The organism is Ruegeria sp. CE12 (assembly GCF_056537525.1).
This window is the reverse complement of sequence record NZ_JBQFRS010000013.1, coordinates 1-57,671: the sequence shown is the minus strand read 5'-3', so window position 1 is coordinate 57,671 and position 57,671 is coordinate 1. Positions and strand designations below refer to the sequence as shown.

46 protein-coding genes (1 of these 46 running past the window's edge) are annotated in these 57,671 nt (G+C 55.4%); 22 read left to right on the top strand and 24 right to left on the bottom strand.

All coding sequences use genetic code 11. The annotated features are described in order from the left end of the window. Positions 1-456: the 5' portion of an AraC family transcriptional regulator gene (locus ACR0IO_RS20920; protein WP_480744399.1), read on the bottom strand. The gene continues 423 nt to the left of window position 1, outside the view; only the first 456 of its 879 coding nucleotides appear in the window; the start codon lies at positions 454-456; the stop codon falls past the left edge of the window. A 138-nt stretch (positions 457-594) separates the two neighbouring features. Between ACR0IO_RS20920 and ACR0IO_RS20915 the strand changes: the two genes are divergently transcribed. Continuing rightward, positions 595-1,575: an aldo/keto reductase gene (locus tag ACR0IO_RS20915; RefSeq protein WP_480744397.1), complete on the top strand. Its 981-nt coding sequence runs from the start codon at positions 595-597 to the stop codon at positions 1,573-1,575. A gap of 282 nt (positions 1,576-1,857) precedes the next feature. Here the strand turns inward: ACR0IO_RS20915 and ACR0IO_RS20910 are convergent, their stop codons facing one another. Beyond that, on the bottom strand, positions 1,858-4,644 hold the full coding sequence (locus tag ACR0IO_RS20910) for a bifunctional aconitate hydratase 2/2-methylisocitrate dehydratase (protein ID WP_480744393.1): 2,787 nt from the start codon (positions 4,642-4,644) through the stop codon (positions 1,858-1,860). Positions 4,645-5,022: 378 nt separating this feature from the next. On the opposite strand from ACR0IO_RS20910, the gene ACR0IO_RS20905 reads away from it, so the two are divergent. After that, complete coding sequence (locus ACR0IO_RS20905; protein WP_480744391.1) at positions 5,023-5,946, top strand: SMP-30/gluconolactonase/LRE family protein; 924 nt, start codon at positions 5,023-5,025, stop codon at positions 5,944-5,946. Between the two features lie 216 nt (positions 5,947-6,162). Beyond that, the gene (locus tag ACR0IO_RS20900) at positions 6,163-9,297 is read left to right on the top strand and encodes an ATP-binding protein (protein WP_480744388.1); all 3,135 of its coding nucleotides are present in this window, start codon (positions 6,163-6,165) and stop codon (positions 9,295-9,297) included. Here ACR0IO_RS20900 and ACR0IO_RS20895 read toward each other — a convergent pair. The 11 genes from ACR0IO_RS20895 to ACR0IO_RS20845 form a co-directional block, all read right to left on the bottom strand. Continuing rightward, positions 9,294-10,691: a Dyp-type peroxidase gene (locus tag ACR0IO_RS20895; RefSeq protein WP_480744385.1), complete on the bottom strand. Its 1,398-nt coding sequence runs from the start codon at positions 10,689-10,691 to the stop codon at positions 9,294-9,296. The two genes, ACR0IO_RS20900 and ACR0IO_RS20895, sit on opposite strands and share 4 nt — an antisense overlap. Continuing rightward, the gene (locus tag ACR0IO_RS20890; RefSeq protein WP_170335565.1) at positions 10,688-11,404 is read right to left on the bottom strand and encodes a hypothetical protein; all 717 of its coding nucleotides are present in this window, start codon (positions 11,402-11,404) and stop codon (positions 10,688-10,690) included. Before ACR0IO_RS20890 ends, ACR0IO_RS20895 begins: the two co-directional genes overlap by 4 nt. 4 nt (positions 11,405-11,408) lie before the next feature. After that, a complete protein-coding gene (locus ACR0IO_RS20885; protein ID WP_480744382.1) occupies positions 11,409-12,422 on the bottom strand; it encodes a catalase in 1,014 nt (337 codons plus the stop codon). Positions 12,423-12,583: 161 nt separating this feature from the next. Next, a complete protein-coding gene (locus tag ACR0IO_RS20880; RefSeq protein WP_155147973.1) occupies positions 12,584-13,633 on the bottom strand; it encodes a patatin-like phospholipase family protein in 1,050 nt (349 codons plus the stop codon). Between the two features lie 186 nt (positions 13,634-13,819). After that, on the bottom strand, positions 13,820-15,007 hold the full coding sequence (locus ACR0IO_RS20875) for an NnrS family protein (RefSeq protein ID WP_480744379.1): 1,188 nt from the start codon (positions 15,005-15,007) through the stop codon (positions 13,820-13,822). A 10-nt stretch (positions 15,008-15,017) separates the two neighbouring features. Then, positions 15,018-15,257 (bottom strand): NnrT protein, encoded by a 240-nt coding sequence (locus ACR0IO_RS20870; RefSeq protein WP_155147970.1) that lies wholly within the window; start codon positions 15,255-15,257, stop codon positions 15,018-15,020. Then, positions 15,254-15,427 (bottom strand): protein NnrT, encoded by a 174-nt coding sequence (locus ACR0IO_RS20865; RefSeq protein ID WP_155147968.1) that lies wholly within the window; start codon positions 15,425-15,427, stop codon positions 15,254-15,256. The genes ACR0IO_RS20870 and ACR0IO_RS20865 overlap by 4 nt, the downstream gene beginning before the upstream one ends. Position 15,428: 1 nt before the next feature. Further along, entirely contained in the window at positions 15,429-17,315 is a 1,887-nt protein-coding gene (locus tag ACR0IO_RS20860) for a nitric oxide reductase activation protein NorD (RefSeq protein WP_480744377.1), read from the bottom strand. A gap of 5 nt (positions 17,316-17,320) precedes the next feature. Further along, complete coding sequence (locus ACR0IO_RS20855; RefSeq protein WP_480744374.1) at positions 17,321-18,115, bottom strand: AAA family ATPase; 795 nt, start codon at positions 18,113-18,115, stop codon at positions 17,321-17,323. A 3-nt stretch (positions 18,116-18,118) separates the two neighbouring features. Continuing rightward, positions 18,119-19,468: a cbb3-type cytochrome c oxidase subunit I gene (locus tag ACR0IO_RS20850; protein ID WP_480744372.1), complete on the bottom strand. Its 1,350-nt coding sequence runs from the start codon at positions 19,466-19,468 to the stop codon at positions 18,119-18,121. Between the two features lie 21 nt (positions 19,469-19,489). After that, positions 19,490-19,942, bottom strand: coding sequence for a c-type cytochrome (locus ACR0IO_RS20845; RefSeq protein WP_155147961.1), 453 nt, complete (start codon positions 19,940-19,942; stop codon positions 19,490-19,492). A gap of 23 nt (positions 19,943-19,965) precedes the next feature. Between ACR0IO_RS20845 and ACR0IO_RS20840 the strand changes: the two genes are divergently transcribed. After that, positions 19,966-20,277 (top strand): DUF1858 domain-containing protein, encoded by a 312-nt coding sequence (locus ACR0IO_RS20840; protein ID WP_480744368.1) that lies wholly within the window; start codon positions 19,966-19,968, stop codon positions 20,275-20,277. Between the two features lie 8 nt (positions 20,278-20,285). Here the strand turns inward: ACR0IO_RS20840 and ACR0IO_RS20835 are convergent, their stop codons facing one another. Continuing rightward, positions 20,286-20,996: a Crp/Fnr family transcriptional regulator gene (locus ACR0IO_RS20835; RefSeq protein WP_480744366.1), complete on the bottom strand. Its 711-nt coding sequence runs from the start codon at positions 20,994-20,996 to the stop codon at positions 20,286-20,288. A gap of 156 nt (positions 20,997-21,152) precedes the next feature. Here ACR0IO_RS20835 and ACR0IO_RS20830 point away from each other — a divergent pair, with 156 nt between their 5' ends. From ACR0IO_RS20830 to ACR0IO_RS20820, 3 genes are read left to right on the top strand one after another with little or no spacing between them, the layout of a single operon-like run. Beyond that, entirely contained in the window at positions 21,153-21,584 is a 432-nt protein-coding gene (locus tag ACR0IO_RS20830) for a pseudoazurin (RefSeq protein WP_480744364.1), read from the top strand. A 60-nt stretch (positions 21,585-21,644) separates the two neighbouring features. Further along, positions 21,645-22,862 (top strand): copper-containing nitrite reductase, encoded by a 1,218-nt coding sequence (gene nirK, locus ACR0IO_RS20825; RefSeq protein WP_155147955.1) that lies wholly within the window; start codon positions 21,645-21,647, stop codon positions 22,860-22,862. A gap of 19 nt (positions 22,863-22,881) precedes the next feature. Then, positions 22,882-23,631: a formylglycine-generating enzyme family protein gene (locus tag ACR0IO_RS20820; protein ID WP_480744361.1), complete on the top strand. Its 750-nt coding sequence runs from the start codon at positions 22,882-22,884 to the stop codon at positions 23,629-23,631. A 41-nt stretch (positions 23,632-23,672) separates the two neighbouring features. Here ACR0IO_RS20820 and ACR0IO_RS20815 read toward each other — a convergent pair whose 3' ends face one another. From ACR0IO_RS20815 to ACR0IO_RS20800, 4 genes are read right to left on the bottom strand one after another with little or no spacing between them, the layout of a single operon-like run. After that, entirely contained in the window at positions 23,673-24,521 is an 849-nt protein-coding gene (locus ACR0IO_RS20815; RefSeq protein ID WP_480744359.1) for an ABC transporter six-transmembrane domain-containing protein, read from the bottom strand. 6 nt (positions 24,522-24,527) lie between these two features. After that, complete coding sequence (locus ACR0IO_RS20810; RefSeq protein WP_480744356.1) at positions 24,528-24,947, bottom strand: DUF2141 domain-containing protein; 420 nt, start codon at positions 24,945-24,947, stop codon at positions 24,528-24,530. After that, entirely contained in the window at positions 24,944-28,072 is a 3,129-nt protein-coding gene (locus ACR0IO_RS20805) for an efflux RND transporter permease subunit (protein ID WP_480744353.1), read from the bottom strand. The genes ACR0IO_RS20810 and ACR0IO_RS20805 overlap by 4 nt, the downstream gene beginning before the upstream one ends. Positions 28,073-28,075: 3 nt before the next feature. Next, the gene (locus ACR0IO_RS20800) at positions 28,076-29,224 is read right to left on the bottom strand and encodes an efflux RND transporter periplasmic adaptor subunit (RefSeq protein WP_480744351.1); all 1,149 of its coding nucleotides are present in this window, start codon (positions 29,222-29,224) and stop codon (positions 28,076-28,078) included. A 105-nt stretch (positions 29,225-29,329) separates the two neighbouring features. Between ACR0IO_RS20800 and ACR0IO_RS20795 the strand changes: the two genes are divergently transcribed. Beyond that, positions 29,330-29,944, top strand: coding sequence for a TetR/AcrR family transcriptional regulator (locus ACR0IO_RS20795; protein WP_480744349.1), 615 nt, complete (start codon positions 29,330-29,332; stop codon positions 29,942-29,944). A gap of 27 nt (positions 29,945-29,971) precedes the next feature. Here the strand turns inward: ACR0IO_RS20795 and ACR0IO_RS20790 are convergent, their stop codons facing one another. Together ACR0IO_RS20790 and ACR0IO_RS20785 are read right to left on the bottom strand one after the other, a co-directional pair. Then, positions 29,972-30,673, bottom strand: a complete 702-nt coding sequence (locus tag ACR0IO_RS20790; RefSeq protein WP_480744345.1) for a maleate cis-trans isomerase family protein — start codon at positions 30,671-30,673, stop codon at positions 29,972-29,974. 1 nt (position 30,674) lies between these two features. Further along, entirely contained in the window at positions 30,675-31,109 is a 435-nt protein-coding gene (locus ACR0IO_RS20785) for an SRPBCC family protein (protein ID WP_480744341.1), read from the bottom strand. Positions 31,110-31,263: 154 nt separating this feature from the next. Here ACR0IO_RS20785 and ACR0IO_RS20780 point away from each other — a divergent pair, with 154 nt between their 5' ends. The 7 genes from ACR0IO_RS20780 (at position 31,264) to ACR0IO_RS20750 (ending at position 42,846) form a co-directional block, all read left to right on the top strand. Then, on the top strand, positions 31,264-32,748 hold the full coding sequence (locus tag ACR0IO_RS20780) for a trimethylamine methyltransferase family protein (protein WP_480744338.1): 1,485 nt from the start codon (positions 31,264-31,266) through the stop codon (positions 32,746-32,748). A gap of 8 nt (positions 32,749-32,756) precedes the next feature. After that, complete coding sequence (locus tag ACR0IO_RS20775; protein WP_480744336.1) at positions 32,757-35,177, top strand: GcvT family protein; 2,421 nt, start codon at positions 32,757-32,759, stop codon at positions 35,175-35,177. Positions 35,178-35,658: 481 nt separating this feature from the next. After that, positions 35,659-37,239 carry an ABC transporter substrate-binding protein gene (locus ACR0IO_RS20770; RefSeq protein ID WP_480744334.1) on the top strand — a complete coding sequence of 527 codons (1,581 nt, stop codon included), beginning with the start codon at positions 35,659-35,661 and terminating at the stop codon, positions 37,237-37,239. A gap of 181 nt (positions 37,240-37,420) precedes the next feature. Then, positions 37,421-38,986 (top strand): ABC transporter substrate-binding protein, encoded by a 1,566-nt coding sequence (locus ACR0IO_RS20765; RefSeq protein WP_480744332.1) that lies wholly within the window; start codon positions 37,421-37,423, stop codon positions 38,984-38,986. Between the two features lie 221 nt (positions 38,987-39,207). Continuing rightward, positions 39,208-40,185: an ABC transporter permease gene (locus ACR0IO_RS20760; RefSeq protein WP_155147931.1), complete on the top strand. Its 978-nt coding sequence runs from the start codon at positions 39,208-39,210 to the stop codon at positions 40,183-40,185. Continuing rightward, positions 40,182-41,132, top strand: a complete 951-nt coding sequence (locus ACR0IO_RS20755; protein ID WP_480744329.1) for an ABC transporter permease — start codon at positions 40,182-40,184, stop codon at positions 41,130-41,132. Before ACR0IO_RS20760 ends, ACR0IO_RS20755 begins: the two co-directional genes overlap by 4 nt. A gap of 4 nt (positions 41,133-41,136) precedes the next feature. Continuing rightward, a complete protein-coding gene (locus ACR0IO_RS20750; protein WP_480744327.1) occupies positions 41,137-42,846 on the top strand; it encodes an ABC transporter ATP-binding protein in 1,710 nt (569 codons plus the stop codon). Between the two features lie 80 nt (positions 42,847-42,926). Here the strand turns inward: ACR0IO_RS20750 and ACR0IO_RS20745 are convergent, their stop codons facing one another. Next, positions 42,927-43,823: a LysR substrate-binding domain-containing protein gene (locus ACR0IO_RS20745; protein WP_480744325.1), complete on the bottom strand. Its 897-nt coding sequence runs from the start codon at positions 43,821-43,823 to the stop codon at positions 42,927-42,929. 107 nt (positions 43,824-43,930) lie between these two features. On the opposite strand from ACR0IO_RS20745, the gene ACR0IO_RS20740 reads away from it, so the two are divergent. The 5 genes from ACR0IO_RS20740 to ACR0IO_RS20720 are packed head-to-tail and all read left to right on the top strand — an operon-like array spanning position 43,931 to position 53,242. After that, positions 43,931-45,475, top strand: coding sequence for a trimethylamine methyltransferase family protein (locus ACR0IO_RS20740; RefSeq protein ID WP_480744323.1), 1,545 nt, complete (start codon positions 43,931-43,933; stop codon positions 45,473-45,475). Continuing rightward, positions 45,472-46,764, top strand: coding sequence for an aspartate aminotransferase family protein (locus ACR0IO_RS20735; protein ID WP_480744320.1), 1,293 nt, complete (start codon positions 45,472-45,474; stop codon positions 46,762-46,764). Before ACR0IO_RS20740 ends, ACR0IO_RS20735 begins: the two co-directional genes overlap by 4 nt. Then, positions 46,761-49,151, top strand: coding sequence for a GcvT family protein (locus tag ACR0IO_RS20730; RefSeq protein WP_480744315.1), 2,391 nt, complete (start codon positions 46,761-46,763; stop codon positions 49,149-49,151). Before ACR0IO_RS20735 ends, ACR0IO_RS20730 begins: the two co-directional genes overlap by 4 nt. Continuing rightward, complete coding sequence (locus ACR0IO_RS20725; protein ID WP_480744313.1) at positions 49,148-51,559, top strand: FAD-dependent oxidoreductase; 2,412 nt, start codon at positions 49,148-49,150, stop codon at positions 51,557-51,559. Before ACR0IO_RS20730 ends, ACR0IO_RS20725 begins: the two co-directional genes overlap by 4 nt. A gap of 3 nt (positions 51,560-51,562) precedes the next feature. Continuing rightward, entirely contained in the window at positions 51,563-53,242 is a 1,680-nt protein-coding gene (locus ACR0IO_RS20720) for a thiamine pyrophosphate-binding protein (protein ID WP_480744311.1), read from the top strand. Between the two features lie 7 nt (positions 53,243-53,249). On the opposite strand, the gene ACR0IO_RS20715 is transcribed toward ACR0IO_RS20720, so the two are convergent. Then, positions 53,250-53,471, bottom strand: a complete 222-nt coding sequence (locus tag ACR0IO_RS20715; RefSeq protein WP_480744308.1) for a hypothetical protein — start codon at positions 53,469-53,471, stop codon at positions 53,250-53,252. A gap of 29 nt (positions 53,472-53,500) precedes the next feature. Then, entirely contained in the window at positions 53,501-54,310 is an 810-nt protein-coding gene (locus ACR0IO_RS20710; RefSeq protein WP_480744306.1) for a helix-turn-helix transcriptional regulator, read from the bottom strand. A 116-nt stretch (positions 54,311-54,426) separates the two neighbouring features. Here ACR0IO_RS20710 and ACR0IO_RS20705 point away from each other — a divergent pair, with 116 nt between their 5' ends. Beyond that, positions 54,427-55,374 carry an ornithine cyclodeaminase family protein gene (locus tag ACR0IO_RS20705; RefSeq protein WP_480744303.1) on the top strand — a complete coding sequence of 316 codons (948 nt, stop codon included), beginning with the start codon at positions 54,427-54,429 and terminating at the stop codon, positions 55,372-55,374. A gap of 16 nt (positions 55,375-55,390) precedes the next feature. Continuing rightward, complete coding sequence (locus tag ACR0IO_RS20700) at positions 55,391-56,521, top strand: aminotransferase (protein ID WP_480744301.1); 1,131 nt, start codon at positions 55,391-55,393, stop codon at positions 56,519-56,521. Positions 56,522-56,585: 64 nt separating this feature from the next. Here ACR0IO_RS20700 and ACR0IO_RS20695 read toward each other — a convergent pair whose 3' ends face one another. After that, entirely contained in the window at positions 56,586-57,563 is a 978-nt protein-coding gene (locus tag ACR0IO_RS20695; protein WP_480744299.1) for an HpcH/HpaI aldolase/citrate lyase family protein, read from the bottom strand. Between the last annotated feature and the right edge of the window lie 108 nt (positions 57,564-57,671).

The following is a 57,671-nucleotide window of genomic DNA, read 5'->3' as shown; positions in this document are numbered from 1 at the left end:
ATACAGAGGTCCAAGCGCTTGTATTTCATCTGGACGGTCGAGCATACCCAACAGTCTGCCCCAAGTTTCAATCAGCAATTCAGAAGCTGACTGCAACCCAAAGCTTTGATTGCCCGAGTGTTCAGATACCGGGGCTTTTCGCATCGCGTCAGCGAGTTTGGTTGTATTGATCGTTAAAGCAAGCGCCAGAAAAGGTTCGCTGACAGATGCGCGGGTGACTTGTCCGAGCGCCGACAATTCTGCTGCTATCATCAGGCAAGAGCCACCCGAGTAATCCAGCACCTTTTCCCCGATGATGGTGCGTTTTTCGCCCTGTAAAATCAGGCAAACGCTTGGCTCATATATGAGTGGGATCAACTCTGTAGGCTGGTCCAGCTTATGTATTTCCAAGTCAGGAATCGCAGATGAGCCTGCATGTTTCAACGCAAGCTCTTTGAGATCGGATAGCTGTTTCATGCAAGGAATAAGGCGATTCCTATGTGGATAGTCAATATCGTGACAGAAACAGGCAATGAATGCACATGATCAGGCAGGGACGACTCTTTCTCCATGCCCATATGCTCCACAACGATCAATCAAGAATGGAGTATTGATATGAAAAAGCGACAACTGGGCAGCCATGGACTTGAGGTATCCGCCCTCGGCTATGGTGCGATGGGGGTGACGTCTTTCTATGGAACAAGTGATGAGGCGTCCGCCCTTGCCGCTGTCCAGAAAGCCTATGATTTAGGGGTCACCTTCTTCGACACAGCAGAACTGTACGGCTGGGGTGAGAATGAAAAATTCATTGGCCGCGCGGTCAAAGAGTTTCGCGATGACATCGTGATCGCAACCAAGTTCGGATTCTCACCCGATCCTGAAGGCGGTATGAGCATCGGTTTGAACAGCACCCCCGAGAACATTCGCAATGTGACCGAAAACAGCCTGCGCTATCTGGATACTGACCGCATTGATCTTCTCTATCAGCACCGGCCAGACCCCAATGTTCCGATTGAGGACGTTGCAGGCACCGTCGCTGACCTCATCGAAGAAGGCAAAGTGCTGCATTTCGGACTAAGCGAGGCGGGTGAAAAAACACTCCGACGTGCCCATGCTGTGCAACCCGTCGCAGCACTACAAACAGAGTATTCGCTCTTTGCTCGGGATGTAGAAGTGCTGTTTCCAGTACTGCGCGAACTCGGGATTGGTTTTGTTCCCTATTCACCACTAGGGCGCGGGTTCCTGGCAGGTCACGCAAAACCTGCGAACGACTATGAGGAGACCGATTTCCGAAAGTTTGACCCACGTTGGCAGCCCGGCAACTATGAAAAGAACGTCAACGCGGTTGAAAAACTCAAAGCGCTCGCCAAAACGAAGAACGCATCTGTCTCACAACTTGCGCTGGCGTGGCTTTTGGCACAAGGCGACAACATCGCTCCTATCCCAGGTACACGTAGTCAGGAACGACTGACAGAAAACGTCGGCGCGGCAGAACTTGATCTGAATGCTGATGACTTGAAAGCTATCGCGGAAATCCTTCCGAAGGGAGGATTTGGTGCGCGATACGCAGAAGCGTTCATGCCGCAGTGGGACTAATCTCGCGCTCAGCGAGTGACTTTGTCTGACTTGAGTTCACTGCTGAAAATTAAGACAGCGGTCGTCGGTGGTAAGTACGATGGCCGCTTCGTCCCGCTATTCGGAATCGCAAGGTTTCATCATCATTATCCGGTAGGGGTAAAGGCGCACCAATAGCCTGATAGTTTTGGACACGATCGATCGCTCTGGCAGATCAGCGATTTCTGACCGGAAACCCAAACCCTGCTTGTGATCAAACCAAGAGAAAACCCCCAAAACTGTTAGTCCTGGGGGCTCTGATGGTTAGTAGTGGATCGAACGCTGACCCGGTGTTTTCTGAAGTGGAGGCGCAAATTTCGTCAGGTCAATTCCATCTACAGCGCGCTTGTATTCATCCATGTTCGGGGTGCGACCCAGAATGGCCGACAGGACAACTACAGGAGTTGATGCCAACAGTGACTCGCCCTTCTTCTCAGCCGAATCCTCAACAACCCGGCCCTTGAACAGACGTGTGGATGTGGCAAGGACGGTATCACCTTTTGCGGCTTTTTCCTGGTTACCCATGCAAAGGTTACATCCCGGACGTTCAAGATACAGGATGTTCTCATATTCGACCCGAGCTGCGCTTTTGGGTGCCGCATCGTCGAACTCGAACCCCGAGTACTTTTGCAGAACTGCCCAATCGCCCTCTTCCTTCAACTCATCAATGATGTTGTAAGTCGGAGCCGAAACAACCAGCGGAGCATTGAACGCGATCTTTTCATGCGTCTTTTCAAGGTTACGAAGCATCTGTGCGACGATCTTCAAATCACCTTTATGCACCATGCATGAGCCGACAAAACCCAGATCAACCTTCTTTTCACCGTTGTAGTAAGAGACAGGCCGGATCGTATCATGTGTGTACCGCTTGGAGACGTCTTCATTGTTGACGTCAGGGTCCGCAATCATGGGCTCGTCGACCTGATCTAGATCCACGACCAGTTCTGCAAAGTAATTTGCATTCAAGTCGGGGGTCAGGGCGGGTTTTGAGCCGGATTTAATCTCGGCAATGCGCTTATCGGCGATGTCGATCAAGCCCTGAAGAGTCTGGGCCTGGTTGTCCATTCCCTTGTCGATCATGATCTGGATGCGGCTCTTGGCGATTTCGAGCGATTCAATCAGCGTTTCGTTTTCGGAAATACAGATCGATGCTTTGGCCTTCATCTCAGCCGACCAGTCGGTGAAGGTGAATGCCTGATCTGCGATCAGCGTGCCGATGTGAACCTCGATGACGCGTCCCTGAAAGACATTGTCTCCGAATTGCTTCAGCATCTGAGCCTGCGTTGCATGTACCACATCACGGAAGTCCATGTGATCCTTGAGGGTTCCTTTGAACGTAACCTTCACGGATTCCGGGATTGGCATCGTTGCCTCACCTGTTGCCAAAGCAAGCGCAACGGTTCCCGAGTCCGCACCAAAGGCTACACCCTTTGACATACGGGTGTGAGAGTCGCCACCGATGATAACTGCCCAGTCATCGACCGTGATATCGTTTAGAACTTTGTGAATCACGTCCGTCATGGCGTGGTATTCACCCTTTGGATCCCGTGCGGTGATCAGGCCGAACTTGTTCATGAAACTCATGAGCTTTGGGATGTTTTCCTGCGCCTTGAAATCCCAGACCGAGGCGGTATGGCACCCGGACTGATACGCACCGTCAACAGTCGGGGAGATCACGGTCGCGGCCATGGACTCAAGCTCTTGTGCAGTCATCAGGCCGGTTGTGTCCTGCGAACCGACGATGTTCACCTTGACCCTAACGTCCGATCCGGCATGCAGGACGGCCCCGTCGGCGACACCAACTGCATTCTTGTTGAAGATCTTCTCAACCGCGGTCAGGCCTTGTCCTTCATGCGAGATCTCTTTGGACGCAGCAAAGACAGGTGGCGTTTCAACGCCGAGTGTCTGTGCAGCGAAGCTCTGAAGCTTTTTACCAAACACGATCGCATAGGAGCCGCCGGCCTTGATGAACTCGACTTTTTGCGGGGTCAGTGACGAAGAGATATCAACCAGCTCTTTATCGCCGTCATAGAGCTTTTTCGTCTTGGTGTTGATTGTCAGCACAGTGCCATTATCAACCGAGTAGGCTTGCTCAAGAACCGGTTCGTCATTGTCATCCAGGACCGGCTGACCGTCTGCATCAAGTTTCTTGACCCAGTTTTTCAGGTCAATCCCAATGCCGCCTGTCACTCCGACGGTTGTCAGAAAGATCGGCGAAATACCGTTCGTACCAGCCACAATCGGAGCGATGTTGACGAATGGCACATAGGGGCTTGCCTGCTTACCAGTCCACAAAGCCACATTGTTCACGCCCGACATCCGGGACGAACCCACGCCCATGGTCCCCTTTTCCGCGATCAGCATGACGCGCTTGTCCGGGTGCTGCTTCTGCAGTTCCTGAATTTCGACCTGAGCCGCTTCGGAGATCATACATTTACCATGCAATTCACGGTCAGACCTGGAGTGAGCCTGATTACCAGGCGAAAGAAGGTCGGTCGAAACATCACCTTCTGCGGTAATGTATGTTACAACCTGAATTTCCTCATCGATGTCGGGAAGCTTGGTAAAGAACTCGGCCTTGGCGTAGCTTTCCAAAACTTCTTTGGCGACCGCATTACCAGCGGCGTAGGCAGACGCCAGGCGGTCAGTATCTGCTTCATACAGAAATACCTGTGTTTTCAGCACTTCGGCCGCTTGCTGAGCGATCTCCAGATCATCCCCTAGCGCCAGATCAAGAAGGGCGTCGACGGAAGGGCCACCCTTCATGTGCGACAAAAGCTCAAAGGCAAAAGCCGGTGAAATCTCTTCAACGGTCGCCGTGCCTAGAATGATCTCTTTCAGGAACCCAGCCTTTTCGCCTGCAGCGCTGGTTGTGCCCGGCAAGGTGTTGTATACGAAGAACTTCAGGGATTCTTGCCTGTGTTCATTTTCAACATCTTTTATTTGCGAGATGATTTCTTTTGTGAGCGCGCCGTCTTCGATAGGCTTTGGGTGCAGCCCCTGCCCTTTGCGCGTTTCAATCTCATTTAGGTAGTCTGTGAACAGGCTCATGATTTTCCCGACGTATAAGCGTTAAATGAAGCTTGAACGATGGGCCTCAGCAGTGACTGGCGAACCCGGAGAAGCTTGCTGTATGCGGCGGTATACCAAAAGAAACAGAGTTGCAAGAATTACGGATCGTGGCATGTTGCCCCACCTGACCCATACCTGAAAGTTGCTTGCAGCGTCAGGTTTGGTTCACCACCTGCTTCCTATTTGGCAGTGAAGAGTTTTCACCCTGCAACTTCGACATCACGATAGCAGAAGTAGCCGGTTATCCGTCTTGACCCAACTTCAGGATCCGGCGTTTCTTAACAGCTAAAAAGCAAATCATCTGGCCTGCAGTGAATTCACAGTGTTATTGGTCAGCATGATATGAGGAGGAGCGGTATGTCATTGAAACTGGAAGAAATGTGCAACGGGCTGGGATTTCCTGAAGGCCCTGTGGCAATGGATGACGGATCACTGCTTTTCGTCGATATCAAAGAACAGACACTGCTGCGTCTCAGCGAAGATGGCAAAGTCAGCGTAGTTGCTGAAATCCCGGGGGGTCCGAATGGCATTGCCATCGGCCCTGATGGCGCCGCATATGTTTGTAACAATGGTGGCGTCTACAGCTTTGTGCCCTACGGCCCCGAGCAAATTACGGTCCCTGCCCCGATACGACCGAACTACAAGGGAGGATCAGTCCACCGTGTAGATCTGGACACGGGGGAAGTAACTCAACTCTACGATTCGTATGACGGAAAGCGCCTCATCGCTCCGGACGATATCGTTTTCGACACTTCCGGGGGATTTTGGTTCACTGACACGGGCATTCAGGATGAAGAATCGACGCGATATGGCGGCCTATATTATGCAACCATCGACGGAAAATCCCTGACCAAAGCCGCCACCATACCGATGCCAAACGGTGTGGGACTGTCGCCAGATGGCAAGACTGTTTACGTATCAGACACTGTTTACGGACGTCTCTGGGCGATGGAAATCACTGCTCCCGGTAAAGTGAAGCCGGGACCTTTGCCCGGAATGCCGGGAAATGTTGTTCAAACGCTACCCGGATACCAGTGGCTTGATAGTCTCAAGGTCGAAGAAGACGGACGTGTTTGCGTGGGAACATTGTTCACCGGTGGCATCACAGTATTCAATCTCGACGGAACCACGGAACACGTTGAAATACCAGATCTTTTCACAACCAACATGTGCTTCGGTGGCAGTGACATGCGTGACTTGTGGATTACCGCCTCAAGCACAGGCAAGATCTACAAGACCAGATGGCCTCGGCCCGGATTGAAACTTGTTTATTCAGCCTGATCTCAAAAACAAGATCGACTTTGCGCAATCAGCAACCCGGTTCAACCCTTAGCTGTGTAATGCGTGACATTTTGGCTGCCGTTCAATGAACCTTGGCCACGTGATGTTGCGTAAGTCTGGCGGGACAACCTTTGCTGTAGTAGATAGGTTTTTCAGATGGGGGATGTTGCGAACATACCAGTGTCACAGCAAGCTAGCCTTGGTGAAAGACGCCAGGTGTCCGTGTTGTTCGCGGACATGGTCGGTTATACTGCTATCGTTGCCGAACTTGGCGAAGAGAAGGCCCTCAATTTTGTCCGCCTAACCTACGAGACGCTGACCAACGCTGTTGAGGAGCATGGCGGTACAGTGCGCGACTTTGCTGGCGACAGCATCATGGCTTTGTTCGGCATCCCGGAAGCACTTGAAGATGCAGCACTGCGCGCATGCCGGGCAGCGATGGCGATTCACAAAGCCCTGGCGACAGCAGCGGATGATCTGGAAGCAGAATTCGGGGTACGCCCACGCATGCGTGTTGGCATCAGTTCCGGAACTGTCCTGATGGCCGCGGTGCAGGGCGAAGACGGACCAACAACTGCGGTTGGCAGCACGGTCAATCTCGCGGCGCGCATTGAGAATCTTGCACCGCCAGCTGGTACCTTGATGTGCGATACGACACGTCGACTAGTCGAATGGGTCGCCGATCTGAGCTTCAACGGTGAGCATCAGATCAAAGGTTTGCTCAAACCGCAGAAGCTCTGGCAATTGCAGTCGGTCAGCAATGATGCAACACGCTTTGATGCCTCTATTGCGCGTGGGCTCAGCAGCTATGTCGGGCGAGTTGGGGAACTGAACCAGCTATTCGATGCGCTGGCCAATGTAGATGACGCCCTGTCCGTCATTGATCTGGTCGCTGAGCCCGGTTTGGGCAAGACGCGCCTTGTGTTCGAATTTCTTAAGAGAGTGCCTTCCGAAGAAGCCTCGGTTCTTTCCGGCTATTGCTTTGCGGATGGTCAGCAGGTGCCCTTCCTGCCCTTTCTGGAAATCATGCGCAGTGCGTTCAAAATTCGCGAGGCCGATGATCCGACAGAAGTGGCTCGCAAGCTGGAAAAGGGATTGACCGCCGCGGATTTGCACTCGGCTGAAAACTTGGGCTTACTGCTCAACTTGCTGGGCCTGAAACCTCCCGCAGGTGCACTTGACGGGCTTGATGGAGTTTTGATCGGTCTGCGCACGCGCGAACTGCTGCCAGCTTTGATGAAGGCAAAATGTGCGCATGGCAAAGTGATCCTGCTGATTGAAGATGCACATTGGATCGATTCCGCTTCAGAAGAGCTTGTTCGAAATCTGGTTGAAAGTGGTCAGCAGAATAACCTGCTGATCATCCAGACGCGGCGCCCGGAATATACTCCGGGTTGGAATGCGCATGCCGGTGTAACAACGATTTCGCTCGGCCCGTTACCGTCTGACGATATTACCTATCTGGCCCAGACGCGGCTCGGGGTAGATACATTGCCGGACGACCTGGCTTCCCAATTGACAGAACGTGCTGGAGGAAACCCTCTTTTTGGAGAGGAGCTACTAGGTTTCCTGCTAGATGAAGGCACCCTGAGAGTTGATGCAGGACGAGCTTATTTTGAAGTTGGCAAAGGTGAGAATGAACTGCCCGTAAGTATGCGTGGCCTGCTCGCCGCCAGAATGGAACACCTCAAACCAGAAGACCGCGAGCTGTTGCAAGCAGCCGCTGTCATTGGACGAAGGTTTGATCCTGGCCTGTTGTCTCAACTGGTTGAAAAGCCCGGCGGCGTAGGGGCAGCGCTACAAAGGCTGCAAGCTCTAGACGTTCTTTATCGGGAAACCAACTCTTCCGACTATATTTTCAAACATGTCCTGCTGCGAGACTCGGTGTACCAAAGCCTCGTATCAACTCGCCGGTCGGCACTGCATCTGGCCATCGCGGATATGTTGGAGTTGAGAAACTCGAACCGACTTCAGGAAGTTGCTGAAACCCTTGCCCATCACTATGGGCTCACAGATCGAACGGATCAGGCCTTCAAGTACAGCACTTTGGCAGGTGTAAAGAGCTTGGGCATCTACTCCCTTGACGAAGCCAACAAGTACTTTGTTTCTGCACTCGAACTTTATCAAAGCGATCCGGGCTGCGCCACGAATGAGCAATTTGTGGAGTTTCTTGCAGATTTTGCCTTGTGCTCGAATATTTCGATGCGTGTGCTCAAACTGATCGAACTAGCTGATAATGTTCGGCCGATCCTCGAAGAAGCTGGAGACAGCAGCCATCACGCCCTTTTCCTGCATCACTACGTTTCCTGTCTCGTCTGCAATGGAAAATTCCGCAAGGCACATGGTGTTCAGCAAGAGCTGACCGCAATGGCTGAACGACTTGGTGACCCGGCCTCCCGAGCGTATGCCATGGTTAATGAACTATCGGTGTCCATCTACTTTGCACCGATTGAAAACGATCTGTTCAACGCCAAGATCGCCGAAATCGAAAGCTATCTGGAAAAGATTGAAGACGCCTATATTCAGAACTTCTTCCTGGCGACCATCGGTTGGAATGAACTCAATCGTGGTCGGGTCGCTGCGGCACATGCCAATTCGGATCGAATGATCGCCGTTGGCAAGGCCAAGAACGATCCACGCTCGCTTGGTTACGGCACCGCGATGAAAGCCCTGATTGCGATGGTCACTGACGACCATGAGCTTGCACTAAAAATGGCAGAAGAAGCACGACGCCAGTCACAGGTCGAATTTGAGTTGGCCATCGCCGAAGTTGCGCGGGTCAGTTCGATGATACCCTTGGGCAAACCGGGTGCCCTTGAGACGGTCAAACAACATATCAGCACATGCGATGCCAAAGGCTGGGCATTATTCACCAACGGCCCAGCAACCATGCTGGGTGTCGCCTACGCTCTGAATGGTCAGATTGCCGAGGGGCTACGCCAGATCAAAGATGTTATTCGCCAGCGCGACGAAGATGGTACCCAAACCGCTGCAGACTGGGGCCGCCTCTTCCTATGTGAAATGCATCTGGCCATTCTCACGGGTGAAGGTGGAGGATCGCTTGGCGTCTTGTTCAGAAATCTGCGCTCGATCCTTCGGGTCATGATCTTTGGTGAAAAAGAAATGATCGCCATGATCGAACACATTCGCAAGAATCCGCAATTCGACAGTGGTGGTCATTACATCGCTCGCTGCGACATGATCATGGGCCTGCTTTACAAGGCAAAAAAGAAAAGGCCCTTGGCCGTGGAACATCTGCAGCGGGCCCGTCTGGTCGTGGAAACCGCGGGCCAGTCGCCGATGCTCACACGGATCGATACCGCATTGAATGAGCTTTCCCTGAGCGCCTAATTAGTCAACTCTGACAGGTACTTGATCGCAGCAATGCTTGGCAGGAACGTATAGGCTCCGCCCCGCGACGTGATCAGGCGGGGAATGCCGCGAATGCGGATCGTGTCACCATCCGGCAATCTCATGTCGAACCAGCTGGTTTCAGCTGTGTTTGCACCCAACAGCGGATCATTGGATCCGGTGATGGTCGGATCATGAAGACCAAGATTGATCCAGTCGCACATAACCGCTTCGAACTGCGCACCTATATTGGCTCCGATGAAGCTGCCAAGCAGTCCGCGCTCATGACTGTCCGGTTGCTGAGGATCGAAATCCGGACCGTATGACATCCCGCGCCGTACGAGACGCCTGGTATAGTTGGCGATACGCTGAACGATGGGTCCACCACGAGGATTTCCGCGTCGCAAGTGTGAACCGGCCGGGCAGCGAGAATTGCGCGTGTAGTCGAAATTAGTTAGCGAGACAGGCTCTTCGGGGAATTGCGCATCAGGAGACAACTCGTATGGCACACCGTTGCGCCACCTACCGCACATCTGTGCGGCAACAACCTCACGCAATGCGCCATGCAGATCCAACCCCTCGCCAATCCGGTCAAGATTTTCAGGATCAGCCAGTTGCGTTGCTTCAGGATGCTCCATCAACTCGGTGGCGGCCTGATCCAGATAAGCTTCGAAACCTACAACATCCTGCGCAAGAATGCGGAAAGCGTTGAACGACCCATTGAACCCCAATTCATGGGGCGTAGGGACCCGAAACGTCACCCCTTCCTGACGTGTGGGATAGCCCAGCAACGCCGTACCAAGTGGATCGATGGGTTCATCCACACCTACCTGATCCGGATCGATGACATGTTTGAAGCGTGGCTGCGAAATGCCGTCAACATAACCAAAGAACACCTTGCCTTCGGGCAGATTTCGCCCGTTGCGCACGCCCAGAACATTAAACGCACCTGCCACCTGTGCCTGAACCTCATCCAAAGGTTCTTCGGTATCCGCGTGTATCGAGGCAATGATGTGCACACGATCCGGAGTATCGAAGGGCGCTGGCCAGTGTTCGGGGGCACTCTCCCCGAAATCTCCAATTTTCATGGCGCGTTTCGCCATACCCTGCCGGAATTCGGTCGGGAATGTATCCAAATGCTCTGAAGGCGTGCCCAGCGCGCGCAAACCTTCAAATGTCACACCGATATTGAAACAAACCGCGGGCTTCTGGCGCCATGTCGTGTCTCGTGTAATCGCCGGAACATCCGGGTTGTTCCCATCTACCGAAGCAGCCAAAAAACCTCTTGCCGCTGCCAGATCATTAACCTCAAGAATGAGATGTCGTACAAAGTTGCGGCGATAGCCACGCAGGATGTTGCCCTGAATATCGTCGAGATCGAAAGCCTTGTTCACCAGCCCACTCCGAATTTGCTGCGTACTTGAGCGGCAGAAACACCGGGATAAGCGCGGTAACCGCCACCCAGTGAAATGTTGGGATTTGCATGTAACTGCAGGATCAGATCGCGCGGTAGCGAGCCGATCATGTGCGGCGGATCATTGGGAACTAGCCCTTTAGCTGCGTCCTGCAGACCGAACAAATCTGTTGGGAAGTCAGGCGCTTGAAACAGATCATGCTCATGCACCCAATCGATGAACTTTTCAACGTTGTGCTCGGTCGGCATAAGCTCATCACCGCCTTCGACCAACGACATAACATCGTTGAAGACACTGCCTATCGTTGTGATGAAATCCCGGATGTAATTGCTGAAATCGCCATCATAGACAGATATCATGCAGATGTTGTTTCCGATCAGCAAAAAGCGCGCAAAGTGCACTGTACCCACATTGTCGAGGCCAGCAAAAATCTCATCGACATTCTGGGCAATCGCCAACGTTGCCCGCGCCCGCCCTGCCGGTGACGGATCCTTCAGAGGCATGATGAGGTTCATCATCCTCTGAACATTTTCGCTGGGCTGCGGTGACGGGCGGGGCCCACCCGGCAGCTTTGGCTTCGGCTCTTTCCAGATCCAGTACGGCACGACCACGTAGCGGGAGAGGAAATTAAACCATCCTCGCTCGGGCAAACTGTTGACATAGCGATTGAACCATCCGTTCCGGCTTGTCATGGCATTAACTCCGCGAAAATGGGCATGGTGATCCGTTCCGCCACTTGCTTGAAATCTTGTAAGATTCCTTGCGTATATGCAGCACCGGATCATCTGACGCCTCGATACCATCAGTCAGGAGGCCCGGATTGAAGCTGAGCTTCTCGCACTGCTCCTCCTGGTTCTCGGGTATGGCGTCGAGCGTGAGCGTTCCCATCATCACCCTTTGCCGATGCGGTGGCCAAGGTCGTGACGAGTCATTGAAGTCATCGCCTACTTCGCCAATTGTCATCATCAGCGAAAAACGAGCCGGTTCGTTAGCAATGCGGTCCACAAGTTCTTGCTTTAGGTAATCATCGACCGGCGTTTTGTTGGGATCGGTTCTGAGAACACCCGCAATCGGCTGCCAGCTAAACCGCACCCAGCGGCGCGTGTTGTCAGGATCAGTAACCACGAAGGTGTGGACCGCGTGATATGCCGCACGCACATAACTCACCGGTGCGCCAATGGTTGCGGCCTGTAGCACGCCAAGCTGCGCATAGGCATTCTTGTCCGCAAAGCGGATAGCTCCTGCATCGGGGCTAATGGTTTCACCCGGATATGGATCACGTTCGGGCAGTCTCAGGTGTAGCAGTTCCAGGATTTTCTTCCACGGAGATTGCCCCTCATATGGCGCCGGGGCTGCCTCCAGCGCAAATTCCAGAAACGCCTCGGGCGTAGGGGCAAAAAACTCCGGCAAGGTCATTGCGATAAGGTCGGTGTCGCTCCCGTCAGACAGATGGAAACGTACCGCCATCCCCCGTACATCAGACCAGCCGTCTCGTATCGTTGCGCTGCCCGAACCGTTTGAAAACCGAACGATTACGTTTGTTTTTTCTGCTTTGAAATGCTCTGCAATACAGAAGTTGCCCGCGATCGGTGACGGTTCAAAAAATCCTGTGGCGCTGACACCAAATGTGTGAACGGGGCGCAACGAAGTGTCGCCATCGCTGCGCTGTAGAACTTCGACCAATTTCTCGGCAATGTTGGGATCGTCCATATGCCTCCCCTTCGCGTATGAACAAATAAGACTTGGGCGTTAACCTTTATGGTTTAGCCGCTATCGCAACAAACACTTCGCATTTTCTGGAAAGTGCCACAAAAACAAAGCGGAGTGTGTTCTAGTATCCCCAATCGATGTCCCGAAGTCTCTCAATAGGACTACCATCCACGAAGCATCTGCACCGCGCGCATCCAATCCTCGGATTCTTTGATTGACTGATAGGCCTCATCCATCAGGTCATAGGCGGCGGGCTTGTGTGTCGACAGCCCTACGACCTTGGGCAACGGTGGGTTCAGGCGCACCAATCGATCTTTCAGCACCAATCGCGCCATCCAGTACTGGTTCTCCGCCGAAGTCGTTAGCAACAATTCAATCAGCGCGCCGCGCGGTGCGTTCGAGGTTATCCCAAACCACTTTAGCAGACCCCAATCGTCAGGGTCCTTGATCATCTCTTCCGAGATATCCGTAGGCTGCTGACCGGTTCCGATCGACAACGCCTCGATTTGCTCTAGCCCTTCAGCCCGATCTGCAGCTATCGCTATGTTGATCCCATTCAGCACCGGATTGTTCGCAAAGGTACCGCCATCAGCGAAGTACCCGTAATCAACCCCATCCGCCGTTATCAGGTGCGGTGGAAAATATGTCGGGGCCGCCGAGCTTGCCAAGGCAACGTCAAGCAATTTGACCGCGCTCATATCCAGCCATGATCCATTGCCCAGATCCTGGTTGGTGACTGTAAATGGCGCCCAGCCGGCTTGATCACTGCGATGCAGGCACACTGTATTGATGGCCATCACCAGATCCGAAGAAATTGATCCAACGGTCCGATCACCGACAAGGGTCTCGCCGATCTCAGCCAAACCGGTCGAATTGTACTGCGCAGCTGTAATTCCCGGGCCGCCACCGAATTTGAATTTTCTAAGTACTTCATCGAGCGCTTTGTCTACCAGACTACGCTCATTCTCTCTGAAAATTGTATCCGCATCGTCACGATAATGCGATGCAAGATCCGTTATCAATGCGGTCAGATCTTTTCCCTGAGATCTGCCATCTGCCAAAGCGACCGCTATCAAACCACCGGTCGACGTTCCTGCAAAACCATCGGCCTTTTCCAGAAACTGAGTTTCCTCCTGCAGACCCTGCAAGATCAAACATGTTAGATATCCTCTGATCCCGCCCCCATCGCAGGATACCAGCCTGAATGCCATCCGCCTTCATTCCGTTCGTTCGCTTCCAGTGCGTTTGATGATCACTGAACGGTTGTTCCAACTACCCCCGGAACTTTCCGTCAAATGTTCACACTGACTGCTTCGTTTCCCTCACCCTTTTTTATCACGTTAATAATTCCACGCCAGACAAGACCGCAAAGTCTGGGGCACTCAAATTGGTGTGATTTACACCTTCGCCTGTCTTGGCCGCAGCAAGAGAGGACCATATCCCCAGAGGAATCCGCCAAAAGACAGTAGCCAGAGCAACCCGGAAACTTCTGTCAAAACTGGAAAGCTATCCGCGCCGAACCGAGCGATGACAGCACCAAAGAGCGAGCAATAGACAATGACAGTCAGCAGATTGGCATGCAGAGGTTGCCCGGTATGTCCAAGGGTAGCGCGGGTCATGACTGCTAAAGTCATCCCCCCGATGCCGCCGACCATCCACAAGTGTTGAGCCGCGGCTATCCCGTCGCCTTTCAAAATGGCCATACCCAACACCAAAGCCCCGACAGGAATGAATGCGTAAGAAATGTGCAGCACCCAGACCAGGGGCTCAGTAGCTGTGTGATAACCTTTCCAACGCAGCAAGCGCACCAGATGCAGAGCGCCAAGGGTACACAGCAGTAATGCAGACAAAGTAAGTTCAGGCGCAATAACCCAAATCAAAAGACCTGCAATCGTCAGCAAAAGCAGAAATTTATCGAACCGCTGCATGGGTGGAACGGGCAAAGGTTGGTAATTATGTTGAACCATCCAGTTGCGGGTAAACGATGGGATAATTCGGCCCCCAATGACAGCGATCATCATCACCGCCGTAGCCAGCCCCAAACGCAGACCTGCCCCCTGAGCTGCAAATTCGCCGGTTGCCGCTTCGATATGGAACAGCGCATTGGCTATGGTGAACGCCGCTAGCAGTCCCAAGACGATCAGGTTACGCCAGTTTTTGCCTGCCACGATCTCTCTCAGAACGACGTACCCGAGTACTGTGGTGAAAGACAAATCGACCAAGGCAGCCGCCCACGGTGTCAGTTGCGCGGAAAAAAGTACTGAGACCCGACCTGCGATCCAGAGAGCAACCAGCCCCAAAAGGGGCCAGCCAACCAGTGGAAGTCTTCCGGTCCAGTTCGGCACAGCCGTCAACAAAAAACCTGCCAGAACGGCATTTAGGTATCCAAACAGGAATGCGTGAGCGTGCCAGGAAACCGGATCAAACCGCGTAGGCAGATCAAACGCACCCGATAACGTCGCGATCCATAGCAACATGGAAAACACGGCCCAGACCGCACTGAACAGAAAAAATGGGCGAAACCCAAAGCTGAGCAACGCTGGTCCGTTCCAGGCTCGCATTTGCTCCGACGACGTTTGTGCCATGAGGTGTCTCCTAATTCTTATTGAGACCATCCGCGACATCCATCAGGTGCCGGATGTGGCGTGCAAAATACCAGGTTGCAGGCAGGCCAATAAGACAGCCCAATACGATGGACCACCCGGTTGAAATGACCGGAACTCCCAGCCAGCTGAAGATCAGCGAGGCAAAGAACACATTCACCGCCGCAGCCCCTGCACCGAACGGATACAAGGCCAGTGTTATATGTATGGTGGACCAGCCTTGTCGGTTCATCTGCGCGCGACCAGCCGTTGCACTGCAATCAGCGCGATGATCAAGGCGATGCTGCCGATGGCAAACCAGAACTCTGCTGTCGCAGATTGTGGTTGTGGGATGGGACGGTCGAACCCTTCGGACCAGGCTGGGGCGGCGACAAGTGTCAGGAATATAGCTGCAATACGCATGTCAGGTCTCCTTCGTCAGAGTGCGGTAGATATCGGGTAAGGCGCGCGTCAGGCGCTCGGGTGAGGGCAACAGAGTAAATCCGCCACGCCCGAAGATGCGCGCAAACCAATCCTGTCCGTCTTCGTCGATGACAACACCATGCAAGCTCAGACCGGCACGGCGTGCTTCGCGAACGGCCATATGACTGTCTTCGATCCCGTGCTGACCTTCGTAATGGTCCAGATCGTTTGGCTTACCGTCGGTCAGCACGATCAGTAACTTATGAGCCGACGGCTCCTCGGCCAGCTGGGCACTGACGTGACGGATCGCAGCCCCCAATCTCGTGTAGTGCCCGGGCGTTAGCGCGCCGATATTTGCCGTGATTTCTGCGCTCATCGGGGCGTCGAAGGTTTTGCAACGGGTCAGGAAAACCCTGTCACGCCGCAACGAGGAAAACCCCCAGATGCCCAACCGATCACCTGCGGCATCAATGCCCGCCGCCAATGCACTCATGGCTTCGCGCGCAACTTCGATCACCGAGGTATCACCGATGGCCGCCTCGGTTGATCGGGAGCTGTCGATCAGGAAAGCGACGGACAGGTCACGCTCGATTTGACGGACCGCTTGCCAGATACGGTCTGAACCGCGCCCGGTCGCGGCGAGATCGGCACGCGTGGTCAGCAACGCGTCCAGATCCAGTTCTGACCCATCGACCTGCCTTGGCTGTAGAATGCGGCGGGGACGCAGTGCCTCAAACTGTCGGCGCACCTCGCGGACGCGGCGTTGGTTCGGAACGAACGGCTGTGAGGCATCCGGTTGAGCCGGTGCATCCAGCACACGGCAATGACCTTCCATGTAAGATCGTGAACGATGGTTCCATTCGGGATAGGTATGCTCACCGGCCAGAGCCTCGTGATCGGCATCGGCGGGGGAAAGATCAAGATGCAGGCGCAGGCGCGTGGCCGCCTTGCGGTGCTGTTTCGACAGAATGATCTCGTCCTGATCCTCGGCCGCTTTCTGGGCGTTCTCGTCATCGTCGTCATCGACGCTGCGGTTGATATTCATCGACTCGACCCATGACAGGATCGATTCAAAGCGGTGGATGATGAAGCTATCCTTCCGGTTCTGCTGGTCCTGATCCCTGCGGTGGCCCAGTTTCCGGCTGGTCAGCGCCGCATTGGGCGGAGGGGCCGCAGGATCAGCCTGTTCTTCGGTTGCCGCCGCACCCGATCCGGGGCGGGCAAAGCGCAGCCAGATCGGCACCGGGGCAAAGGGTTTATAGCCGCGCGGGGCGGTTTCGACCCCGATCACCGGTGTCGCACCGCAGAGCTGATCGCGGATCGCGGTTTCGATCTGTGCCTCGGGTGTCGGGCGCATCACGTCGGGACGTGTGGCGGCACAGTGTTCTGCCATTCGGGCGTAGTCTTGGCGCAGGCCCGGGCAGCGGGCATAGACCCGGTCGGCGGTCACGGCGTTGGCGCGAATTTGCGCCCCGTCCATGGCGGGGCCGTCACCTTCCAGATCGAAATTGGCCATATCACTGACCGCCGCCAGCGCGGTCAGCCAGAAATAAGCGGCGCGATTTAAGCGTGACTCCGGGAAGGCGGCGATGACCGGAGGCAGCGACAGGCGTTCGCCGTCGTAACCGGCCACCCATTCCCGGTCCCGCTCGGCCCCCAGATTGCGGCGGACGGGTCGGCGGTGACGCACCAGCGTCGCGGCGGCCTCGGCCAGTTCCACGCCGGGCGCTCCGCCCAGCGCACGGAACAGGACCGCAAGGCTGGGCTGGACCGAGGCAAGGGAGATACCAGCCTCGGGGTAGCTGACATGCACCGCGATCCCGCTGGCCATCTCGTGCCAGAGATTGCCAACGGTTTCTTCGGGTTCCATGAGATCGAGAAGTCGCATGACGCTTATCCGTAAATGGTGGCAACCAGATCGCGCAGCGCCTGCTGCATGTCGGTCTCGTCAGTCAGGGGTTCGACGATGGCAGCCTCAATCGCCTGGCTGACCCCCATGCCCCCGGCCATCAGCGTGGCGGCATAGATCAGCAGACGGGTCGAGACGCCCTCTTCGAGGTCCATACCCGACAGCGCCCGGATATGACCGCCCAGACGGACCAGAGGCGCGACACGGCCCGGTTCAAGACGACTTTCGCGGGCCACGACGGCGATCTCGGTCTCTTCGTTGGGGAAGTCGAACGAGATCGACAGGAACCGCTGCCGGGTCGAGGGTTTCAGCCGCTTCAACACGTTCTGATAACCGGGGTTATAAGAGGCCACGAGCATGAAGCCCGGAGGCGCCACCAGTTCCTCGCCGGTGCGGTCGATCATCAGCGTGCGGCGCGTGTCGGTGAGCGGGTGCAACACCACGGTCACGTCCTTGCGGGCCTCGACCACCTCATCAAGGTAACAGATGCCACCTTCGCGTACTGCGCAGGTGAGCGGGCCGTCGACCCAGACGGTTTCCCCGCCTTTGAGCAGGTAGCGCCCGATCAGGTCGGCCGCCGACAGATCATCATGGCAGGCAACGGTATAAAGCGGTTTGCCCATCTTGGCCGCCATATGTTCGACAAAGCGTGTTTTTCCGCAGCCGGTCGGCCCCTTCAAAAGAAGGGGCAACCCATTGTCATAGGCCGTCTCGAACAGCTCGCATTCACGCGCGACAGGCTGATAGAACGGCAGGGTTGGAGGGGTTTGCATGTTCATGATTTACTCTCCAGGAACCGAGCTGACCGAGCCGGGCGTGATGATCTCTTGCTTGCGCACGACCAGCATCGAGTAGATGAACAGAAGCGCACCGATCACCACGGCGGCACCGGCGCCGAACCGCATCAGGTAGAAGACGGACAGGGCGTCCTGCACATCCATGTAGTAGTCGCCGACCACCCGCTGCATATGGGTCTGGATGGTGCCCGCGAAAGTCAGCACGAAGGTCATGAACGCCATGCCGCCGGTCATCAGCCAGAACGAGGCCATGTTCAGCACTTGATTGTAGGGCGCGCGGCCCCGCAGCATCGGCATCGCGTAGGTGAAGACCGCCAGGTTCAGCGCCACATAGGCCCCATAAAAGGCAAGGTGACCGTGGGCTGCGGTGATCTGCGTGCCGTGGCTGTAGAAGTTCACCCCGTGCAGAGTGTGCAGGAAGCCCCAGACACCGGCGCCGAAAAAGGCCACGGTCGAAGACCCCAGCGACCACAGAAGCGCCGCCTTGTTCGGGTGGTTCTTGCGGCCCTTCCAGACCATGACGAAGGCAAAGCTCATCATCAGGAAGAAGGGGATCACCTCGAAGGTCGAGAAGATCGAGCCGATCCACTGCCAGTAGCCCGGCAGACCGATCCAGTAGAAATGGTGCCCGGTGCCGAGAATGCCGGAGAACAGCGCGGTGGCGACGATGACATAGAGCCATTTTTCCACCACTTCACGGTCCACGCCTGTCAGCTTGAGCAGCAGGAAGGCGAGGATGGCGGCCATCACCAGTTCCCAGGTCGCTTCGACCCACAGGTGCACGACGAACCACCAGTACATTTTGTCCAGGCTGAGGTTGTCCGGGTTGATGAACGCAAACACCCAGAGCAGCGACAGCAGCCACAGGCCCATCAGCAGCACATTGGTGATCGCCGTTTTCTTGCCCGCCAGAACGGTCATTGAGACGTTGAACAGAAAGATCAGCGCCGCGACGAGGATGCCGAACTTGACCCACAGGGGTTGTTCAAGAAACTCTCGTCCGCCGTGGATGCCGACCAGATATGAGCCGACCGCACCCAGCGTCCCCACCAGCAGGATGATGAGTTGCAGATAGGCCAGCTTGACCGAGTAGATCTCGCGCTCGGATTCCTCGGGTATGAGGAAATACGCCGCCCCGAAAAAGCCGAGCAGCAGCCAGACGATCAGCGCGTTGGTGTGGATCATGCGGATGATGTTGAACGGCAGAAGTTCGGATAGGAAGTTCGGCGAGACATAGACCCAGCCAGCCAGAAGCCCGCCCAGCACCTGAATGCCAAATAGGGCTATTGCAGCCAGAAAATAGTAATACGCCACTTTTTGAGATTGGTATTTCATGCGATTTCTCCTTAGTGCCGCTTAGCCAGCGTCGTTGGGCGGCCAGCCCTGCGTGTCGGTCTGATCCGCCCAGCGAAGGAACTCGGCGAGGCCGCGCATCTCTTCTTCGGTCAGATCGAAATAGGGCATCTGGCGGCGGCCCTCGACGCCCGATGGCTGCGCCTTCATCCAGCCATCGAGGATTTCATAGGCGTCCTCGGGCGAGTCCATGACGTCCCAGCGGGTCATCACGTTGCCCAGCTCGGGGGCGAAATAGGCGCCTTCGCCGTGCAGGCTGTGGCAGTTGATGCAGGAATGGCGTTCCCAGACATGTTTGCCCAGAACGACCTCTTCGCTGAGTTCCATGCCTGCGGTTGACGTATTAACCACGTAACGGTGGCTGTGGACGGTCATCGCCACGAAGATCACGACGAAAAAGATCGAGCCCCCGTAGAAGATGTTTCGCGCCCGCGATTTGGTTAAGATTTCAGCCATGCGTCGGCCTCCTTCAGATCGGGATGCCTATTGCTAGCCCGAGCGAAGAAGGCACTGTTTGCGCCAGCGCAACGTTTGGAACGGTTCCAAGCCTAAAGTCGAGGGTGAGAGGAACCCCAATGCCTTGCCCGAACATTGACGATCCAGACCTGACGCTTGCGGATCTTATGACGCGATGGCCGCAGACAATTCGTGTTTTCCTAAAACATGGAATGTTATGTGTCGGATGTCTTGTGAACCCGTTTCACACCATCTCAGACGCCTGTCTGGAATACGATCTGGATGAAACGGCCTTTTTGGAAGAGCTGAAGAGCGCAATTTCCAACTGTGCCTGACCGGGCGGCTAGCCCTGGCTGAGCTCGACCAGCGCGTGGGGATCGCATACTTTGATGCGCTTACGTTTGCTTTCAACGATACCCTGCTTTTCCCATGCGCTCAGCAATCGGCTGACCGTATGCAAGGTGGTCGCTGTAAGTTCCGAGAGATCCTGTCGGGTGATGGGAAAGTCAATCTCAATCCCATCCTCCACCTTGCGACCGGTCTGATTGATAAGACGCAACAGCGCGTTAGCTACGCGCTGTTCCACCTGTTGCGTCGCAAGCTCCACAATACGGGTGTTCATTTCTCCTACACGGTGGCCAACCGTCTTGTAGGTTTCAGTGGCGAAGCCTTCGTATTCGGTGACGAAAGTATCCCACAGTCTGGTGGGCCAGCTCAGCGCAATGGACTCTGTCGCCGTAACCGCCGTGGCCGGATAAGTCTCGCGCCCGATCGCCTTTGCAATTCCCAAAAGTTGACCAGCGGGGATATGCAACGCGGTGACCTGTTCACCGGTCTGCGTGACCCGCACCACCCGGACATAGCCATCCAGCAACATGAAGAAACGATCGGCCGGATCTTCTTCTTCAAAGATATGCGCGCCCGCTTCATAGCGACGCGAACTGGCCTGATCCAGAATCGTGCGGATTTGCCGACGATCCAGTTTTGAGAATGGTGGCAAATGCGTCAGCAGGCTTTCATCAAGCCGCGGCAATATTTTCTTGGCTGCTTCCATCATGGCTTACCTGATTTGGCACAATCACCGCCGCAAAACCAGATCGTAACGGTCAGTGTTTCCCGAAAACGCAGCAAACCTTGCGCCAGCGCAAATTGCAGATCACAGAAATCAATAGAGTCAGGCCCAAGAGATCATTCAGGAAAGGACAATTCGATGATCCGCACGCTTACAACCGGCGCTGCACTGGCCACCCTGCTGGCTGGTGCCGCCTTCGCGGAAACCTTCGAGGTGCAAATGCTCAATAAAGGCAGTGATGGCGAGCGCATGGTGTTCGAACCCGCGTTTATCCAGGCTGCTCCGGGCGACACGATCAAGTTCATCGCATCGGACAAGGGCCACAACGCTGAGACAGCCAAAGGCATGCTTCCTGATGGCGCCGAGCCCTTCAAGGGCAAAATCAACGAGGAAATCGAGGTCACGCTGGATACCGAAGGCGTCTATGGCGTGATCTGCAAACCCCACTACGCGATGGGCATGGTGATGACCATAGCGGTGGGTGACGTTGAAATTCCCGAAGATTTTCTTGAAGGCCGCGTCCCCAAAAAAGCCAAGGCGCGTTTCACAGCTCAACTTGAAAACTTCTGATCCCCGATACGGCAGCGAAATACTTACACGCTGCACCCATCCGACCTCAAGGAGGATACCATGACCAAGTTCATCAACCCCGGCCTTATGAAAACCAGCCGCCGCAATGTGTTGCGAGGATCGGTTCTGGCAGGTGCTGCAGCAATGACCGGCGCAGGTGCCATGGCAGCTCGTCGTACACCAATGCCGCTCAAGGCAGATGCAACCTCGGCAAAACTCTACAAAGTTGCGGGTGAACAAACGGCTGACAGCACAGCCAAACCGGCGGATTTGTCTGGTTATACCCGTGTTAAACAGGAGCTCGTTGCGCCACCCTTTGCACCAGAGCACGAGCAGGTGGCCACAGGCGGACCAAAGATCATCGAAATCACCATGGAGACAACCGAACGTCTTATGGTCGTTGACGAGGATACCGGCGCGTCTGTCTGGGCACTGACCTACAATGGCTCAGTCCCCGGTCCGCTTATCATCTGTCACGAAGGCGACATGATCGAACTGACCTTGCGCAACCCCGAAGACAGCGTGATGGAGCATAATATCGACTTCCATGCTTCGACTGGTGCCTTGGGCGGCGGTGGCCTGACCCACGTCTATCCGGGCGAAGAGACTGTTCTGCGCTGGAAGGCGACCAAACCTGGTTGCTTCACCTATCACTGTGCGCCAGGCGGAGCGATGATCCCGTATCACGTCACCCACGGCATGAATGGTGCAGTGATGGTACTACCACGCGATGGCCTGAAGGACAAAGACGGTAACCCGCTGAAATACGACAAGATCGCCTATATCGGTGAGCAGGATTACTACCTGCCCAAAGATGAAAACGGCGAGTTTAAAACCTACGAAGTTGCAGGGGACGATTACGCCGACAGCCTGGACGCGATGCGTACTCTGACACCGACCCATTCGGTCTTTAATGGTGCAGTTGGTGCTTTGACAGGTGAAAATGCGCTCAAGTTCAATGTGGGCGAGACGGTTCTAATGATCCACAATCAGGCAAACCGCGACACCCGTCCGCACCTGATTGGTGGTCACGGCAACTATGTCTGGGAAACTTCGTTCAGCGATGATCCTCTGACCGGTGTCGAAACATGGTTCGTTCGCGGAGGGTGTGCAGCGGCTGCGATGTACACGTTCGAGCAGCCCGGCGTTTATGCCTATGTGAACCACAATCTGATCGAAGCTGCGCTTCTTGGAGCTACCGCGCACTTTATCGTTGAAGGTGAGTGGGACAATAACCTGATGGAACAGGTTGTAGCACCTCGCCCATTTGCAACCTGATTTCGGGATCCAAACAATCATGAAAACCGTCGCCACACATAAATTCACCCAACCGATCGTCATCATCGGGGTTGGTGCAGCAGTGGCGGCGGCTCTGGCCGGAGGGGTGTTCTTGCTGAATACCCCTCTTCCCGCATCTCAACCACTGCCAGAAATGGCTGAAAGACCGGTTTCTCTGCCAGATGGTGATCAGCTTTATGTACAGCGCCACGAGGTGACGGTTGCAGAATGGAACCTTTGCCATGCCGATGGCGGTTGCACCCTGAAATTGCGTACTCGCAATGGGTTCACACCCGATACAACACCAGCAACTGGTCTCAGCTTTGTTGACGTTTCCGAATATCTTCGGTGGTTTAACGAAGCTACGCGACACGATTTCCGGCTGCCCACAACCGCCGAGTGGGAACATATGGCCCAAACGGTCTTGCCAGAAGAACCGGATCCGATCTTTACCGACCCATCGCTGACTTGGGCCTCAAGCTACCTCAATGAAGGCCTCACACCCAGAGCTTTGAAGCCACAGGGCAGCTTTTCAACCTCGCCCGAAGGTGTCGTTGATCTGGATGGCAGCGTCTGGGAATGGACGCAGGAATGCTACTCAGGGACAGAAGCCGATCCTGATCGCTGTCCGGCCTTTTTCGTCGGCGGCGAACATCTGGCCGCCGTGCCATTCCTTGTTCGCGACCCTGCCCGGGGTGGCTGCGCTGTTGGCTCGCCTCCTGCTCATCTGGGTATGCGTCTGGTATCGGATACACCGGTTGGAAGCTAACAGGTCAGATACCATGCTGCCTCAAGTTCGAATGCGGACCGCTAGTTGCTCGCCAGACGTTTCGTAATCTCTGACAAACGCGACCATGACTGCAGTGTGATCGGCAATGCCAATGCCGCCTCTGTGAATTCCCAAGAATAGCTGACGATAGAAAAGATAGCTCCCGCTGTTACTCCAAGCTGAGTGGTCGCAAACCACAGGTTAAACAGCAGCATTCCCAGAAGCAGTATAAAGATCGCGCCGTATAGCACCGCCTCGACATCCGACAGGGCAACTTCGTAACGGCGCAGTCTCAGCAGATGTAGAAGAACAGGTCGGTCGCGCCGTGTTTCGAGTATGCTGACCTGCTGCTCACTCTGATGGTTGAGCGCCCCGTTCCAGCGATAGAATCCGCTGTGGAACAGAGAGTAAATTAGGACCATCCCAATCAGCACCACTGCTGCCGCCAACGCCAAAGTTGGCGAAAACAGATACAGCAACACAATCGCGGCAACGAACTGTACGGTGCCAGCGATTGCCTCGGGCAAAACGCCTTCCAGAAAGTCGGCCAACTCGCGGCCCATTCCGAGACGCGCATTCAGCTTTGACACAGGCAAATCGCGGGAACGCGCGACCTGCGCTTTGCCAATCTCAACCCGCATAGTGCCGTAAACGCGCGTGTCGTAGATACGCCGGATCACGCTCAGTACAATCAGCACGAATAGCAGCCCGGCCAACTGGGCCAAGGCACGGGTTTCCCCGGCCAAAAGCCCATCAATTGCAAACCCGATGAAAAGCGGGATCAATACGGTGATCCCTGTCTCGGACAGGATCAAGAGCCAGGTCAATCCGACCTGCAAGCGGAAAACACGCAGCAGCGTACCGATCGAAAAGGTCTGCCCGTTCAGCATTGCAGTTTACTTGTCGTAGTAGAGGCTGATGCTGACATCCCCCGGCATGACCGAGGCCGCTGCGAAATCGGTATCAAACTCTGGCGTCGGCACTCCGGATGCGCCGATCCCTTCCAGCAACCGCTCACCTTCCATGTTCAGGTTCTGGTCGCCGTTTTCATCATGCAGCGCCAGCACTGCATACGGACCTTTATTCAGCGCTTTGAATTCATGCTGCACCACGCCTTGCTTTGCCGGAACCTCGGCATAGTCAACGGCTTTGGTCATATCCAGTGTGTCGAAAGCCTTAGCGTCGTCAAACACGATGATCAGCAGCTTTCCATTAGCGTTGCGGACGCCTTCAACCGTTAGCGCAATGCCATCCGCCAAGGCTGGGGCAGAAAACGCAAGCGTCGCGAGTACAGAATGGAAAATAGAACGTGTCATGTTGTGGACCTCTGTTGATAGGATTGAGAAGGGGTCTTGCGGAAGAGCGCGATGAAATCTTCTGAGATCGCGATCAGCACCGGCACGAGGATCAGCATCAATGCCGTGCCGAATAGTTCTCCGAAGGCAAGCGATACAGCCGCGGGGATCAGATATTGCGCCTGTTCTGACGTCTCGGTCAGCAGCGGCAGCAAGCCGATCACCGTCGTTGCGGTGGTCAGAAAGATAGCTTTGAAGCGACCGATACCTGCGCTGTGAATGGCACGGTCGACGGTGTCACCTTCGTCGCGCGCCTGATTGTAGCGGGTTATCATCACCAGACTGTCGTTCACGACCACACCGGTCAGTGCGAGCATTCCGAAGAAGGAAAAGAGCGACAGGGACACACCCATAATCATGTGTCCGACAGCTGCCGAGATGAAGCCAAATGGAACGATGGCCAGGATGACAAATGGCTGCCAATAGCTTTTCAGCGGCACAGCCATCAGTACATAAATCAGGACTGCCGCCAGCAGAAGCGCTCGTTTCAGGCCACCGCTGATATCTCCCATTTCTTCCAGTTCGCCCGCGGGCAAGACCTTTACGCTCGGGTACTTGGCCGCCAATTCCGGCACAAGCTGTTCAAAAACAGCCTGAGCAACCTCTTCCGGAGCAACAAGGTCTCGGTCAATCGAGGCTGCAACGACATTCATGCGCCGCCCGTCGCGACGCTGAATCGTCCCCGAAACATAGCTGCCCTGCACATCAGCCACAGTTTCCAGCGGAACCCATGCACCATTGGTGCTACGCAATCTTGTCTGCACCAGGTCTTCGATCGTGTCCCGATTGGAACGCCCGTTCTGAACGACAACTCTCACCTCTGAACCGTCACGGCGCAGTTTAGTCACTTCGGCACCGCCAAATCCGAACCCGATCTGGCTGGCCAGAGTTTCAGCATTGAACCCTAAGCTGCGCGCATCCGGACGCAGGCTCAATTTGAGTTCGGGTTGCCCACCGACCAAACCATCGCGGATGTTGCTGACGCCTTCGATATCAGCCAGGAATTCCTGCATTTCTTCGCTGGCCAGACGCAACAGATCCTCGTCCTTGGACATCAGCCGGATACGGAAGCCACCTGCGAGTTCTTCTGACCCTGTAAATTCAAGCTCGGTCGCCCCTTCAACTTCTCCCACACGCTCCCGCCATTCTCGGACGACATCCAGGATTGGTACTTGAGGCCGTTCAGCCACTGGCAACATTTCGGCAAAAATCTGTGCGCTGCCTGCGCTATTGATAATGGTAAAAATGGTCTGGATCGGGGGCGATACCATGCCCGTATCTGCTGCGACTTCAGCGTTCAGTTCCTCACCAACTGCTTCGATCCGATCAACGTTTTCACGTGTCAGTGCGAAGGGCGCACGCGCATCCATTTCCAGGTTAATAGTGATTATCTGTCCGGGAACATCGGGGAAGAAGACGGTTTTGACCTTGCCTTTGTACATCAGTCCCAAACCAAGCGTCGCCGCCGCAATGAACAGGACTAGAACTGCGTAACGTTGCCGTACCGAGGCGACCAAGACCGGTTGATAAATACGGTCGCGGAACCAAATCAAGCCGCCCTGAGCTGCGTCCTGAATTCGCCCCCAGATCCGGGTGAGCAAATATCGACGCTCCTGCCCCAGCGGTACATGCGCCAGATGGGCAGGCAAGATGAACTTACTTTCGATCAGCGAAAAGATCAGCGTCAGGATCACGATGCCTGAGAAACCAGCCAGCACTTTGCCCAGCGGGTTATCGATCAGCAACATGGGGAAAAACGCCGCGATGGTTGTGAGCACGCCAAAAACCGTCGCAACAGCAACCCGGTTCACCCCGCGTTCGGTGCCTTTGATCGGATCCTTTTCCTTACTTCGCTCTTCAAAGACGCTTTCGCCAACAACAACAGCGTCATCTACCAGAATGCCCAACGCAATGATCAGACCAAAGGTCGTCACATCATTCAGGGAATAATCGATCCATCTTGAGCCCGAGACCGCGATCGCGCCCATGACTGAGATCGGGATCCCCATGGCCACCCAAAACGCCAGCCGTACATTCAAAAAGACCGACAGCATCAGCGTCACAAGGATCAAGCCCTGCACCCCGTTCGATCGCAACAGCTCGAGGCGATCCGAGATGTATCCCGCACTGTCACCCCATATTTCGACCTGAATCTGCGGGGGCAACTGGTGACTGAAATCGTCAACCGTGTCGCGGACAACGCGGCTGATCTCAAGCAGATTTTCCTTCTGCCCAATCAGAACTTCCATGCCGACGGTTGGATTGCCGTTCAGACGAAACAGAAACTCTCCATCCAGAAAACCATCTTCAATCGTTGCAAGATCACCGAGCGGCACAAATGACCCGTCATCCCGTTCGATAACCGGCAACTCTGCATATTCAGGTGCATATTTTGCCCGGTCGTCAGCGCGCAGAAAGATGGTGCCGCCTTCGGTGCGCAATTGACCCGCCTGAAAGGTCAGTGAGTTTCCCCGAATGGCGCGGGTGATATCTGAAACAGTCAGCCCATATTGGCGCAAACGCTCGGGGTCTATCTCGATACGCAGTTCACGCGGGATCAGCCCCCAGATGTTCAGGCGTGACAGCTCTGGCTGGGCAAGCAGGTCTTCCTTGAGCCGTTGTGCCAAGGTCTGCAAAGTGGCCGGATCTGCGTCGCCATGCAGGTTTACGTATAGCGCAGGAAAGTCATATCCCGACGCCTCAATCACTGGGCGGCGCGCTTTGTCTGGCAGGTCCGTCAGGCCATCGATGCGAATACGCACCCGATCCAGAACTGCTTGCAGTTTCTCACCTCCGGCCCTGCGCACCGAAATCGAGCTGAGACCGTTTTGCGAACGTGATGAGATACTGCGTACACCTTCCAGACCCTCGAGCGCTTGTTCGACCTTCTGGGTAATAAGTTCATCCACCTGCTCGGCAGTGGAATCTGGATACTCGATCGAGATCGTGACGCTTTCAGGTGGAATACGCGGGAACCCTTCGATGCGGATATTCATCAGGGTCTGCACACCAAGAAAAAGGATCAGCGCCATCAGCAGGTTGGCGGCGACCGGATTGCGGATGAACCAGGATGTCAGGGTGTGCATGGCTTAACCCTCATCAACGCGGGGGGTGACGCGCTGACCCGGCAGAAACGACGCAAGCGGAGTTTTCGCGATGTGCCAGGGGCCCTGCCCTTCCGGCGCAGTAATTGTCACTGCGTTATCAGCGCGGAACAGAATATGCGGCTTGATCCGTTGCAACAGATTGCCGCCATCAACCACCCAAACATAACCTGCGCGGGTCAATGAGCTTTCGGGAAAGGTCAGTGTGTCAGAAATCGTTCTTCCGGGAATGGATACCCGCACAAAGTCACCTGCAAGCACCCGCTCATCCGGCTCGGAAACCTCCAGAAACACTCGCATCTGACGTGTTTCCTGATTCAGAAATCCCCCGCCCCGGCGGATACGCGCCTGCCCGATCCGGTCACCGTTGCGAAGCGTAAGAGTGGCCAGAGATCCGGAAATTGGATGCTGTAGCAACGCCCAGTCGTCCTGATTGAATTCTGCGAACAACTCGAACTGGCGATCGTCGGACAATCGCACCAAAGGATCGCCCGGACTAACAGTTTGCCCGAGGCTGGCAGCACGTCTGGTGACAAAACCGGAAAACGGCGCGCTTACCTCGGTATCTGCCAGATCGCGCTGCGCTGCATTCAGTCTTGATTTCGCCGAGGCTACGGTCTTTTCCGCAATGCGCAGTTGCGGCAAACGAATAGCAAGTTCCGTCGGAGGTTCTTTTTCATCCCGCTCGAATTGGCGGCGCGCGACAGTAACGTCGTTTTGTGCCCGCAACAAAGCCAATTGCGCCTGCTCCAGTTCCATTTCGGCTGCAGCAACTGCGCTTTCATACTGCGCCTTTTCGACAGAAAACAACGGATCACCCAAATCAACCCTTGATCCGGCCAGTGCGCCATCGTGCACGGCAGTAATACGTCCGGTCACCGCAGAGCGAAGCTCGGCATCCCACCGCGGCCGGACCTCTGCAAAAGTTGAAATCTCTGCCTGAACAGCTTGCGCGGACACTGAGACCACCGAAACCATGGGTGGGGGTGGTGGCGTATCCGTTTTTTGAACATCAATTGTGTCTTCGGCTTCGAACACTAAAAGCACCACGGCAATCAGAAGCGACAACGAGAGGCCGATCCATAACCATCGGCGCCAGTGCGTTCCGCTTTTTGCATTAGGTTCTTCAGGCATGTTCGAAGCCTTTCAATTGCGATCAGAATCAGTGAGCCAACTTGCATAGGCTGGTTTTTCGCTATATACTATGAACGATCGTTCGTTCAATATGTGACATAAAAAATGACCGAAAGCCGAAGCAAACAAGCCACCAAACGTGACAAAGCCACCGCCAAACGGCGCAACCAGATACTGGAAGCAGCGGTGATGTGCTTCCTTGAGCGCGGATATCACCAGACTGGTGTTCGCGACATCGCCGCTCGGGCCGGCGTTAGCTTGGGAAACCTCTATAATCACTTCCCCGGCAAGCACGATGTTCTGGTTGAGATCGCGGCACTGGAACGACAAGAGATGGAGCCGTTTCTCAAAATTCTCGCAGAGCGATCTACTGCCCCGCGCATTCTGAATAAATTCATAAAGGCTTATGCCAAATACCTGGCTGCCCCAGAGAACGTCATTCTGAGTCTGGAAATCGCCAGCGAAGCAATACGCCAGCCGGATATTGGGCGGCTTTTTCTGGAAAACCGAAACGAACTTGTCGGGGCACTCACAGATCTGCTCGAACGCGGTATTTCAGAGCATGATTTCCGACAGCTCCCTGACCCAAATCAGACATCGCAACTGATAATCGAGACCATCGAGGGCAGCGCTTTTCGCAGCGTATTGATGACGACCCCCATGCGCAAAATCACCAATAATGTTTTGGATTTCATAATGACGTCAGTCGTTTCGCATTGAAGTCTTTGCGGACCTGAACAACGAAAGTCAGATCGTCATAAGAGTGCCGTAACCAGTTACTGAATCTTTGATGCCAATCGCACGCAAGGTTTGCCAATAGACGGCGGCGTTGCAGGCAACAATGGGCTTGCCCAGTTCTGCCTCGAGTTCACCAATCAAGGACACAACAGGCAAAGCGGTCCCAACCTGCAAAACAGCATCGCATTCTGCCGCTCCGACCTCGCGAAACACCACCCGGATATCGTCAAGCGATGTTTCGCATATCTCGGGTAAGCTTGGTGCGCAGGTTCCCTTGATCGCAACGACTTCAAATCCCGCGGCTTCGGTATTTGCTTTTACGTGCTGGTCGATTTCGGCATTGAATGGAGTCACAACCGCAACTCTTCTGGCCCCCAGTGCTCGCAGCGCAGTATGATCCGCAGCTGAAGCATTCAGCACCGGTACACCGACCGCCTCCTCCAATTCATTGCAGCGGCGCGCCAATCTCTCAACACCACCGGGGCCTGCATCCGTGGTCAAGCCGATGCACAACGCAGCAGGATTGCAATCCATCAGCTTCTCAGCTTCTTCGATCAGGTCGTCCGAGACATTGTCACCGCCCAATCGAAAGCGCTGCATCTGATTGGTCACGCCTTCTGGCCTCAACAACTCCAGTTCAGGTTGCACGACTGTGTTCATTGCTGGTGTCATTACACCGATCACAGCACGGGGTGCGAGAGTGTCAGCCATCTCAGTTCCCTTTCAGAAATTCGTTCAACCCGGTCATGCCGCCGATGTAGATCTGATCCCCTACGATCGCCCCCATCTCGTTTTCCAGTTCCATGTCGCAGTCAAAGCGACTTTCCCAGATGCCTAAAGTCTGCTCCGTATGCGTGATTGGCACAAACCGATGGGTTGAGACGTAGTTGCGAACCGGTAAAGGGCTTTCGATAATATCGTAGGTGTAGAAATGTTCGGCATCGGAAAGCTCAAGAAGTGTTTCGCGAAACACCGTCCCATCCACAATATCCAAATGCCTGATGCTGCCCGGTGAGGTTGCCGAACCTGTTTCCATTCGGGCGCTCGTAACGGCCGGGTTCCAACCCGACACACCGTCAAATGCCCGGACAGCATACCAGACCTGATCAACCGGTGTATCCAGGATCATGCTTCGAAATACGTGCATCGCCACCCCTACTCCTTTGAATTGTAATCAGCTTAGATCGACTATGACCGACAACTGCCTGCAGAAAACGACGCCAAAGATGTCGTTTTGTCTATAGCATCTGCGCCTCACACCGCATTCCCTGAGCAGACAACAGCAAGTTTGGAGCCCGATATTGGCCAGACGAAAAAGGGTTATTCAGGAACCGCCAAAACTGCAGGTAACGCCTCCGCCACAGGGAGGGCGATTTCAACCTCTTGGTCCCAGACGACTTGCTGAGATCACCGAGGCTGCGTTTTCGATACTTGAGAAGATTGGAATGGCAGATTGCCCGGCCGATATCACCGCCCTCGCGATTGAAGCCGGTGCCAACCTACGTGACGATGGCCGGATTTGTTTTCCCAAAACCATGGTGGACGACATAATTTCGAAGGCCGCGCGCCGGGTGAGCATTCCGGGGTTTGTCGAAGATTTTGGTCTGACCGTCGGCGGTGGAAACGTACATATCGGCACCGGCGGTGCTGCCGTGGAAGTTCCGGATCAAGCTGGTGGATTCCGCGAAGCCAAACTCGCTGATCTCTATCAGCTCATGCAGATCGTTGGTCGCGCGGAGAACATCCACTATGGCGTTCGTCCGATCGTAGCCAGAGATATGCCTTCGCCCTGGGAACTTGACCTAAATACCGGCTTTGCCTGCCTCAAAGCATGCCCAAAACCCATCGGTATAAGTTTTGACAACGCCACCCATGTGCAGAGCGTAGCTGCTATGTTCGATATGGCGCTGGGACAGGATGATGCGTTCAGGCGGCAACCGTTTTGCATGGGCGTAATTGTCCATGCGGTCTCGCCTTTGCGATTTGCGCAAGAAGGCCTTGAGATCATGAAGGCCGCTATAGATGCGGGTATGCCACTGCAGATTTGTACGGCAGCACAAGCAGGAGCGACCAGCCCCGTGACACTCGCAGGTGCTCTGGCGCAAGGACTGGCAGAGGCGCTGGCCGGGATCGTAGTTGCAAATATTCTCAAGCCCGGGTTTCCAACAATTCTCGCATTCATGCCCTTCATCAGTGATTTGCGTACTGGCGCGATGACCGGTGGTAGCGGAGAAGCCGCTGTTGCCAATGCTGCCGCTGCTCAGTTGCTGCTGAACCTTGGCCTGCCCTCAACCGTTTCTGCAGGCATGACGGATTCCAAGGTACCGGATGCTCAGGCCGGATACGAAAAGGGATACACCGTGGCTCTGGCTGCTCAGGCGGGCGCTGACATGATCAACCTCAGCGTTGGTATGTTGGGTTCACTGATGGTGGCCTCACCCGAGGCATTAGTGATTGACGATGACATGTGTAGCGCCATTCTGCGATCAGTTCGTGGAGTGGAGCTGACGGACGACGCGCTTGATCTGGAGATGATCGAAGCCGTCGCATGCGGACCGGGGCATTTTCTGGGCGAGGCCCAGACCCTTGCTCGGATGAAAAGCGAGTACGTCTACCCATCGCTCGCAGATCGGAAGAGTGTACAGGATTGGCAAGATGCGGGCAGCCCTGATCTTGTAGATCGCGCCCGAGACAAAGTTGCCCAGCTGACGGATGAACCACCCGATCACCTGCCATCAGATCGCGAAGCGGCCATTCGAGCCGCCTTTGACATCAAACTATCATAGGATCGTTCATGAATTCACATAAGCGCGTTGTTGTCATCGGTGGCGGAGCTGTCGGTTGCTCGATCCTCTACCATCTGGCCTTGGCCGGGGTGACAGATACTCTTTTGCTGGAACGGGACGAACTGACCAGCGGTTCAACATGGCACGCTGCGGGCAACATTCCGACCTACGCAACCTCGTGGCTTGGTATGCGGGCCGGAAACTATGGTTGGCAGATGTACAAAGATCTGGCCGAGAAAGTCGATAGCCCGATTACCTATCGGCATACCGGCGCCTTTTGGCCTGCCCACACAAAAGAGCGGATGGAACTCTTCGGTCATATCGAAGGCATCGCCCGCAGCGCGGGGTTCGATCTGCATCGGCTGAGCCCTTCCGAGATGGACGCGATGCATCCGTTCTGGTCGCCGGATGACACTGTATTGGGTGGTATCATGGATCCTTACGAGGGCGACATTGATCCCAGCCAGCTTACACAGGCGTTGGCCAAGGGCGCGCGAGAACTGGGTGCTGAAGTTCGGCGGTTTTCACCGGTCACCAGTATTGCCCGCAAGCCAAATGGCGAATGGATAGTCTCAACAGCCAATGACGAAATTACCGCCGAAATCGTCATCAACGCTGCAGGGTTTTACGGTGCAAAAATCGCAGAGATGGCAGGGTTGAAAACACCAGTGATTACGTTGGAACACCAGTATCTGGTCACTGAACCTCTGGCAGCGCTGGAAGAGCACCCTGAACTGTTCCCTTTGGTGCGAGACCCTGACATCCGCTTCTATCTGCGGCGTGAGCGGAATGCGTTCCTGTTGGGATCCTATGCTCACGCTGGTCGCCCTGCATGGCCTGAAGACGGTCCCCCCGATGATTTTGCCCATCAGTTGTTTCCGGATAGTGTCGAAGACATTCTTGAGGTGCTGGAAGACACGATTGTCCATGTCCCGCTGCTGGCCGAGGCCGGTGCCCAGCGCTTTGTCAACGGACCTATTGCCTATGCACCAGATGCTTTGCCCCTTGTCGGTCCTGCAGTAGGGGCACCCAATTTCTACCATGCGACGGGCGTTCAGATCGGCATTACGCACTCTGCGGCCATCGGCAAGGCAATGGCCGAGTGGATTACCGAAGGTGAAACGGAATGGGATCTTGCCGCGTGGGACCCCCGCCGCTTTGGTGACTGGGCGACGCTCGACTACGCCCATGCGCGCGCATCTGAACATTATGATCTGCAATATGCGATCCCCTACCCGCATCGAAACATGGCCTCGGGGCGACCAGTGCAAAGGACGCCTCTGTACGAACAACTAAAATCATCAGGTGCGGTCATGGGCCAGATCGCTGGATGGGAGCGCGCATTCTGGTTTGAAACAAACGAATGCCCCGATACTGGCAAGCTGAGTTTTCACGAGGAACCGTGGCACGCCGCCGTTTGTCAAGAATGCCTGACAGTCGCCGAATCTGTGGGCGTGATGGATCATGGTGGTTTCACGAAGTTTACCGTAGAAGGCCCTGGTGCCGAGGCTTATCTGGACCGCGTATTTTGCGGAACGATACCCAAGCCAGGCCGCATAAAACTGAGCTATATGCTCACACCAAAAGGACGCATCTGGTCTGAGGCGACCATCGCCCGGCTATCCAATGACCGCTTCCTGCTGTGTGGCCCAACGCTCGCAAACCTTCGGGATTTCGACTGGTTGAATGCGATGTTGCCAGAGCACGGCGTTACCCTTTCACCCAGCCACGCAAAAGACGGTGCGCTTATGGTCATGGGACCAAAATCTAGGGATCTTCTGGCTCAACTGACTGATGCAGATCTTTCGGCTGAGGCGGCACCGTGGATGTCTGTCGCGGAAATACAGATCGCCGACTTCGATGTCATCGCGATGCGAGTTTCATATGTCGGAGAACTTGGGTGGGAGCTGCATGTCGCGAGTTCTGATCTGCCTGCGCTCTATCAATCAATCATGGCCGAAGGCGCGAAATTCGGGGTTACCCAATTTGGATCTTACGCGTTGAACTCGATGCGGATCGAAAAAGGATATCATGGTTGGGGTTCAGATTTTGGCACTGAATACACGCTGTTCGATGCAGGCCTGAGTGCTTTCGCCAGGCCTGACAAGGGCGACTTTCAGGGAAAATCCGCACTGTTAAATCAACAAAACAGCGCTGCCGAATGGGAATGGGTTGGACTGGAAGTCACCACTCCTTCTCCGTGGCCGCTGGCCTCTGAGCCAATCCTCAAGGAAAACCAAAACGTCGGATACATCACCTCAGCAACGCATGGCGCACGAACAGGCAAGATGCTTGTGCTGGGTTATATTCAGCGCGGAACCATCGCGATGGGGGAACAATGCGAAATCTGTGTGCTGGGTGAAACTTACCAAGCCACAAGGCATTCCCCTGCCCAATACGATCCGCAAAACAAGCGCATGCGCCAGTAAACTTCTTTGGTGCAGAATGCCATCGAAGCCCCCTACTAGAACCTGCCCGGGTAGAACGGGCGGGGAACCACTCCGATTGCGGGGTCTCAAGAAATTGCCTGGGAGTCCCTTCTGATCAGTATCGCTGGTTGCCGCATCGATCGCGCCTGTTGACTCACTCCCAGAGTTATAGACGACGTAATCAGGAAGGACATAGGCCACCCAGACAACCCGGCAGGCATGTGCAGAAAATCAAAAATACCAAACCGATTACCCCACCGACATTGGGTTTTGGCCGCTCGACCATCAAACCCGCCAATACAGCAACCCCCTGGTCTCACGCCCTCATATCTTCTTCTAAACCAGTACTTTCAATTCACGTCCCGAAATTCTGTTGTTGCAACTTTCTGATTGATTTGGATGATCAGGCGCATGTTGGCCGGAATAATCGGTCACCCGCATCGTGGTGCGGTTCATATAAATAAACTTGGGGAGACTAAAAATGGTCCTGAAGAATTTGATGCTTGCTGCCAGTGCAACGGCGCTGCTTGCGGCAGGCGCATCAGCAGAAACACTGCGCTGGGCACGTGCTGGCGATGCTCTGACACTTGATCCACACGCACAGAACGAAGGTCCGACTTCTGCTCTGGCACACCAGATCATGGAGCCGCTGGTCATGCGCGACATGACCGGAGCCATGGTTCCTGCACTGGCCACCGAATGGGGCCCGTCGGAAGAAAATCCGAACATCTGGGTTTTCAAGCTGCGTGAGGGCGTCACATTCCACGATGGCGCCGAGTTCGACAGTGAAGACGTTGTGTTCTCGCTGAACCGGGCGATGACACCGGATTCCGACTACAAAGAACTTCTGGCGTCGGTCAAAGAGGTTCGCGCGACCGACAAATACACGGTCGAAATCGAAACCGATGGTCCGAACCCGATCATGCCCAACAACCTGACCAACATGTTCATGATGGACAAAGGCTGGGCCGAGGCAAACAACGCCGTCAAGGTTCAAGACTATGAGGGCGGCGAAGACACCTATGCCGCCAAAAATGCAAACGGCACTGGCCCCTACAAACTGGTCAGCCGTGAGCCTGATGTGAAAACTGTTCTGGCGGCAAACGAGAACTATTGGGGTAAAGACGAGTTCCCGATGCAGGTAACTGAAATCGTCTATACACCGATCCAGAACGCGGCAACCCGTGTTGCGGCCTTGTTGTCGGGTGAGGTAGACTTCATTCAGGACGTACCAGTGCAAGACCTTCAGCGCGTTTCGGGTACCGATGGCCTGGATGTTCGTACGGCACCACAGAACCGCGTGATCTTCTTCGGTATGAACATGGGTGATGCAGACCTGTCGTCTGACAACGTCGATGGCAAGAATCCACTGTCCGACGTGCGCGTACGTCAGGCGATGTCGAAAGCGATCAACCGCGATGCAATTAAACAGGTTGTGATGCGCGGCCAGTCGGCTCCTGCCGGCATGATCTCACCACCGTTCGTCAACGGCTGGGATGAGACCATGGACAGTTCGTCCTCGACGGATATCGAAGGTGCCAAGGCTCTGATGGCTGAGGCAGGCTATCCTGACGGTTTCTCGATCACGCTGAACTGCCCGAATGATCGTTACATCAATGATGAGGCGATCTGTCAGGCAGCCGTTGGCATGCTGGCGCAAATTGGGATCACTGTGAATCTGGATGCCAAACCAAAGGCACAGCACTTCCCGCTGATCAATAACCTGGAAACCGACTTCTACATGCTGGGTTGGGGCGTTCCGACTTATGACTCGGAATACATCTTCAACTTCCTCGTTCACACAAAGGGTGAAAAGTACGGCTCGTGGAACGGTACGCGCTATAGCAACCCAGACCTGGACGCTAAGATCGTAGCGCTGGCATCGGAAACCAATCTGCCTGAACGTGACAAGCAAATTGGCGAAATCTGGCAGGTTGTTCAGGATGAACAGCTTTACATCCCGATCCACCATCAGGTGCTGAACTGGGGCATGAAGTCGGATGTTGGTACCGGTGTTGCGCCGGACGATACAGCCAAATTCAAGTACTTCACACTGAACTAAGGTTCTTAATTGAACTAGGCAGGCAGGGCGCGATTTCGCGCCCTGTCTTTTTTCCGTTTCAGATACCGATTTCTCTGAAATATTCTTTTCGCAGTAACAGGCGCGTGATCTCGAATTGAGATTTTCTTTACCAATCAACAAAAACCGAGAACACTTGCTGAATAAACAGGGAGTTTTCGCCATGATCTTCAGGAACAGTGCCATCGGCCTGACCATGATGCTTGCCAGCGCGGCGCAGTCCGCGGAATTCAAATGGGCCTCAACTACTGATCCGCAAACGATGGATCCGCACGCGGTGAACTCTGCCGCTGTGTTGGGGTTTCTAAACAACGTTTATGAGGGGCTGGTTCGTCGCGGCAAGGATATGAGCGTGGAACCGGCGCTTGCGGTCAGCTGGGAACCAATCGGAGATGGTGAAGGATGGCGTTTCAAACTGCGAGAGGGTGTTACCTTTCATGATGGTAGCACGTTTGACGCGCAGGACGTCCTGTTCAGTTATCAGCGCGCCTCTAACGAAGTCGCAGACACACGCAGCTGGTTCGCACCGATCAGCGAAGTGAAAGTGGTAGATGACTACACGGTCGACTTCATGACCACTGCCCCAAACCCTCTGTTCCCGTCTTCGATCGCGAATTGGATGATTATGGATCAGGGCTGGACCGAGGCAAATGACGCAGCACTTCCGGATAAGGAAACCGGCAACTATGCGACGATCAACTCTAACGGAACCGGGGCATTCAAGGTAACCGCGCGAGAGCCGGGTTTGCGCACGGTTCTTGAACCGTTCGAGGGTTGGTGGGGCGAACCTGAACACAACCTTACACGCGCGGAATTCAACCCGATCCAGAACCCTGCCACTGCGGTCGCTGCGCTGTTGTCCGGCGACGTTGACATGATCAACCCTGTGCCAATTCAGGACGTAGCGCGATTGCAAGGTAATGGGGATGTTGACGTCATTCAGGGTATCGAAGCTCGCGTGATCATGCTGGGTTTTGACCACGAAGCAGAGACTCTCAAATACACCGACGATGCGGGCAAACCTAATCCGTTTCAGGACGCACGCGTCCGTCAGGCGGTTGCAAAGGCGGTGAATGTCGATGCGATCCTTGCCACCATCATGCGCGGGAATGCCGAAGCAGCCTCGCAACTGGTCAGTCCAGCGATGAGTGGCTATTCCGACGCAAACTCGGATCGCCCGGCTTTTGACGTGGAAGGTGCCAAAGCTTTGTTGGCAGAGGCCGGATATCCGGATGGCTTCTCCTTCGGCCTCAAATGCCCAAATGATCGCTATCTGAATGACGAAGCTGTTTGTCAGGCCGTCGTCAGCATGCTGGCTCAGATCGGGCTAAAGGCGGAGCTTGATGCGATGCCTGTACGCAACTACTGGCCCGAACTTCGTGAAGATAACTACGATATGTACCTGCTCGGCTGGAGCCCGGGAACTTTCGATGCAGAACACCCGGTGCGATTCCTGGTTGCAACGCCCAACGAGGAAAAGAAACTGGGCAGCTGGAACTTTGGCGGCTTTTCGAATGCGCGTGTCGATGAACTGCTTCCGATGATCCAGTCGGAACTGGATGAGGGTAAACGTCAGGCCATGCTGGACGAGGTCGCGCAGATCATTCAGGATGAACAGGTCTATGTGCCACTATATGTCCAGCCACTCGTCTGGGGCACGCGCAACAACATCGAACTGACCCAAAGACCGGATAACTTCTTTATACTGCGGTGGGTTACAGTGAACTAGATACCTTTGTTCGATCAGGTGGGTATTGTCTTCAATGACGGTGCCCACCCGATAGTCAGACAAACCAAGAATGTGCCGACCAAAAGCACCAAGTTTGGAAAGCATGGGCCGTCTCAGAACCGCAATGCCGGAAAGCCACACTTTCCTGTCGTTTCCCTTTAGCGATTGCTTGACCATCCGGTCGGGGAAAGCATAGACAGGCGGATCAACGGGGAAAATGAATGTTCGCATATATCGTCCGAAGGATGTTCCAATCCGTGATCGTGCTGTTGGTCGTGGGTCTGGTTGCATTTTCGATGTTTCGTTTTGTCGGTGATCCAATCGACAACATGCTGGGTCAGGAACGCACACAGGCTGATATCGACCGGCTCAGGACTGAGCTTGGCTTGGATCAGCCTTTTCCGGTTCAGTACTTCAAGTTTCTGAAAGGTGCTGTTCAGGGCAATTTCGGCGTTTCTTATCGTCAGGGACGACCAGTTTCGACGATTATTGCCGAACGCGCGCCCGCGACGTTAGAGCTGGCCTTTGTTTCAGGTTTTCTCGCAATCACCATGGGGATTGCGTTGGGGGTATTCACCGCCATCCGACGACAAGGGATTGCCGCGAATGTCATCATGACCGTATCCCTGATCGGAGTATCCCTACCCACCTTCTTAATCGGGATATTATTGATCTACATATTCTCGGTGGAATTAGACCTCCTCCCCAGCTTCGGGAGGGGCGAAACCGTTATGATTGGCGGCTGGTCCACCGGCTTCCTGACAGCTTCTGGTCTAAAGGCGCTGATCCTGCCTGCTATCACGCTGGGTCTTTATCAAATGACGCTGATCATGCGTCTGGTCCGGTCGGAAATGCTTGAGGTGATGCGTGCGGACTATGTCCGGTTTGCCCGTGCCCGTGGGTTGTCGGATCGGGTGATCAACTTCCGCCACGCGCTGAAGAACACTCTGGTTCCCGTGATCACCATCACCGGATTGCAGTTGGGCTCGATCATCGCCTTCGCCATCATCACTGAGACGGTGTTCCAGTGGCCGGGCGTCGGTCTGCTGTTCATCAACGCGATCCAGTTCGTCGATATCCCCGTCATGGCCGCATATCTGATGCTGATTTCGGTTATGTTCGTTACGATCAACCTGATCGTGGATCTTCTCTACTATGCCATTGACCCGCGCCTGCGTGTCGACGCGAGGGCCACATGACCGACACTATCGAAACCCCCAAAGCCCCCGCCAAGTCGCGTTTTGCCAAATTCTGGGACAGCGACTTTGCATGGTCATTCCGTCATTCTCCGGTGGCTATCATCGCTTCGTTGGTGGTTGTGGTCCTGGTACTGGCGGCCATATTCGCTCCGCTGATCGCGCCCTACAACCCGTTCGATCCGGCGACGCTGAATCTGATGAACGGTTTTACTCCTCCGGGCACGCCAAATGCCTTTACGCAGGATACATTCCTGTTGGGAACGGATGATCAGGGACGGGATGTGTTTTCGACCATCCTATATGGTTTGCGCATCTCGCTGTTTGTTGGAGCCGCTGCTGTTCTGCTCGCCATGATCATTGGCGTGATCCTTGGTCTGATTGCCGCCTACTACGGCGGTTGGATCGAAACCTTCATCATGCGGGTCGCAGATGTGCAGCTGACTTTCCCTGCAATCCTCGTGGCAATGCTGATCTTTGGTATCGCCAAGGGGGTGACACCCCCGGAATACCGCAACGAGATGGCGATCTATGTTTTGATTATCGCGATCGCGCTGTCTGATTGGGTGCAGTTCGCCCGGGTCGTGCGCGGTGCGGCTCTGGTGGAAAAGAACAAGGAATACGTTCAGGCCGCACGCCTGATCGGGCGGGGTTCTTTCCCGATCATGTTCCGTCACATTCTGCCCAACGTGCTGAGCCCGGTTCTGGTGATTGCCACGATCTCGCTGGCACTGGCGATTATTGCCGAGGCAACGCTCAGCTTCCTGGGCGTGGGTGCGCCTCCGACGCAACCGTCACTGGGCACACTGATCCGTATCGGGCAGGGTTTCCTGTTCTCGGGTGAGTGGTGGATCCTGTTCTTTCCGGCCTGCACCCTTCTGGCGCTGGCCCTTTCGGTCAACCTGCTGGGCGACTGGCTGCGCGACGCGCTGAACCCCAAGCTGCGGTGATTTCATGAGCCTACTTACGATCAACGACCTGACGGTCGAATTCCCGACGCGCCGCCAATTGTTCACCGCCGTAGACCATGTGGATCTGTCTGTTGAGCCGGGTGAAATCCACGGTCTGGTGGGTGAATCCGGTGCGGGTAAATCCACCATCGGTGCAGCTATCATGGGTCTGCTGGACCGGCCCGGCCGGATTGCCAGCGGCACCATCAAGCTGAGCGGCGACCAGATCAGCGGTCTGGATGCTGATGCGATGCGCAGCCTGCGCGGCAAGAAGATCTCGATGATCTTCCAGGATCCGCTGACCTCACTGAACCCGTTGTTCACTGTGCGTGAGCAACTGGTCGAGACGATCCAGGCCCATCTTGGCGGAACCGATGCCGAGGCGAACCAGCGCGCCCGTGATCTGATCGACCGTGTTGGCATTCCTGATCCGGACACGCGACTGGATCAGTACCCACACCAGTTTTCGGGCGGCATGCGGCAGCGTGTTGTGATCGCGCTGGCCTTGTGCACCGAGCCGGACGTGATCATCGCGGACGAACCAACCACGGCCCTTGATGTGTCCGTTCAGGCGCAAATCCTAGATCTGATCAAGGAACTGGCGCAGGAACGTCAGGTCGGCGTTATCCTGATCACGCACGATATGGGTGTGATCGCGGATACGACGGACAAGGTGACGGTGATGTATGCGGGCAAGGTGGTTGAAACCGGCCCGACCTCGCAGGTTATGGGTCAGCCGACCCACGAGTATACAAAGTCGCTGATCGCTGCCGTGCCGCGCCCGACACTAAAACTGCACCGCTTCCCGCAGATCAGTTATGGCGGTCGTGAGACTCGGTTCGCGATTGAGGATATGGCCAGGCACTGGCCCAAAGTGGAGAATGACGCCAGCAAACCGGTGTTCGAAATCCGCAACCTGACCAAGAAGTTCCTGCAGCGGCGCGGCCTATTGCCGTGGGATCGCACCTATTTCACCGCGGTTGACGAAGTCAGCTTCGATATCCGCGCAGGCGAGGTGTTCGGTGTTGTAGGAGAATCCGGCTCGGGTAAATCCACCGTCGCACGCATGATTGCTGGGCTCTACCCCGTGGACGGCGGCACGATCAAATTCGAAGGTCAAACGGTCAGTGATCTGACTAACAAGGCCGCTCTGGATGCTTATCGCAAGAATATCCAGATGATCTTCCAGGATCCGTATTCATCGCTCAACCCCCGTATGCGAGTGGACGACATCGTGGCCGAGCCGATCCGCCATCACAAACTGATGGATGGGGCAGATATCAAACGCCGTGTTGATGAACTGCTGGATCAGGTGGGGCTGGGTCACGAGGCCGGGCTGAAATATCCGCATGAGTTTTCGGGCGGTCAGCGGCAGCGGATATCGATTGCGCGGGCTCTGGCCACGCAACCCCGGTTCCTGATCTGCGACGAACCCACCAGCGCGCTGGACGTGTCGATTCAGGCGCAGATCCTGAATATCTTGAAGGACCTGCAGGAGCATCTTGGCCTGACACTTTTATTCATCAGTCACGATTTGCCGGTGGTGCGCCAGATGTGCGACCGGGTGGCCGTGATGAAGCAGGGCAAGGTGGTTGAGCTGCAAGAGACCAATGAACTGTTTGCCAATCCGCAAACCGAGTATGCCAGTGAACTTCTGAGGCTCATGCCCAAACTGGATGATCTCTCGACCGACGGGCTGGGCGTTACCGAGTAGCGGACAGCCAGCCTTGTGCGACACATAAGACCTGACGTGAGTATTGCCGCAAATGCATTGCTCACGTCAGAAATCTACCTCTAACTCAGAATATGCTCTGATTGGCTCGATGGTCCAAATCCGCAAAGCCACTCGAACGCAATGCGGGTTTCTCGTCGAGTACTTGCGCCATCTCTCTGCTGGACAAAGTAACCGTGTGTCGGCGGCATCTTTTCCGAAAACAGACGGACGACTCTCCCATCCTTCAGATCCTGATCTATCAATGGCAGCCAGCCCACAATAGCACCCTGCCCCTCCGCCGCACCACGGATCAGCACATTAGCATCTTCAAAGACCGCGCCACGCGGGGTTCCGTGAATTCTGACATTCTGCGCAGAGAACCAGTCGATCCAACCCCAGTGATTTCGTTGATGCAGGATCGGAACACTTAGCAGATCAGAAGGTTGCTCAAAGGGGCCGAACCTCTCGACAAACTCGGGGCTGGCAACAGCAATGGGTTGCAGTTCCAGCAGCTTCAACGCCTCGCCGGGCATTTCGCTCAGGCGGTCCCATCGAATAACGATATCCGCATGATTTTGCTGAAATTCCCCGGGGCGATAACTGGGGACAAATTCAAGCTCGATACCCGGATACTGTGCCCAAAAATCACTGATCCGAGGCATCAGCCACCGTGCTGTGAATATGGGACCGGCCGCTATCCGAACCGATCTGCGCGGCACGGTCCGGAAACTCTCGATCGCGTCCTGCAAAGTGGTGAACGCAGAAGCAGTCGCATCAGCAAGCCGTTTGCCATCTTCGGTCAGAGTGACATTGCGCCCTACCCTGTCAAACAGAGATGTTTGCAAGTACTCCTCCAGCCCGCGCACATGGTGACTGATCGCCGTTGCGCTAACCGAAAGGTTCTCGGCAGCGGCTCGAAAACTGCCCAGTCTGGCGGCTGCATCAAAGGCACGAAGAGCTGAAAGAGACGGCAACATAGCAAAGCACTGTCAAGTTTTACTCATCTGTTGCTGAGAAAGCTGTCTTTGTAAAGTCAGCAAATCAATGGTCTGCTTTGGCTAAGCCAAAAGAGATCGGTCAACCGATGAGCGAGACTAAACAACGACGAGGACGCAAGTCCCGGATTCAACAGGCTAAGGCGCCTGAGGACAATCCTCCGGTCTGGCCGGGATTGGAAAGCGGGCGCTTCAAACCCCTGTCCCCTTCCGAAGCTACACTCATCGAAGAGACGGCCTTTCAGTTGCTGGAAACGCTCGGCCTGAGCCAGGCCACCCCATCGATGATCGAACAGGTCGTTGCAGCAGGTGGACAGACTACAGATGATGATCGCCTGCTGTTTCCACGAGATCTAGTCGAATGGGCAATCGAGGATGCGCAGCGCGGCTTTACTCTTTGCGGACAGGTGCCTGAAAATGACCTGAGGATCGAAGGCGCGCGGGTTCATATGTCCACCGGAGGTGCCGCGCCAGGAGTGTTCGATCTCGACACACACGAATATCGCGATTCAACATTGCAGGATCTCTATGACGCTGCGCGAATTGTCGACCGGATGGAAAACATCCATCACTTCAGCCGACCGGTGGTTGCCCGCGATATCGATGACAATGCAGCGATGGATCTGAACACTGCCTTCGCGTGCCTGAGCGGAACCTCCAAGCACGTGTCGATCTCAATCACTGAACCTCGGAATGTCCCCGAGATCGCCGAGCTTTGCTACCAAATCGCCGGAGGCGAAGCAGAATTCCGAGCGCGACCGTTCCTAACCGTCATGGTGTGCCACGTGGTCCCCCCGATGCGCTTTGCCGAAGAAGCCTGTGACGTTCTCGAGGCTGCCATCACTGCGGGCTTTCCGGTGCAGCTTATCAGCGCCGGCCAAGCCGGAGCCACAAGCCCGGCAACGATAGCGGGATCCCTTGTTCAGGCTGTTGCCGAGACACTGGCAGGTCTGGTGTTTGCCCGTTTGGTCGTTCCTAATGTGAAGGCAATCTTTGCCCCCAAACCATTGGTTGCTGATTTGCGCACAGGCTCCATGTGTGGCGGCGGTGGCGAGCAGGCCATCCTGATGGCCGGCGCTGCGCAAATGGGGCGATACTGGAACCTGCCAACAAGCTCGATCGCGGGGATCACGGATGCGAAAAGGTTGGACGCCCAGTACGGGGCAGAAAAATCCCTTGCCGTAACGATGGCAGCACATGCCGGTTCCAACATCGTCACGCAGGCCGCAGGCATGATGTCTAGCTTATTGGGGGTCAGCCATGCCGCTTACGTCAGCGACAATGACCTGCTTGGAAACATCCTGCGCACCATCCGCGGCGTCGAAGCCACGCCAGAGAACATCGCTGCTGACGTCATTGCCTCGGTCTGCAAAGGCGAAGGTCACTATCTGGGCGAGCAACACACATTCAACCGCATGAAATCCGACTACTTCTACCCAGAGGTCGGTGACCGCCGAAGTCCGCGTGAGTGGCAGGAAGATGGCGCTTTGCGCGTGGGTGATGTGGCCAGACAGAAAGCCCGCGAAATACTTGATCACTATTACCCGGCCCACCTGTCCGACGATCTGGATCGAAAGCTTCGGGCGCGTTTCGATATCCGGCTGACACGGGCGCAAATGGGGCGTCTATCATGAACAATCACGGCCTCTGCCAACGCGCCAGAGAGTGCCTTCCTGGCGGTGTCAGCCACGAACTGCGCTACCGGGAGCCTTATCCAATCTACTTCGAACGCGCAAAGGGCGCTGAAAAGTGGGATGTAGAAGGTAAGCGGTACATAGATTTCAAACTCGGTGCAGCCAGCCAAATTCTGGGTCATGCGCATCCTGAAATTGCCGAAGCTGTCGCACGACAGATGACACGGATGCCCTACACCGCCGATTGCCACCCGCTAGAGGTGGAATGGGCCGAATGGCTCTGTCGCCTGTTCCCATCAGCTGAACGGGTGCGCTTCGCTGGATCAGGCACCGAGGCGACGATGCTGGCGCTTAGGTTGGGGCGGGCGCATTCAGGTCGGGACAAAGTGCTACGCATAGACGGGCATTTCCATGGCTGGCACGATATGTTGCTGAAAGGGTCGAAACCCGGAACCAACTCGCCGCCTTCACTCGGCGTTCCCCAGATTGTCAGCGATCTGACCGTCGTAACACAACCCGATCTGGAAGTGATTTCCGACACACTCGAGAACGATCGCGAGATCGGCACCATCTTTGTGGAAGCGTCGGGTGCAAATTATGGCTCCGTACCCCTGCCAGAAGGTTTTCTGAGCGGCATCCGAGAACTGACTTCGAAAACGGGTCATGTGCTTATCTTCGACGAAGTCATCACGGGGTTACGTTGGGCACCGGGTGGACGTCAGTCACGCGATGGAGTGACCCCCGATCTGACGACGCTGGCCAAAGTGGCGACCGGGGGGCTGCCCGGTGGCGCTGTCGTTGGCAGAGCTGACATCATGGAGTTGCTGAGCCCCGGTGAAACGCGCGATGGCCTGTCACCGCCAGTCAGTCACAAGGGCACGTTCAATGCCGCCCCCATGGTTGCGGCCGGGGCCGTGAAAGCGATGGAAATTCTCTCTACTGGCGATGTTCAGAACCACGCAGATGCCATGGCGAACCGTCTGCGCGACGGGTTCAACAAAGTGTTCGGTGATTTGGATGTTCAGGCGCTGGCCTATGGCGACAGTTCTACCTGCCATCTCTATTTCGGCGGGACCACGATTGATGGGTTGGATGCCGCCGCAATCCGCAGGACCTCTCCACCACTGGTCAAAGGGCTGAGGGATGGGCTGCTGTCCCGTGGTGTTGATTTCATGTCCTTCACCTCCTGCGTCACCGGTCTGCCACACACACCTGAACTGATCGATGAGGCCGTCGACCATTTCCGCGACACCATTTCAGACCTCATCCGCGACGGAGTTCTTCTATGAAGCTTCCCAATCAAGCGCGCACCGTTGTGATCGGGGGCGGTGTCATCGGATGTTCGATTGCCTATCATCTGGCGCGCGAAGGCCGAAAGGACATCGTGGTGCTTGAGCGTTCCAAACTCACCTCAGGCACGACATGGCATGCGGCTGGTCTGGTTCGGCGCCTGCGGCCATCTGCTACGCTGACCAAACTGATCAACTATTCGATTGATTTGTATGGAGAGTTGGAGCTTGAGACCGGTCAGGCCACAGGCTGGACGCAAACCGGCTCTCTGACGCTCGCGACCAATGAAGACCGGCTGACCAACATCAAGCGTCAGGTTTCACTGGGCCGAGCCTTCGGGCTTGAAGCCGAAGTGGTCGATGCCAGACGTGCAAAAGAGCTTTGGCCCCTGATCGAAGTGGACGATGTAATCGGGGCGGTCTGGTCGCCGGCTGATGGTCGTGTAAACCCGTCAGATGTGGCGTTAGCATTGTCCAAAGGCGCACGGGCGCGCGGAGTTCAGATATTCGAAGATACTCGCGTAACTGGTCTGCAAAAGAAAAACGGACGGATATCCGGTGTTAAAATCGGTGACCATGTTATCGAAGCCGACGAGATAGTGATCGCCTGCGGGTTGTGGTCGCGTGAAGTGGCCGCAATGGCGGGCGCGCACATGCCTCTTTATGCCTGCGAACACTTCTACATCCTGACAAAACCTCTGCCAGAGATTCAGGCGCTTGGCAAAGGCGCGCATCTGCCAACGCTGAATGATCAGGATGCGTTCCTTTACGCCCGCGACGACGTCGAAGGATTGCTGGTTGGTTCGTTTGAACCACATGCGAAGGGTCTGCCACTGGATCGCTTACCTGCTGATTTCAGTTTTGATCTTCTGGACGAGGATTGGGACCACTTCATGCCGATGATGGAGAACGCGCTACGCCGCATCCCTGCATTGGAAAAGGCTGAGGTGCGGATGCTGCTGAACGGACCTGAGAGCTTTACGCTGGACAGTCAGTTCATGCTTGGGGAAAGCCCCGCAGTTCCCGGCCTGTTCCTGATGGGAGGCATGAATTCCACCGGTATCGCGCTCGCCGGTGGGGCGGGCAAAGCCATGGCTGAATGGATCATTGCGGGTGAACCGACGATGGAGCTGAACGAAGCCGATATTCGCCGGTTCAGCCCAGAGATGAACGTGCTCGGTGCTTTGGAGGCGCGAATACCCGAAGTGCTGGGTCGGCACTATGACAACCCCTACCCCGGCCGTTCGATGGAAACCGCGCGTGGCCAGCGCCGATCACCAATCCATACGGGACTGCAAGCGGCAGGTGCTCGCTTCGAAGCGCGTGGAGGTTGGGAACGTGCGGTGCATTTCGGTGGGGAAGCAGCGCATTTGCCTCTGACCTTTGGCATACCTGCCTGGCGAGATCAGGTAGGACAGGAAGTTCAAGCGTGTCGCACCGGTGCGGCCATTCTGGATCAATCCGCCTTTGGAAAAATTCTGGTGCAAGGGCCAGACGCCTGCGCCTTTCTCAACCATCTTTGCGCAGCACAGATGGATATCCCATCCGGTCGGATCGCCTATAGCCAGATCCTGAACACCCGTGGTGGCGTTGAAAGCGATGTCACAGTTCAGCGACATGGTTCAGATGAATATCTACTGATCTGCGGCGCAGGTGAGGTTGTGCGTGATATCAAACGGATGCGCGAAACACGGGGCCGTTTTCAGGTCGAATTCACCGATGTTACAAGTGGCTATGCCATCCTGGGTCTCGCTGGATCCAAGGCACGGGAAATTCTGCAATCCACAACATCCATGCAAGTTCCGGAACTGAAGCGGTTTCAATTTGCACGGGTTGAAATTGGTCTGGCCAGCGGTTGGGCTGGTCGCCTGAGTTTCACCGGCGAAGAAGGGTATGAACTCTATATCCCCGCCGACATGGCGATGGCGGCTCATGATGCGCTGACAGAGGCCGGTGCGGTTCATGCGGGTCTCTATGCCAGCGGCTCTTTGCGTATTGAAAGCGGTTTTCGCGCGTTTGGTCATGAACTGTCGCCCGGCATCACGCCGCTTGAGGCCGGGCTGGCAAAGTTCTGCGCCTTTGGCACAGGATTTGTAGGCGAAAATGCCCTGCAGGATCAGGCAGCAAAGCGACAGATTGTTTCCCTGCTGTTTGACGATCCAAACGCAATACCGATCCATGATGAGCCCGTTTACTTCGACAACAAAGTCGTTGGGCAGATTACGTCATCAGCGTGGAGCTATCGATTTGAACGCAGCATCGCTCTGGCTTTGATCAACGAGCCATTGGGCACACCCGACGTCGTGAATGGTTTCGAAGTCGAAATCGCTTGCACCCGCTTTTCCGCCAAAGCCTCGACAAAGCCCGCCAAGGAGGCGTTTGCATGAGCGACACTATCCGCACAACTCAGGTTGCCATCATCGGTGGGGGCATCATGGGGGTCGCCACGCAATTTCAGCTGGCTGAAAACGGTTGGACGGACACGATCCTGTTCGAAAAGGCCGAACTGACCAGCGGATCAACATGGCACGCCGCCGGGCAGATCGCCCATGCGGTTGGCAGCCGGATCATGGGCTGGATCAACAAGACGTCGATCGAGACCTACAAACGAGTTGAAAAAGAAACCGGCCAATCCATCGGCTGGCACGAAGTCGGCGGATTTCGCATCGCAACCACCGATGACGAGGTGGACTGGATGAAATCCATCATGGGGGTCGGCAAACTGCTGGACCTGCCTATGGAGTTGGTGGGGCCAGAAGATGTTGCAAAGGTCAACCCATTCTACAAGGTAGATGACGTCAAAGCGGCAGTGCGCACCTTTGAAGACGGGCATATCGACCCATCGGGTGTGACCATGGCACTTGCGGCAGCGACACGGGCGCGTGGCGCAAAGATTGAGCGCCATAATCGTGTGGTCGGCGCCAGCCGCAAAGGAGACATGTGGCTGCTCAGGACTGAAAAAGGGGACGTGCTGGCCGAGCATGTCGTGATCGCTGCCGGGTCATATGCTAACCAAGTCGGGGCGTGGTTCGGCCTGACCATCCCCAGCGTCTCATGCCTGCACCATTATCTGGTTACAGACACCGTGCCCGAATTTGCAAACCGTCCGGAATTGCCGGTCATGCGCGACAATGCATTCGGTGGCTATATCCGGCAGGAGCAGAGATCCGGGCTGATCGGCATCTACGAAGATCACGTCTGTCCTACGGTTTGGGAAATGCCCGATGGTGCGCCTTGGGCGGCTGAGAACGAACTTTTCGAAGCTGATTATGACTCGATTGGCGATTTCCTGATGATCGCATTCGACAAAATGCCGATATTGGCTGATCTTGGTATCAAACGGGTGGTTCGTGGAGCCATTACCCATACACCGGACGGGGGAATGTTGGTCGGTCCGTCGGGGGCCCCGAATGTCTGGCTGTCTTGCGGCTCCTCCATTGGTCTTGCCTGGGGTGGCGGGGCTGGCAAAGTCCTGGCTGATTGGATGGTTCATGGCGAGGCCGAAATAAACACGCGCAGTTTTGACCCGCGCCGGTATGGCAATTTCGCTGATGATCATTTCATCGTTGAGCGTACCAAAGACGAATTCAGGCGCCGCCATGATACGCCCTGCCCCGGCAAGCAGTTCCATTCGTTGCGCCCACTGAATCGGCACCCGCTGTATGATCGGCTTGCCGCAAAAGGCGCGGTATTCGGCGAGGTCGCCGGTTGGGAACGGCCCCGATACTTTGGTGAAGTTGGCGAGGACGAGCAGATTGGCTGGGGACACCAACCGTGGCATGAGAATGCCCAGCGCGAAGCCCGAGAGACCCGTGCAGCCGCAGGTCTCATCGACCTTTGCGCATTCGCCCAGTTTGAGATCACAGGCAAGGATGCAGGCAAACTCCTTGATCGGCTGTCTGCGAACAAGCTTCCACAAAAAGATGGCCGGATGAGCCTCAATCATCTGCTTACGGACAATGGACGCTTCGAAACCGAAATCACGGTCTGGCGCATCGCGTCGGATCGCTATTTCACCGGATCGCCCATCGCACGCGCCAATCCCGATTGCGACTGGATCAATTCGCATATCCATCCGGATGAGGATATTCAGGTCATAAACCGCTCGGCCAATTGGGGCATGCTGGCTTTGTCAGGACCTGCGTCACGTCGCATTCTGTCAGAGCTGATAGATGCAGATCTGACAAATGCCGCTTTCCCTTGGCTTTCTGGTCAAGAAATAAGCGTGGCGGGAATTCCCTGCTACGCTTTGCGTGTGTCATTCGTTGGAGAGCTTGGATGGGAGTTGCACGCGCCACTGGCCCAGATAGCGCAACTTTACGACGCACTATTCGAAGCCGGTGCAAAACATGGGCTGATCGATCTGGGCAGCTATGCATTCAACGGCATGAGAATGGAGAAGGCCTATCGCGCGTCCGGAGAGCTGACGACAGATGTCGGGCCCTATGACGTCGGACTGGATCGTTTCGTGGTTTCAGAGGGACGCGACTTTCTTGGGAAAACCGCTTTGATGGCAACAGAGCCGGGATGGGAGCTTCTTTATGCTGAACTGCATTCAGATGACATCGACATCCACGGCGGTGAACCCGTTCTGCTGAATGGACAGCCCGTCGGCCTGACCACCTCAGGTGGATACGGGTACACTGTCGACAAGTCTCTTGGCTGGTTGTTCGTGCGTAAAGGGACGCCGCACAAGGGTTTGTCCGTTCAGATACTCAACCGCAACTACGATGTAACCGTTCATCAGGCCGCATTGTTTGATCCGCAAAATCTGCGGCCCCGATCCGAGGACTAAGTGATGACTAACATGATCACCGGCGGAGAAGCCGTCTATCGCGTACTCAAAGCCAACGGTATCGACACGGTTTTTGGCCTGCTGGGTGGTTCGATGCTGGAACTTTATGATGCGATGTATCAAGGCGGCGAAATCGCCTATGTAGGCGCACGGGACGAACGCGCAGCCGGACATATGGCAGATGCCTGGGCCCGCATGACAGGGAAACCTGGCGTCGTGCTCGGTGCTCAGGCCGGTCCCGGTGTGGTCAATATCGTCACCGCAGTTGCCGAGGCTCATCTGGCCTACTCACCCATGGTGGTCATTGCCGGTGCCATAACACGCGCGGATCAATGCAAGGACACGTTTCAGGAAGTCGACCAGGTCGCGCTGTTTGCTCCGATCTCCAAACGGTCGGTGATGGTGACAGATCCCTCACGGCTTGTACCTATGCTTGAGGATGCATTCCGGTTGGCCGATACGGGCCGCCGTGGGCCTGTTGTCCTACATGTGCCCCGCGATCTGTTCGCCGAAGAGCTTCCTGATTTTGATCCCGCGCCGGTAAACATCGCCCGTCCCGGCCCTGCTTCGGATGACGACATCGCCGCCATTGCAGCGCTGGTGGCAGAAGCGGAACGCCCCGTTATCTTTGCCGGCGGCGGCTTTAAATGGAGCACTGGTCGCGAGGCCCTTACCAGTCTGGCGGAATCTCTCGAGATACCCGTGGTTGCCTCGACGGGCCATGCAGATGTAATGCCACATCGCCATCCCTGGTTTGCCGGGCAAGCAGGACCCAGAGGCAATCGCGTCGCAAGCCGCCTGACGAAAGAGGCGGATGTGATGGTCGTTCTGGGTGCGCGCCTTGGGTTCAACTCGACTTTCCATAGCAATGACTATGTCGGGGCCGACACCCGCATTGCTCATGTGGACATAGAAGGATCGGCGGTTGGGCGGTACTTCCCCGCCGAGATAGCGGCTCAGGGTGATGCCCGGCTCACGGCAGAAGCCTTGTGCCAAACGACTGCAAAACCAAAATGCGATGCATGGCGGCAAGCGTTCAAAGACGACATGGATACGCTTTGGACCGAGCGTGCCGAAGAAGCTGAAATTGACAGCCTGCCAATGCATCCGCGTAGAGCTTTGGCGGAAATTCGTGATACCCTTCCTGACAACGCGATTGTCACACTCGACACCGGAAACACCTGCCTACAGGCCGCCGACCGACTGGCGCACTACGCCCCCATGAGCCTGATTACCCCGTTGGATTTCGGCCTCGTGGGCTTTGGTCTTGCCGCCGCGATCGGAGCCAAGGCGGCGGCACCAGATCGACCCGCTATTGCCATCATGGGAGATGGTGCCGTGGGATACACCATGATCGAAATTCAAACCGCGATCAGTCATCAGTTGCCCATCACAATCATCGTTCTGGATAACGAAGCCTGGGGTGCCGAAAAGGCCTATCAGCAGGAGTTCTACGGTGGTCGCCTGCTGGGTGCGGAAATCCAATCCCCGCGTTATGACAAATTTGCTGAGCTTTGCGGAGGCAAAGGTATCTGGGTCGATGGTCCTGGGGCCATGGGTCCTGCCCTGAAAGAAGCCATTGATTCCGGCCAAACCACTATCATTCAGGCAAAAATTGACCCCGGCGCATTGATGACACTACGCAAAGATCTGTTCAAAGCGCCGCAAAATGGAAAGCAGTGATGGCCACCTAAGATTCGATTGTAATCAGCGCTGGAAATGCCGCTTTATCGCAGGTGCAATCCGGTTCACCTAAGATGGCGTTGGCAACAGTCGCGCCTTTTTTCAGGACGGTGAAATGCACCGTGGGCCGTTCTTTTTCGACTATCCGGGCAGCACTGGCCTGATCAACGGATCCGTTTTTGGTCGTCTTGCTGGTGAACGCGCTGGTAAAGCCTGACGACCAGATCACTTCCGGCTGATAGATCCGTCAATAGTGCTCTAAACACTGCCATTCCACTGCAAGAACGCATTAAACAACTGCTGCTGCGTGCTGATGCCCAGCTTAGAATAAGCGTTCTTTCGATGAGTTTTGACTGTAGGCAAAGCGATACCCAAAGACAGACTTATGGAAAGGCTCGAATGGCCCTTCAGGATCAATCCGACAATCTCGGACTCGCGCGGAGAGAGGATGTCGCTGGCAAAATCCTTCAGCACGACTTCGGTCGGTTTGTTTCCGGTTGCTGTCTTTGATTGCCGCGACCAGAGGCTTCGGAATGCAGTTGAAAACAACGAATGAAATGGGGCCAACCGATCGATCAAATCAGATGAGAAACCGCCCTCTTCGGCTGGTCGAGCAAAGCTGAGTTCCCCCATCGCTCCGTCACCCAGATCTACTGTCAGAGCCATTTCCTGCAGGCCAGCGGGCCAACCAGGGGTTCGATACCCGATTTCCTCTCCGTCCTCGATCAGAACCTCTGAACCTTCGGCAGCAAAAACCCAGTTATCCGGAGCCAGATCAATCATCCTATGGATACCCGGTGGCAAACCATCCAGAAATGCATTGTAGATCGGATTCAGCAGGTAGGTTTGGCGAACGTAGAGTTGCACCGCCTCTTTTGCCGCACCATCAGGATAGGTGTCGCCGAGATAGACAGGTGCCCGCCCCTTGCGATTAACAACACAGAAGGCTGCTGAAAACGTCAGCACCCGACCTGCCGCCTTGATCATATCCGATGCGTCACCATCGCCTTCGATCACCCGGCAAAGGGCGCGATTCAAATTCTCGATTTCGGTGTCTTTGTAATTCACGTCACCCTCACAGCGAAGCCGCAGTAGCACGAGCAGGCTCGCAGCGCATCATCCTTGAGGATGATAGTGGCGGAACGTTCAATTTCTTAGAAGTGCATCAAAGAAGGAAATCCGCAATGAACTCTCATCCGCTTGTTCTAGATGCCGAAGCTGTCGATCAGCTGTTGCCACAAATTGACGTCCTGCAGGAGATGCGCCAGCTTTTTGTCGAGCTTGGCCGCAAGCAGGCAGTGCAACCTGCGCAAACCCTGACCTTGCTGCCTGAAGACAAGGGTGACTTTATCACTTATCTGGGGGCTGCATCCGGTGCGGGTACTTTTGGCGCCAAACTATCCCCCTACCTTATCCAGGAGAATGGGCCCATCATCACCGCATGGACGATACTGATGTCCATGCAGAGCGGGCAGCCGTTGATGCTGTGCGATTCTGGCCGCCTTACGACCGAGCGGACAGCCGCAACCACTGCGCTGGCTGTTGATCTGCTTGCTGACAAAGCCGCCCAACGCGTAGCGATCATTGGGTCCGGTGCGATAGCACAGGCCCATTGGCGTCACATACAAACACTGAGAGACTGGCAAGAGGTTTGCATCTACTCCCCGAACCTGGCCGCCAATCAGAAACTGCAATCGGAGTGGCAGGAGCTCTGCCCTGCCATCACTTTTGCCGCCAGCGCAGAAGTCGCAGCTCTCAATTCGGACGTAGTGATGCTCTGCACCTCATCCGGAACGTCCGTGCTGGATGATGAAGCTATTGCGCCACATGCGTTGGTAACCTCGATCAGCACCAACGTCGCTCTGGCGCACGAGATTACACCCTCGTTCCTGCCCGCTGCGCAAGTCTACTGTGACTACCGCGAAACCACTCCTTCTACCGCAGGTGAGATGCTGATCGCGGCGCGTGACCATGGCTGGAACGCCCAACAGGTCAAAGGGGATCTGGCAGAACTGGCCACAAGTTCTTGCGAACTGCCAGGCGCCGATAAACCTGTCTTCTTTCGGTCAGTGGGCCTGGGTCTGGAAGACATCGCCATCGCAAATGCCATCTATCGCGCCGCCCGCGCCTGAAAAAAGGACAGATCACATGCATATCGAACCCTTTGGCGTCGAAATCTGGATGAACGAGTGGGAGACCAAATGCGAATTGAACCTCGCCGAAACATGTGTGGAAAGCCTGACGATTGAGGAATTGCTCAAGCTTGCGGGCAAAAACCATACGGATCTGTCCGATCTGTTGACGATGAAAATGACATACGGAGCGATTGAGGGGTCGGATCGTCTGCGTCGCGCCATCGCTGCGCTCTATGATCGACAAAAGGTCGAGAATACAATCGTTACGCATGGAACCATCGGCGCCAACATGCTGATGCACAAAACGCTGGTGTCTGCTGGGGATCATGTCGTTGCAGTCGTACCAACATATCAGCAGCATTATTCGATACCGGCCAGCATTGGCGCTGACGTTCATCAGTTGAAACTGCGCGAAGAGAACGGGTTTCTTCCCGATTTGGATGAGCTTCGTGCGCTGGTAACCCCCGACACCCGCCTGATTGCGATCAACAACCCCAACAACCCGACGGGTGCCCTGATGGATCGCTCTATGCTGGAAGAAATCGCAGAAATAGCGCGCGAAGCTGACGCATGGATCCTGTGCGACGAGGTTTATCGCGGGACGGATCAGAGCGGTTCGGGCATGACCGACTCAATCGCCGATATCTACGAAAAAGGCATCTCTACCGCTGGCATGTCCAAAGCCTATTCATTGGCAGGGCTGCGTCTGGGTTGGATTGTCGGTCCGACCGACGTGATTGAGCAGGTTTCGATCCATCGGGACTATGACACAATCTCGGTCGGAATGATCGACGATCATTTTGCAGCGCTGGCGTTGGAGAACCGGGATCAGGTTCTGGCGCGCAGCCAGTCCATCACGCGCGGGAACCTCGCAATCCTGCGGGACTGGGTTGCGCAGGAACCGTTGATATCCTGGATCGAACCCAAGTCCGGAACTACAGCCCTGCTCAAATATGAATTGCCGATCACCTCCCGCGAGTTCTGCGTTGGGTTGCTGAAAAAAACTGGCGTCATGTTTACACCGGGTTCGGCACTGGGCATGGAGGGATATGTCCGCATTGGTTATGCCAACAACCCCGACATCCTGAAGAAGGGTCTGGCACTCGTTTCAGACTATCTGTCCGATATGAGTGCCGAAGCGTAAGCTAACCGGTAACGCATTCAAAGAGGCGGACGTCCAAACCGTTATCCGCCTCTTTGACTAATGATCAGGCAGCTGCGATCTGCCGGGCCTTTTCTACCATTACCTCGGCCTGACGGATCGAGGCATAGTCAATCAGGCGACCATCCAGCGAAACGGCACCTTTGCCTGCTGCTTCGGCTTCGGCCATTGCCTCAAGAATGCGCTGTGCCTTGGTCACTTCGGCGTCGCCGGGTGACATCACTTCATTTGCGAGTGCAATCTGGCTGGGGTGGATCGCCCATTTTCCTTCGCAGCCCAGAACTGCTGCTCGTTTCGCAGCCGCCTTGTAACCCTCTGGATCCTGAAAATCACCGAATGGACCATCGATGGGGCGCAAACCGTTGGCACGGGCTGCAACAACCATACGTGCCAACGCATAGTGCCACATGTCACCCCAATGTGTTGCGCGATGCGCTTCGGCATCCGGGTCTGTCAGAACCGAATAGTCCGGATTTACACCGCCAATGATTGTTGTACGCGCACGGGTGGAGGCCGCATAATCCGCAACCCCGAAATGCAGGCTCTCGTTCCGTTTGGACGCAGCCGCTATCTCACTGACATTCTGCATGCCAAGGGCGGTTTCGATGATGTGTTCGAAACCGATGCGCTTTTTGTAGCCCATCGCATCTTCGATCTGCGTGACCATCATGTCAACCGCGTAAACGTCAGCTGCAGTGCCAACCTTGGGGATCATGATCAGGTCCAGCCGCTCACCGGCCCGCTCCACCACATCAACAACGTCGCGGTACATGTAGTGGGTATCCAGACCATTGATCCGCACCGACATGGTCTTGTTGCCCCAATCGATATCGTTCAGCGCCTCGATGATGTTCTTGCGCGCCTGTTCCTTCTCATCTGGTGCGACAGCATCCTCCAGATCAAGGAAAATGACGTCTACGTCTGACTGTGCTGCCTTTTCGAACATGCCGGGCTGACTGCCGGGAACAGCCAGTTCGCTGCGGTTCAGGCGGGCTGGCGCCTGATCAATGGAATGAAAGCTCATACGTTCGGATCCTTCGACTTACAGGTTTGGATATATAGGGAAACGTTTGCAGAGTTCTGCGACCTCGGCTTTGACCTTGGCCTCGACCGCGCCGTTGCCGTCTTCGCC

Excerpts from the sequence above, each read along its gene's own strand:
- ACR0IO_RS20915 (WP_480744397.1), top strand. The coding sequence starts at position 595 with ATGAAAAAGCGACAACTGGGCAGCCATGGACTTGAGGTATCCGCCCTC.
- ACR0IO_RS20910 (WP_480744393.1), bottom strand. The coding sequence starts at position 4,644 with ATGAGCCTGTTCACAGACTACCTAAATGAGATTGAAACGCGCAAAGGG.
- ACR0IO_RS20905 (WP_480744391.1), top strand. The coding sequence starts at position 5,023 with ATGTCATTGAAACTGGAAGAAATGTGCAACGGGCTGGGATTTCCTGAA.
- ACR0IO_RS20890 (WP_170335565.1), bottom strand. The coding sequence starts at position 11,404 with ATGACAAGCCGGAACGGATGGTTCAATCGCTATGTCAACAGTTTGCCC.
- ACR0IO_RS20885 (WP_480744382.1), bottom strand. The coding sequence starts at position 12,422 with ATGGACGATCCCAACATTGCCGAGAAATTGGTCGAAGTTCTACAGCGC.
- ACR0IO_RS20880 (WP_155147973.1), bottom strand. The coding sequence starts at position 13,633 with ATGGCATTCAGGCTGGTATCCTGCGATGGGGGCGGGATCAGAGGATAT.
- ACR0IO_RS20875 (WP_480744379.1), bottom strand. The coding sequence starts at position 15,007 with ATGGCACAAACGTCGTCGGAGCAAATGCGAGCCTGGAACGGACCAGCG.
- ACR0IO_RS20870 (WP_155147970.1), bottom strand. The coding sequence starts at position 15,257 with ATGAACCGACAAGGCTGGTCCACCATACATATAACACTGGCCTTGTAT.
- ACR0IO_RS20865 (WP_155147968.1), bottom strand. The coding sequence starts at position 15,427 with ATGCGTATTGCAGCTATATTCCTGACACTTGTCGCCGCCCCAGCCTGG.
- ACR0IO_RS20860 (WP_480744377.1), bottom strand. The coding sequence starts at position 17,315 with ATGCGACTTCTCGATCTCATGGAACCCGAAGAAACCGTTGGCAATCTC.
- ACR0IO_RS20855 (WP_480744374.1), bottom strand. The coding sequence starts at position 18,115 with ATGAACATGCAAACCCCTCCAACCCTGCCGTTCTATCAGCCTGTCGCG.
- ACR0IO_RS20850 (WP_480744372.1), bottom strand. The coding sequence starts at position 19,468 with ATGAAATACCAATCTCAAAAAGTGGCGTATTACTATTTTCTGGCTGCA.
- ACR0IO_RS20845 (WP_155147961.1), bottom strand. The coding sequence starts at position 19,942 with ATGGCTGAAATCTTAACCAAATCGCGGGCGCGAAACATCTTCTACGGG.
- ACR0IO_RS20840 (WP_480744368.1), top strand. The coding sequence starts at position 19,966 with ATGCCTATTGCTAGCCCGAGCGAAGAAGGCACTGTTTGCGCCAGCGCA.
- ACR0IO_RS20835 (WP_480744366.1), bottom strand. The coding sequence starts at position 20,996 with ATGGAAGCAGCCAAGAAAATATTGCCGCGGCTTGATGAAAGCCTGCTG.
- ACR0IO_RS20830 (WP_480744364.1), top strand. The coding sequence starts at position 21,153 with ATGATCCGCACGCTTACAACCGGCGCTGCACTGGCCACCCTGCTGGCT.
- nirK (WP_155147955.1), top strand. The coding sequence starts at position 21,645 with ATGACCAAGTTCATCAACCCCGGCCTTATGAAAACCAGCCGCCGCAAT.
- ACR0IO_RS20820 (WP_480744361.1), top strand. The coding sequence starts at position 22,882 with ATGAAAACCGTCGCCACACATAAATTCACCCAACCGATCGTCATCATC.
- ACR0IO_RS20815 (WP_480744359.1), bottom strand. The coding sequence starts at position 24,521 with ATGCTGAACGGGCAGACCTTTTCGATCGGTACGCTGCTGCGTGTTTTC.
- ACR0IO_RS20810 (WP_480744356.1), bottom strand. The coding sequence starts at position 24,947 with ATGACACGTTCTATTTTCCATTCTGTACTCGCGACGCTTGCGTTTTCT.
- ACR0IO_RS20805 (WP_480744353.1), bottom strand. The coding sequence starts at position 28,072 with ATGCACACCCTGACATCCTGGTTCATCCGCAATCCGGTCGCCGCCAAC.
- ACR0IO_RS20800 (WP_480744351.1), bottom strand. The coding sequence starts at position 29,224 with ATGCCTGAAGAACCTAATGCAAAAAGCGGAACGCACTGGCGCCGATGG.
- ACR0IO_RS20795 (WP_480744349.1), top strand. The coding sequence starts at position 29,330 with ATGACCGAAAGCCGAAGCAAACAAGCCACCAAACGTGACAAAGCCACC.
- ACR0IO_RS20790 (WP_480744345.1), bottom strand. The coding sequence starts at position 30,673 with ATGGCTGACACTCTCGCACCCCGTGCTGTGATCGGTGTAATGACACCA.
- ACR0IO_RS20785 (WP_480744341.1), bottom strand. The coding sequence starts at position 31,109 with ATGCACGTATTTCGAAGCATGATCCTGGATACACCGGTTGATCAGGTC.
- ACR0IO_RS20775 (WP_480744336.1), top strand. The coding sequence starts at position 32,757 with ATGAATTCACATAAGCGCGTTGTTGTCATCGGTGGCGGAGCTGTCGGT.
- ACR0IO_RS20770 (WP_480744334.1), top strand. The coding sequence starts at position 35,659 with ATGGTCCTGAAGAATTTGATGCTTGCTGCCAGTGCAACGGCGCTGCTT.
- ACR0IO_RS20765 (WP_480744332.1), top strand. The coding sequence starts at position 37,421 with ATGATCTTCAGGAACAGTGCCATCGGCCTGACCATGATGCTTGCCAGC.
- ACR0IO_RS20760 (WP_155147931.1), top strand. The coding sequence starts at position 39,208 with ATGTTCGCATATATCGTCCGAAGGATGTTCCAATCCGTGATCGTGCTG.
- ACR0IO_RS20755 (WP_480744329.1), top strand. The coding sequence starts at position 40,182 with ATGACCGACACTATCGAAACCCCCAAAGCCCCCGCCAAGTCGCGTTTT.
- ACR0IO_RS20750 (WP_480744327.1), top strand. The coding sequence starts at position 41,137 with ATGAGCCTACTTACGATCAACGACCTGACGGTCGAATTCCCGACGCGC.
- ACR0IO_RS20745 (WP_480744325.1), bottom strand. The coding sequence starts at position 43,823 with ATGTTGCCGTCTCTTTCAGCTCTTCGTGCCTTTGATGCAGCCGCCAGA.
- ACR0IO_RS20740 (WP_480744323.1), top strand. The coding sequence starts at position 43,931 with ATGAGCGAGACTAAACAACGACGAGGACGCAAGTCCCGGATTCAACAG.
- ACR0IO_RS20735 (WP_480744320.1), top strand. The coding sequence starts at position 45,472 with ATGAACAATCACGGCCTCTGCCAACGCGCCAGAGAGTGCCTTCCTGGC.
- ACR0IO_RS20730 (WP_480744315.1), top strand. The coding sequence starts at position 46,761 with ATGAAGCTTCCCAATCAAGCGCGCACCGTTGTGATCGGGGGCGGTGTC.
- ACR0IO_RS20725 (WP_480744313.1), top strand. The coding sequence starts at position 49,148 with ATGAGCGACACTATCCGCACAACTCAGGTTGCCATCATCGGTGGGGGC.
- ACR0IO_RS20720 (WP_480744311.1), top strand. The coding sequence starts at position 51,563 with ATGACTAACATGATCACCGGCGGAGAAGCCGTCTATCGCGTACTCAAA.
- ACR0IO_RS20705 (WP_480744303.1), top strand. The coding sequence starts at position 54,427 with ATGAACTCTCATCCGCTTGTTCTAGATGCCGAAGCTGTCGATCAGCTG.
- ACR0IO_RS20700 (WP_480744301.1), top strand. The coding sequence starts at position 55,391 with ATGCATATCGAACCCTTTGGCGTCGAAATCTGGATGAACGAGTGGGAG.
- ACR0IO_RS20695 (WP_480744299.1), bottom strand. The coding sequence starts at position 57,563 with ATGAGCTTTCATTCCATTGATCAGGCGCCAGCCCGCCTGAACCGCAGC.